The organism is Thermostichus sp. MS-CIW-38 (genome assembly GCF_054058415.1).
Genome location: NZ_JBSSAH010000017.1, coordinates 1 through 54473 on the forward strand (window position 1 = coordinate 1; position 54473 = coordinate 54473).

Annotated in this window: 56 protein-coding genes and 1 tRNA gene (1 of these 57 running past the window's edge); 33 read left to right on the plus strand and 24 right to left on the minus strand. The window is 58.9% G+C overall.

Going from position 1 to position 54473, the window contains the following annotated elements; translation table 11 throughout:
- The coding region (locus ACVWXZ_RS07560) for a photosystem II q(b) protein (RefSeq protein ID WP_457482346.1) at window positions 1-723 on the plus strand (723 nt) is incomplete at its 5' end.
- A gap of 140 nt (window positions 724-863) precedes the next feature.
- Entirely contained in the window at window positions 864-2000 is a 1137-nt protein-coding gene (ruvB, locus tag ACVWXZ_RS07565; RefSeq protein ID WP_457388670.1) for a Holliday junction branch migration DNA helicase RuvB, read from the plus strand.
- A 50-nt stretch (window positions 2001-2050) separates the two neighbouring features.
- Here the strand turns inward: ruvB and ACVWXZ_RS07570 are convergent, their stop codons facing one another.
- The gene (locus ACVWXZ_RS07570; protein ID WP_457403735.1) at window positions 2051-4747 is read right to left on the minus strand and encodes a phycobilisome rod-core linker polypeptide; all 2697 of its coding nucleotides are present in this window, start codon (window positions 4745-4747) and stop codon (window positions 2051-2053) included.
- Window positions 4748-4940: 193 nt separating this feature from the next.
- On the opposite strand from ACVWXZ_RS07570, the gene ACVWXZ_RS07575 reads away from it, so the two are divergent.
- Window positions 4941-7124, plus strand: coding sequence for a glycosyltransferase 61 family protein (locus ACVWXZ_RS07575; protein ID WP_457403734.1), 2184 nt, complete (start codon window positions 4941-4943; stop codon window positions 7122-7124).
- Here ACVWXZ_RS07575 and ACVWXZ_RS07580 read toward each other — a convergent pair.
- From ACVWXZ_RS07580 to nifB, 13 genes are all read right to left on the minus strand, one after another.
- A tRNA-Leu gene (locus tag ACVWXZ_RS07580) sits at window positions 7125-7208 on the minus strand. It lies immediately after the preceding gene.
- A gap of 155 nt (window positions 7209-7363) precedes the next feature.
- Window positions 7364-8566 carry an L-lactate MFS transporter gene (locus ACVWXZ_RS07585; protein ID WP_457441878.1) on the minus strand — a complete coding sequence of 401 codons (1203 nt, stop codon included), beginning with the start codon at window positions 8564-8566 and terminating at the stop codon, window positions 7364-7366.
- A gap of 136 nt (window positions 8567-8702) precedes the next feature.
- Window positions 8703-8903 (minus strand): putative nitrogen fixation protein NifT, encoded by a 201-nt coding sequence (gene nifT / locus ACVWXZ_RS07590; RefSeq protein ID WP_414373889.1) that lies wholly within the window; start codon window positions 8901-8903, stop codon window positions 8703-8705.
- Complete coding sequence (locus tag ACVWXZ_RS07595) at window positions 8900-9163, minus strand: nitrogen fixation protein NifZ (protein WP_011430646.1); 264 nt, start codon at window positions 9161-9163, stop codon at window positions 8900-8902. The genes nifT and ACVWXZ_RS07595 overlap by 4 nt, the downstream gene beginning before the upstream one ends.
- Window positions 9160-9309, minus strand: a complete 150-nt coding sequence (locus tag ACVWXZ_RS07600; RefSeq protein ID WP_011432085.1) for a hypothetical protein — start codon at window positions 9307-9309, stop codon at window positions 9160-9162. Before ACVWXZ_RS07600 ends, ACVWXZ_RS07595 begins: the two co-directional genes overlap by 4 nt.
- Window positions 9299-10486, minus strand: coding sequence for a homocitrate synthase (nifV, locus tag ACVWXZ_RS07605; RefSeq protein WP_457482347.1), 1188 nt, complete (start codon window positions 10484-10486; stop codon window positions 9299-9301). The genes ACVWXZ_RS07600 and nifV overlap by 11 nt, the downstream gene beginning before the upstream one ends.
- A 253-nt stretch (window positions 10487-10739) precedes the next feature.
- Entirely contained in the window at window positions 10740-12275 is a 1536-nt protein-coding gene (gene nifK / locus ACVWXZ_RS07610) for a nitrogenase molybdenum-iron protein subunit beta (RefSeq protein ID WP_457482348.1), read from the minus strand.
- A 65-nt stretch (window positions 12276-12340) separates the two neighbouring features.
- Entirely contained in the window at window positions 12341-13804 is a 1464-nt protein-coding gene (gene nifD, locus ACVWXZ_RS07615) for a nitrogenase molybdenum-iron protein alpha chain (protein WP_457482349.1), read from the minus strand.
- 95 nt (window positions 13805-13899) lie between these two features.
- Entirely contained in the window at window positions 13900-14778 is an 879-nt protein-coding gene (gene nifH / locus ACVWXZ_RS07620; RefSeq protein WP_414355674.1) for a nitrogenase iron protein, read from the minus strand.
- A 277-nt stretch (window positions 14779-15055) separates the two neighbouring features.
- Entirely contained in the window at window positions 15056-15994 is a 939-nt protein-coding gene (gene nifU, locus ACVWXZ_RS07625; RefSeq protein WP_011432081.1) for a Fe-S cluster assembly protein NifU, read from the minus strand.
- Window positions 15995-16050: 56 nt separating this feature from the next.
- Window positions 16051-17250, minus strand: coding sequence for a cysteine desulfurase NifS (nifS, locus tag ACVWXZ_RS07630; RefSeq protein ID WP_041436140.1), 1200 nt, complete (start codon window positions 17248-17250; stop codon window positions 16051-16053).
- Window positions 17251-17284: 34 nt separating this feature from the next.
- Window positions 17285-17578: a ferredoxin III, nif-specific gene (gene fdxB / locus ACVWXZ_RS07635; RefSeq protein ID WP_011432079.1), complete on the minus strand. Its 294-nt coding sequence runs from the start codon at window positions 17576-17578 to the stop codon at window positions 17285-17287.
- A gap of 25 nt (window positions 17579-17603) precedes the next feature.
- Complete coding sequence (gene nifB / locus ACVWXZ_RS07640) at window positions 17604-19040, minus strand: nitrogenase cofactor biosynthesis protein NifB (RefSeq protein WP_457403728.1); 1437 nt, start codon at window positions 19038-19040, stop codon at window positions 17604-17606.
- A 771-nt stretch (window positions 19041-19811) separates the two neighbouring features.
- Between nifB and ACVWXZ_RS07645 the strand changes: the two genes are divergently transcribed.
- The 14 genes from ACVWXZ_RS07645 (at window position 19812) to ACVWXZ_RS07710 (ending at window position 28803) form a co-directional block, all read left to right on the plus strand.
- Window positions 19812-20105: an Asr1405/Asl0597 family protein gene (locus ACVWXZ_RS07645; protein ID WP_414416372.1), complete on the plus strand. Its 294-nt coding sequence runs from the start codon at window positions 19812-19814 to the stop codon at window positions 20103-20105.
- Window positions 20106-20159: 54 nt separating this feature from the next.
- Entirely contained in the window at window positions 20160-20705 is a 546-nt protein-coding gene (locus tag ACVWXZ_RS07650; protein ID WP_011432075.1) for a ferritin-like domain-containing protein, read from the plus strand.
- Between the two features lie 42 nt (window positions 20706-20747).
- Window positions 20748-20972 carry a DUF2949 domain-containing protein gene (locus tag ACVWXZ_RS07655; protein WP_011430659.1) on the plus strand — a complete coding sequence of 75 codons (225 nt, stop codon included), beginning with the start codon at window positions 20748-20750 and terminating at the stop codon, window positions 20970-20972.
- Window positions 20973-20975: 3 nt separating this feature from the next.
- Entirely contained in the window at window positions 20976-21335 is a 360-nt protein-coding gene (locus ACVWXZ_RS07660; protein ID WP_011430660.1) for a Mo-dependent nitrogenase C-terminal domain-containing protein, read from the plus strand.
- On the plus strand, window positions 21326-22732 hold the full coding sequence (nifE, locus tag ACVWXZ_RS07665; protein WP_099835865.1) for a nitrogenase iron-molybdenum cofactor biosynthesis protein NifE: 1407 nt from the start codon (window positions 21326-21328) through the stop codon (window positions 22730-22732). Before ACVWXZ_RS07660 ends, nifE begins: the two co-directional genes overlap by 10 nt.
- The gene (gene nifN, locus ACVWXZ_RS07670; RefSeq protein WP_457465726.1) at window positions 22720-24057 is read left to right on the plus strand and encodes a nitrogenase iron-molybdenum cofactor biosynthesis protein NifN; all 1338 of its coding nucleotides are present in this window, start codon (window positions 22720-22722) and stop codon (window positions 24055-24057) included. Before nifE ends, nifN begins: the two co-directional genes overlap by 13 nt.
- 81 nt (window positions 24058-24138) lie before the next feature.
- Entirely contained in the window at window positions 24139-24558 is a 420-nt protein-coding gene (gene nifX, locus ACVWXZ_RS07675) for a nitrogen fixation protein NifX (protein ID WP_414342057.1), read from the plus strand.
- Between the two features lie 2 nt (window positions 24559-24560).
- Entirely contained in the window at window positions 24561-25016 is a 456-nt protein-coding gene (locus tag ACVWXZ_RS07680) for a NifX-associated nitrogen fixation protein (RefSeq protein ID WP_457482350.1), read from the plus strand.
- Window positions 25017-25076: 60 nt separating this feature from the next.
- On the plus strand, window positions 25077-25340 hold the full coding sequence (locus ACVWXZ_RS07685; protein WP_011430665.1) for a CCE_0567 family metalloprotein: 264 nt from the start codon (window positions 25077-25079) through the stop codon (window positions 25338-25340).
- Window positions 25337-25702, plus strand: coding sequence for a nitrogenase-stabilizing/protective protein NifW (gene nifW, locus ACVWXZ_RS07690; protein ID WP_011432069.1), 366 nt, complete (start codon window positions 25337-25339; stop codon window positions 25700-25702). The genes ACVWXZ_RS07685 and nifW overlap by 4 nt, the downstream gene beginning before the upstream one ends.
- A gap of 42 nt (window positions 25703-25744) precedes the next feature.
- Window positions 25745-26044 (plus strand): 2Fe-2S iron-sulfur cluster-binding protein, encoded by a 300-nt coding sequence (locus ACVWXZ_RS07695; protein WP_099813376.1) that lies wholly within the window; start codon window positions 25745-25747, stop codon window positions 26042-26044.
- Window positions 26045-26181: 137 nt separating this feature from the next.
- Window positions 26182-26451, plus strand: coding sequence for a ferrous iron transport protein A (locus tag ACVWXZ_RS07700; protein ID WP_457482358.1), 270 nt, complete (start codon window positions 26182-26184; stop codon window positions 26449-26451).
- A 99-nt stretch (window positions 26452-26550) separates the two neighbouring features.
- On the plus strand, window positions 26551-26808 hold the full coding sequence (locus ACVWXZ_RS07705; protein ID WP_011432066.1) for a hypothetical protein: 258 nt from the start codon (window positions 26551-26553) through the stop codon (window positions 26806-26808).
- 342 nt (window positions 26809-27150) lie between these two features.
- On the plus strand, window positions 27151-28803 hold the full coding sequence (locus tag ACVWXZ_RS07710; protein WP_414416377.1) for a helix-turn-helix domain-containing protein: 1653 nt from the start codon (window positions 27151-27153) through the stop codon (window positions 28801-28803).
- Between the two features lie 28 nt (window positions 28804-28831).
- Here the strand turns inward: ACVWXZ_RS07710 and ACVWXZ_RS07715 are convergent, their stop codons facing one another.
- Window positions 28832-29041 (minus strand): TOBE domain-containing protein, encoded by a 210-nt coding sequence (locus tag ACVWXZ_RS07715; protein WP_414355661.1) that lies wholly within the window; start codon window positions 29039-29041, stop codon window positions 28832-28834.
- 257 nt (window positions 29042-29298) lie between these two features.
- Between ACVWXZ_RS07715 and modA the strand changes: the two genes are divergently transcribed.
- Both modA and modB read left to right on the plus strand, forming a co-directional pair.
- Window positions 29299-30060, plus strand: coding sequence for a molybdate ABC transporter substrate-binding protein (modA, locus tag ACVWXZ_RS07720; protein WP_457394917.1), 762 nt, complete (start codon window positions 29299-29301; stop codon window positions 30058-30060).
- Between the two features lie 37 nt (window positions 30061-30097).
- Window positions 30098-31885, plus strand: coding sequence for a molybdate ABC transporter permease subunit (modB, locus tag ACVWXZ_RS07725; protein ID WP_457444056.1), 1788 nt, complete (start codon window positions 30098-30100; stop codon window positions 31883-31885).
- Window positions 31886-31903: 18 nt separating this feature from the next.
- Here the strand turns inward: modB and cobJ are convergent, their stop codons facing one another.
- Window positions 31904-33802 carry a precorrin-3B C(17)-methyltransferase gene (cobJ, locus tag ACVWXZ_RS07730; RefSeq protein WP_457482351.1) on the minus strand — a complete coding sequence of 633 codons (1899 nt, stop codon included), beginning with the start codon at window positions 33800-33802 and terminating at the stop codon, window positions 31904-31906.
- Between the two features lie 76 nt (window positions 33803-33878).
- Between cobJ and ACVWXZ_RS07735 the strand changes: the two genes are divergently transcribed.
- The 4 genes from ACVWXZ_RS07735 to ACVWXZ_RS07750 are packed head-to-tail and all read left to right on the plus strand — an operon-like array spanning window position 33879 to window position 36244.
- A complete protein-coding gene (locus ACVWXZ_RS07735; RefSeq protein ID WP_011432060.1) occupies window positions 33879-34559 on the plus strand; it encodes a VOC family protein in 681 nt (226 codons plus the stop codon).
- Window positions 34560-34618: 59 nt separating this feature from the next.
- Window positions 34619-35083, plus strand: a complete 465-nt coding sequence (locus ACVWXZ_RS07740; RefSeq protein WP_457482352.1) for an FKBP-type peptidyl-prolyl cis-trans isomerase — start codon at window positions 34619-34621, stop codon at window positions 35081-35083.
- 44 nt (window positions 35084-35127) lie between these two features.
- Window positions 35128-35754, plus strand: coding sequence for a 5-formyltetrahydrofolate cyclo-ligase (locus ACVWXZ_RS07745; protein WP_457482353.1), 627 nt, complete (start codon window positions 35128-35130; stop codon window positions 35752-35754).
- 31 nt (window positions 35755-35785) lie between these two features.
- Window positions 35786-36244 (plus strand): FxLYD domain-containing protein, encoded by a 459-nt coding sequence (locus ACVWXZ_RS07750; RefSeq protein ID WP_457398282.1) that lies wholly within the window; start codon window positions 35786-35788, stop codon window positions 36242-36244.
- Between the two features lie 3 nt (window positions 36245-36247).
- Here ACVWXZ_RS07750 and ACVWXZ_RS07755 read toward each other — a convergent pair whose 3' ends face one another.
- Window positions 36248-37522 (minus strand): amidohydrolase family protein, encoded by a 1275-nt coding sequence (locus tag ACVWXZ_RS07755; RefSeq protein WP_457482354.1) that lies wholly within the window; start codon window positions 37520-37522, stop codon window positions 36248-36250.
- Window positions 37523-37923: 401 nt separating this feature from the next.
- Between ACVWXZ_RS07755 and ACVWXZ_RS07760 the strand changes: the two genes are divergently transcribed.
- The 7 genes from ACVWXZ_RS07760 (at window position 37924) to ACVWXZ_RS07790 (ending at window position 44280) form a co-directional block, all read left to right on the plus strand.
- The gene (locus ACVWXZ_RS07760; RefSeq protein WP_099812061.1) at window positions 37924-38952 is read left to right on the plus strand and encodes a BMP family protein; all 1029 of its coding nucleotides are present in this window, start codon (window positions 37924-37926) and stop codon (window positions 38950-38952) included.
- Window positions 38924-40486 (plus strand): ABC transporter ATP-binding protein, encoded by a 1563-nt coding sequence (locus tag ACVWXZ_RS07765; protein WP_457482355.1) that lies wholly within the window; start codon window positions 38924-38926, stop codon window positions 40484-40486. Before ACVWXZ_RS07760 ends, ACVWXZ_RS07765 begins: the two co-directional genes overlap by 29 nt.
- Window positions 40476-41525: an ABC transporter permease gene (locus ACVWXZ_RS07770; protein ID WP_457482356.1), complete on the plus strand. Its 1050-nt coding sequence runs from the start codon at window positions 40476-40478 to the stop codon at window positions 41523-41525. The genes ACVWXZ_RS07765 and ACVWXZ_RS07770 overlap by 11 nt, the downstream gene beginning before the upstream one ends.
- Window positions 41526-41531: 6 nt before the next feature.
- Entirely contained in the window at window positions 41532-42488 is a 957-nt protein-coding gene (locus ACVWXZ_RS07775) for an ABC transporter permease (protein ID WP_457482357.1), read from the plus strand.
- A gap of 66 nt (window positions 42489-42554) precedes the next feature.
- A complete protein-coding gene (locus ACVWXZ_RS07780; RefSeq protein ID WP_011432051.1) occupies window positions 42555-43238 on the plus strand; it encodes a dual OB domain-containing protein in 684 nt (227 codons plus the stop codon).
- The gene (locus tag ACVWXZ_RS07785) at window positions 43235-43852 is read left to right on the plus strand and encodes a DUF488 domain-containing protein (protein WP_414373927.1); all 618 of its coding nucleotides are present in this window, start codon (window positions 43235-43237) and stop codon (window positions 43850-43852) included. Before ACVWXZ_RS07780 ends, ACVWXZ_RS07785 begins: the two co-directional genes overlap by 4 nt.
- Window positions 43849-44280, plus strand: a complete 432-nt coding sequence (locus ACVWXZ_RS07790; protein WP_414424599.1) for a DUF488 domain-containing protein — start codon at window positions 43849-43851, stop codon at window positions 44278-44280. Before ACVWXZ_RS07785 ends, ACVWXZ_RS07790 begins: the two co-directional genes overlap by 4 nt.
- Before the next feature lie 134 nt (window positions 44281-44414).
- On the opposite strand, the gene ACVWXZ_RS07795 is transcribed toward ACVWXZ_RS07790, so the two are convergent.
- A complete protein-coding gene (locus tag ACVWXZ_RS07795; protein WP_414342083.1) occupies window positions 44415-44549 on the minus strand; it encodes a hypothetical protein in 135 nt (44 codons plus the stop codon).
- A 195-nt stretch (window positions 44550-44744) separates the two neighbouring features.
- Between ACVWXZ_RS07795 and hflX the strand changes: the two genes are divergently transcribed.
- Entirely contained in the window at window positions 44745-46511 is a 1767-nt protein-coding gene (gene hflX / locus ACVWXZ_RS07800; protein WP_457403711.1) for a GTPase HflX, read from the plus strand.
- A 115-nt stretch (window positions 46512-46626) separates the two neighbouring features.
- Window positions 46627-48375 (plus strand): diflavin flavoprotein, encoded by a 1749-nt coding sequence (locus ACVWXZ_RS07805; protein ID WP_457403710.1) that lies wholly within the window; start codon window positions 46627-46629, stop codon window positions 48373-48375.
- Window positions 48376-48493: 118 nt separating this feature from the next.
- On the opposite strand, the gene ACVWXZ_RS07810 is transcribed toward ACVWXZ_RS07805, so the two are convergent.
- From ACVWXZ_RS07810 to ACVWXZ_RS07835, 6 genes are all read right to left on the minus strand, one after another.
- A complete protein-coding gene (locus tag ACVWXZ_RS07810; RefSeq protein ID WP_011432045.1) occupies window positions 48494-48964 on the minus strand; it encodes a hypothetical protein in 471 nt (156 codons plus the stop codon).
- 238 nt (window positions 48965-49202) lie between these two features.
- Window positions 49203-49853: a precorrin-8X methylmutase gene (locus ACVWXZ_RS07815; RefSeq protein WP_011432044.1), complete on the minus strand. Its 651-nt coding sequence runs from the start codon at window positions 49851-49853 to the stop codon at window positions 49203-49205.
- 84 nt (window positions 49854-49937) lie between these two features.
- Window positions 49938-50279 carry a histidine triad nucleotide-binding protein gene (locus ACVWXZ_RS07820; protein WP_011432043.1) on the minus strand — a complete coding sequence of 114 codons (342 nt, stop codon included), beginning with the start codon at window positions 50277-50279 and terminating at the stop codon, window positions 49938-49940.
- 84 nt (window positions 50280-50363) lie between these two features.
- Window positions 50364-50702: a hypothetical protein gene (locus tag ACVWXZ_RS07825; protein WP_011432042.1), complete on the minus strand. Its 339-nt coding sequence runs from the start codon at window positions 50700-50702 to the stop codon at window positions 50364-50366.
- A gap of 789 nt (window positions 50703-51491) precedes the next feature.
- Window positions 51492-53630, minus strand: coding sequence for an FAD-dependent oxidoreductase (locus ACVWXZ_RS07830; RefSeq protein WP_457403709.1), 2139 nt, complete (start codon window positions 53628-53630; stop codon window positions 51492-51494).
- A gap of 32 nt (window positions 53631-53662) precedes the next feature.
- Complete coding sequence (locus tag ACVWXZ_RS07835) at window positions 53663-54340, minus strand: molybdenum cofactor guanylyltransferase (protein WP_457403708.1); 678 nt, start codon at window positions 54338-54340, stop codon at window positions 53663-53665.
- A 77-nt stretch (window positions 54341-54417) separates the two neighbouring features.
- Here ACVWXZ_RS07835 and ACVWXZ_RS07840 point away from each other — a divergent pair, with 77 nt between their 5' ends.
- A protein-coding gene (locus ACVWXZ_RS07840; protein WP_414373940.1) for a DUF2103 domain-containing protein crosses the window boundary here: on the plus strand, window positions 54418-54473 show its start. 232 nt of this gene lie beyond the right edge of the window; 56 of the gene's 288 nt are visible here — the first part of the coding sequence; it begins with the start codon at window positions 54418-54420; its stop codon lies beyond the right edge, outside the window.

Sequence of the window (54473 nt, forward strand, 5' to 3'; positions counted from 1 at the left end):
ATTGTGCTGCACTTTTTGATTGGGGTGTTCTGCTACATGGGACGCGAATGGGAGCTGAGCTACCGTTTGGGGATGCGGCCCTGGATTGCGGTGGCCTACTCTGCGCCGGTGGCAGCGGCCACAGCAGTGTTTTTGATTTACCCGATTGGGCAGGGGTCGTTCTCGGATGGGATGCCCCTGGGGATTTCGGGGACCTTCAACTTCATGCTGGTGTTCCAGGCAGAGCACAACATCCTGATGCACCCGTTCCACCAGCTGGGCGTGGCTGGCGTGTTTGGGGGTGCGCTGTTTAGTGCCATGCACGGGTCGCTGGTGACCTCGAGCCTGATTCGGGAGACCTCGGAAGAGGAGTCTCAGAACCTGGGGTACAAGTTTGGGCAAGAGGAAGAGACCTACAACATTGTGGCGGCGCACGGGTATTTTGGCCGGTTGATTTTCCAGTATGCGTCGTTCAACAACAGCCGGAGCCTGCACTTTTTCCTGGCGGCTTGGCCGGTGATTGGGATTTGGTTTACGGCGCTGGGGATCAGCATCATGGCGTTCAACCTGAACGGGTTCAACTTCAACCAGTCGATTGTGGACAGCAACGGTCGAGTGGTTGGGACGTGGGCTGATGTGTTGAACCGTGCCAACCTGGGGATGGAAGTGATGCACGAGCGGAATGCGCACAACTTCCCGCTGGATTTGGCGGCGGTGGAGGTAGCGCCTGCGGTGCGTGGCTGATGGCCTGACCTGACGCTTCAACAGCATTGGTGGATCCCCCGGCTTGGTCTGGGGGATTTTTTTGTTCTCTTTGCTGGGGTGATCTTTCCCAGAGCTTTTCTAGAGTTAAATTGGGGCCATTGCCTCTGTGACTTAGGGATATGGCAATCATTTCTTCTCGGGATACAGGCCAGAACGCTGAGGGCCCCAAGCGGCGGCAGCAAAAGTCTTCAGCCTGGAGAAAAGAAGGCAGAGAGTTGAGCTTTGCTGGGGAAAGGGGAGCGGATCCCTCTGCCCTGTTGCAGCCGCAAGCCCACCCTGGCGAAGCCCAGGAAGAATCCCTGCGCCCGCGCACCCTGGCGGAATATATTGGCCAGACGGAACTTAAAGAAGTGCTCTCCATTGCCATTGCGGCGGCCCGCGCTCGCCAAGAGCCTCTGGATCACCTGCTGTTCTACGGCCCGCCTGGTCTAGGCAAAACCACGGTGGCAGCAGTGCTGGCGGCAGAAATGGGATCCCAGTTCTACATGACCACCGCGCCGGCTTTGGAGAGCCCCCGCGACATTGCCGGGTATTTGGTGCGCTTGAAGCGGGGGGATGTGTTGTTTATTGACGAGATCCACCGCCTGCCCAAGGTTACAGAAGAATTGCTCTATCCGGCGATGGAGGATTTTCGTCTTGATATCACCATTGGCAAAGGTCGCTCTGCTCGCATCACCTCTCTGCCCTTGGAACGCTTTACCCTCATCGGGGCCACAACCCGCATTGGCGCCCTCACTTCTCCGCTGCGGGATCGCTTTGGCCACGTGCAACGGCTGCACTTTTACGAGCCTCACGAGCTGGTGCAGATCGTGCTGCGCACGGCTCGCCTCTTAAATGTCTCCACCGATCCAGAAGGGGCTGCAGAGATCGCCCGCCGTTCTCGGGGCACGCCCCGCATTGCCAACCGCCTGTTCAAGCGGGTGCGAGATTACGCCCAGGTGCGAGGGGATGGCCACATTAGCCAAGAAGTGGCAGCAGCCGCTCTGGAGCTGTTCCAGGTGGATCCCATGGGTTTGGATTGGATCGATCGCAAGCTGCTGACGGTGCTGGTGGAGCAGTTCGGTGGAGGGCCAGTGGGCTTGGAGACGATGGCCGCGGTGACGGGTGAGGATCCCCAAACCATTGAAGAAGTGTATGAGCCTTATCTGCTGCAGATCGGCTACCTGCAGCGCACGCCCCGGGGTCGAGTGGTTACCCCTGCTGCGCTACGGCATCTGGGCTATGAAGCCCAGTCTCCTCTGCCTTTGTGGAGCTAATTTGTCTTTCCCTTCTCCCGCAAGGAGAGAAGGGGTTGAGAGCTCCATATCTAGCTGCGGTCATTGCCCACAGGGCTGAAGCTGGGCACCACCAGCTCGCGGTTTTGCTTGGTAAGGCGACCGTACAGCTCCTGCGTGTTGGGGAAGTTGGCCGCCGGCAAGGTGGGGAAGCGGCGATAGGGCACCGTGTCCTCGCCGAAGAGATCCCGATACTCCTGGGTGTTCAGCAGGGCGCGCACAAAGGCTTTCACCCCCTGGGTGGCCAAGATCTGGTTGTACTTGCGGATCTCCTGCTGGTTGAGGGGTGCACGGCCCAGGAAGTGCTTGGTGCCCAGCTCGATCACCTTGGTGTTGGGATAGGGGGCATAGAACTCGGAGCGGTACAGCTCGGAACACCCCAGGGCCTCGATGAACTCCTTGACGGTGATCTCGCCGTTGCGCAGCTTGGACTCGGCAGAGCTGAGCTCGGCGCTGATGTTGTAGATGTCCATATCCCGCTCGAAGACCTGCCGGTAGGCGGCGCGGATGAGGTTGTTGACTTCCGCTTTGTTGGCCAGGCTGGTGAGCTTGAAGACAGGGATCTCTTGGCGTACCTTGGGCACCCCCTGCTGGGCCCGCCGCTGGATTTCCAGCTCGCCGGAAGGCATATCCCGAGGCTGACCCAACTTGACAAAGAGAGGGATGTCGTCGTCGGTGCGAATGGGCTTGGTTGCAACAGCCATGTCGCTGGATCCCGACCGCATCCGCCGCAACGCCAGACCGCCGGGGGTGAGGTAGCGCTCATAGGGCACGATATCTTCCCCGAAGACCTGCTGGTACTCCTCGCTGTCGAGGATGGCGTCCACGACGGCGTAGAACCCTTGCTTGGAGGCGATGTCAAATAGGCGGTTCATCTCCTGGCGCCCGTAGGTGGGTCGGCCCAGCAGCTTGCGGTGGATGAACTCGATGGCTTTGCAGACATACAAGCTGGACCAGTACTTGTTGCGGAAGAGATCCGACTTGGCCAGTTGGCGCACAAACTCTTTGACAGGAATTTCCCCCGACTCCAGCTTGATCTCCCAGCGGGTCAGCCGTTGGCCTTCGTAGGGCATGTAACCGTACACCTGCTGGTAGCAGGCGCGGATCACCGCCTGGGTGGATCCCTCGCTGCCGACAATGCCGGCCCGCACCCCTAGCCGCCGGCTGCGATCGCCGGGAGTTTGGGTGAGCTTGAAAACCTTCGGGCCAAGGCTGCCGGGATCCCCCACTGCCTTGGGATTGGTGCGCTCGTTGGTCAGGGCAAAGCCGCGCCGGATGAGGATGCGCTTGACATCTTTGTTGAAGGGAGCAGGGCGGGCGCTGAGGGAACGGGTTTCCTTGGGGAAGATGGCCCCAAATTGGATCTCCAGCGGGTCATTGCCGGAGCCATAGGCATGCTGATCCGGCAGGGGCCGGTTGTAGCGGGCAAAGAGGGTAATGAACTGGGGCACCTTGCGGCGGGGGGCAGCGTAGGTGTAGAGGTCGAATTTGGCCCCCCAGTTGGCGCTGGTTTGGGCTTCTATCCCCAGCTTGCGCAGGTAGGGTACCGTCTCCTCGCCGAAGTAGTCCCCGTACTCGCGGCTGTCCACCAGCGCGTCCACCAGGCCGGCCAGACCCTTGCTGGAGATGATGGAGAAGTAGGTCTGCACTTCCTCGCGGGTTTCGGGAGCCCGCCCCAGGAAGTGGCGGAAGGCCAGCTCCACGACGCGGCTGTTGATGTAAGGCTCGTAGAACTGCTTGCGATACAGCTCCGATTTGCCCAGGCGGCGAATGAACTCCTTCATGGAGATCTCGCCGTTTTTCACCTTCGACTCCAGGTCGGAAAGCTTGAGGCCGTAGGCGCGGCGGATATCCCGCTCAAACACCTGTCGATAGGCGGCCTTGATGACTTCTTCTTTCTCGGCGTTGGACAGCCCCGGCTTCATGGCAAAAACGGGAACTTTCTCGGCAGCCAAGTTGTAAACCTGGGGTAGCTGCAGCCCCTGCAGGGGCAGGCCGTCGGCGGTGCTGGCATTGCGCTGCCGCAGCTTGTCGGAAGGGGCGGGGGCGATGAACTCGCTCAGCAAGACATCGAAATATTGGTTGATGATGGCAACTGCTTCGGCATCTTTGCGGAAGTAGCCAGCCGCTGCCCGCTTCATCTCTTGAATGGCGACAATGGTGGCCTCGGCGGAGCAGGCATTTTCGATGATCTCCCGCAGGCCGCGGGTGTTGACGGCGATGATACTGGGATCCCCGGCCACCAAAGCGTAGGTGACGTAGCGCAAAAACCAGCTCAGATCCCGCAGCGATTTGCGCATGTTGGCAGCTCCGTAGCGGGAGATGTTGATGGGGCGGAAATTGGGGGGAATCTCCACACCGCTGGCGCTAAAGATGTTGCGGATGGCCTCAATGAATCCGCCGGTGGATTCCACGTAGAAGGCAGTACCCAGCTTGAAGGCTTCTTTCTCGTCTTGGGTCGCTTCTGGCCGCTCCAGATAGGCCATGGGCGAGCCCCCTGTGAAGATGCGGTTGGCTGCCCGGCTGACGATGATTTCCGAATTGGCCGCAATGACCTCGGCAATCTCTAGCCGTTTCAGGCCGCTGGAGAAAAAGTCCTCGAGGCGATCCAGCTCGGTGCGTCCCAGATAGCGATCCTGCTGTTCCGCCTGGGAGATGGTCGATACAGGCACGGTTTGGTAGAGACGGGGGTTGGAAACGACTGCGCCAGCGGATACGTTGATACCCATCGATCTTTTAAACTCCGTTTTGATCGAAAAAACTGCCGACAAAGGCCGAGGACAGTGCCATCGAAGGGGGTGAAGAGGCTGACCCACGACTGGAGGAGCATCCCTCTCTGAGCTGAGAAGGATCGATGCCCGATCCCTGAGGGGGAAGCCAAGCCTAGAATACTAGGGGCACGGGCCCAGAGTGGGGAGGTTGTTGCAGTTTGTAACACTGTTTCTCATCCACAAAGACATGGCTCTCAACCCAGCTCTACCCTCCCATCTGTTGTCTTCCGCTTTTCTCCTTGAGGATTGGGAGCAGGGACATTACGAACGCGTTACCCAGGTTTTACAGCAACAGCTCGAGCAGGGATCCCCCTCTCCAGAGCTGTATTGGGAGCTGGGAGCCGCCTATCTCCTGCTGGGTCGGGAACTGGAGGCGCAGCTGGTGTGGCAAGAGGGCTTGGCGATGCTGCAAGCGGGGGGGGTGGCCGAATCCGAGGCCGTCTACCACCTGCTGAGGAGCTTGCAGGCTTTGGCGGAAAGCCTGTGGGAGAAGGGCCATTGGCCGCAGGCAGCAGCTCTGTATCGGCAGCTTCTGGAGTTGGGGGATGGACAGCTGGAGCTGTCTTCTGGCCAGGCTTTGGCTGCTCACCGCATTGGCCTGACCCAAGAGCGGAGCCGGCTGTGGGCTGCGGCAGCGGAGTGGTTTGAGCGGGCTTGCCAGCAGGATCCGACGGCGGCAGAGAGTTTTTGGCGCTGGGGCTTGGCCCTGATGAAGCTGGGCCGTTTGCGAGAGGCGATTTCCCCTCTGCAGGAGGCTGCGCGGCTGCGCCCTGAGTGGGGGGATCCCTGGGTACAGATGGGCCTGGCGTGGCTGGATCTGCAGGATCCAGTTCAGGCTGTGGGGTGTTTCCAGGCGGCTGAGGCGCGGGGCACCGGGACAGCGCAGCTCTACAGCTACTGGGCGGAAGCGGAAGTGCGGTTGGCTCACCCTGAGGCGGCTTGGGAGAAGGTTTGCCGAGCGGTGGCAGCGGAACGGAATTGGGTGCAGGCGTGGTGCGAGGGCAGCGGCAGAGAAAGCCCTCTGCGGTCTGGACTGGAGCAGGCATGCAGAGGGGAGGGCCCCGATTGCCTGCTGTACTCGGCTTGGCGGCAGCGTTGGGCTCCAGAAGGCGTTGCCCCTCCAGCAGACTCCTTTTCCCAGAGCACTCCCCCTACAACTGACTTCTGGCCAGTGCCAACCCAAGGCTACCTCACCACCCGACAGTGGCATCAGGCCACGGGCGAAGGGGACTACCAACTGCTGGATCCAGGGGGGGTTCTCTGTCTGAAAGCGCCCCCTGCGGCTGATCCCGCCATTTTGCAAAAGTTGCGCCCGCAGCGCATCCCCTTGGCAGAGACCTTTGTCGCCCAGATCCCCCGAGGATCCGTCCACGTGGGCCACTATCCCCGCCACCTCTACGCCAGCTTTGCCAGCGGGGTGCTCACCCGCCGGGGAGAATTGCTCGCCGATCTATCCCTGAGCTTGCCGCCGCCGGAGTTCCTCGACTGGGACTACAGGCCAGATCACCTGCGACACCACCCCCTGCTGGGCTTGCCCCATCTCCCCCCACCGATCCCACTGGATGGCCCCGTTGCCCTCTTGCCCTTGGGAGCGGTCAACTACTTTCACTGGATGGTGGATATTTTGCCTGCCTTGGATATCCTGCGGCGGTCGGGCGCCCTGGAAAAGGACATCCCCATCTTGATCCACGGGTATCAAAGAAAGCCCTTTCAGGTGCAGAGCTTGGCTGCTTTGGGGATCCCAGCCGAGCGCATCCTCAGCTTTGAGCAGTTGGGGGGATCCCATCTGCAAGCCCAAAACCTGATCGTGCCCTCAGCAGGCGCTCCGGTGGGGTGCTTGACCCCTAGGGGATTGGAGGTGCTGCGGCAACTGGCCCAGCCGAGTTTCTCCATCGACCCCCTGCAGCCGCGGCGGATTTACATCAGCCGTCGGTCTGCCCGCTGGCGGCGGGTGATCAACGAAGCGGAGGTGCTAGCCTGTTTGCACCCTTGGGGATTTGCACCGGTGCAAATGGAAACCCTTTCTCTTCAAGAGCAAATAGCCCTAATGCAAGGGGCAGAGGCGGTGATCGGGATCCACGGGGCGGGCCTAACCAACCTCGCCTTTTGTCCACCCGGCACCACCGTCATCGAGATCTTGCCCAGCAATGCAGTGCTTCCCTATTTTTGGAGTATTGCTCAGGTGGCAGGGCTAAGGTACTTCCCCTTGGTGGCACCTGTTTGTGATCCGGCTTTGGTGGCTCTTCTTTCCAGCCCCGATTTGGATCGAGAAGATGCCTGGGCTCGGATCCCGGACTTGCTGGAGGTGCTGGAACAGACAGGGATCAGAAGATGATGGGATCGGAGGGACTCGAACCCTCACGTTCTTTAGGAACAACGGATTTTAAGTCCGTAGCGTCTACCATTCCGCCACGATCCCATCTGTCGGCAACAGCCGTACTACTCTACCAAACTGCTCGCCTTGGGGAGGCAAGTCTTTAAGTTGGTTCACCCAGCCCTGCAGTGGAGGGTATGAAGTAGGGGATTGCTGCCCCTGCTGATGGGATCCCTGCTGTGCCCGCTGGCTTGAAGCTCCTACAACTTCTCTTTCAAAAAAACGTTGGCCACCCAGATCCCCACCACCGCCAAGGCGGCCATCCCATAAAAGGTATAGCTATAGCTGCCCAGCCTATCGCGAATTTGCCCCGCGATCATCGTTCCCACCAAGGCCCCAACTCCATAGGCGGTAAACACAATGCCGTAGTTCTGGGCGTAGCGTTCGGGATCAAACAAGCGCAGGGTCAGGGCGGGAGCCATGGCCAGCCACCCCCCCAGGCAAAACCAAAGCAAGGAAAAGGCTACCCAGTAGCCCAGAAGGGATCCCTGGGGAGGCAGGAGCATCAGCCCACAGGCCAGCAGGATCAGCCCATAGGAGCCCGTAGTGACCTGATGGGGATGTAATCGATCGGCCAACCAGCCAAACAGAGGACGGCTGAGCCCGTTGAAAATGGCGAAGAGAGCCACGCTGTTGGCAGCCGCAGGGGGATCCAGGCCGATCAGCTCTTCCCCCACAGGACCAGAAATCCCAATGGCGCTTAAACCGATCAGAGTGCCGATGGCGTAGCAGATCCACAGGCCATAGAAGGAGGGGTTTCTCAGCAGAGGGAGAGAGCGCCGAGAAGTCAACGGAGAGCGATCTGGGCCATTCGTGGATTTTCTTGGAAAAGGTGAGGAAGGGATCCAATCGGGGGGAGGAAATCTCAGTTGGGTTGCGATCCCCAAGATCACCGCTGCAAAGAGGATCCCCAAAATCAGCAGCGTAGGCCGAGCCCCCAGTGCCTCGATCAAGCGGTTGGCTAGAGGAGCGGTAAGCAGGGGGGATAGGCCAAAGCCGATAATGGTGGACCCCACCGCCAATCCCTTGCAATCGGGAAACCAACGGGCTGCCACGGCCATCGGCACCCCATAGGCAACCCCTACTCCGCTACCGGCAATCACCCCATAGCAGAGGGTGATCCACCCAATGGAGGGGGCGAAGCTGGCCAGCCCATAGCCCAAACCCACCAAGCTGCCCCCTAGAGCCAGTACTCGGCGGGATCCCCAGCGGGGGATGACAAACCCTGTGATGGGCATGAGGGTAGCGTAGAACACGAGGGCAACCGTGTAGGGCAGCAGGCTCTCACTGGCCCCAATCCCCAGCTCTGTTTCCAGGGGCTTGCGGAAAATGCTCCAGGAATAGACGGTTCCCAAGCAAAGAAGAACCAGGAGCCCCTGGAGGATGAAAAGCCATCTCCCCATATGGGCCGGTTGTCCATACAAAGTAACGGGGAATCCAACCCTTTTCATGGGTATCTAGAGCTTGTTGGAGCTGAGTTCAACCCATTCTCTCAGCCCTTTCGGGGATAGGCCAACAGAATTTTTAGCCAACCGTTGGCTAGAGGCGTTTGGCCTCTACCGTCCTGGGCAGAGACAAGGGATCCGGCAGCTCTGGGATGGACAATTCCCAACCGTTGCTCAAAGTAAAAATGGTTTCCCCGGCCTCTGAACGGGTGGCCACAACCGATTCTTCCAGATCTTTTTTGGGAACGTAGACCATCAAATGCCCGTAGGCACTTTCGTGCAGGATGACTTTCATAGCCCTTTCTCCACAAGTTCCAACTCTTGGGCACGGCACCCCACCACCAAGCCTTTGGCCAAGCAGTGGACGGCATAGACGTAAAACCGTTGTAGAAAGGTGCCAATGGAAATCACGTAACCTTCGTCGCCCGGAACGGCCAAGATTTTCCCCACCGGCTGGCCGAAGAAGGTGCCATCGTTGCGGATGACCTTACGGATGCGGACTTTGTCGCCCAGCTCAAATTGGGGAGGGCGATCCAGCTCCAGTTCGTCGCTCATGGGGTACCTCCTGTGATTTCTGCCAGCACCTGACAAAGCTCTTGGCGGGTTAGGCTGCGGCCTACTTGGCGCGCCCGTCGAGACACGGCTGCCAAAATGGCCTGAGATTTGGAAGTTTCCTTTCCGGACAAGCGGTTAGACAACATCGGGATGGCTCTCCTCTGGGATGGGTTCTGGAGTGTGTTGCGCCCATTGCGTCAGCGTTGCGCGGCAATAACGGGCCAGTTCCGCCGGTGGGATCGGATGCTTGCAGTGGGTGACGTGCTGCCGCACCTGTTCCAGGAGCTTTTCCAGCTGGCCAGGCGGGATCTGCTCGACAGGGATCCCGTGTTCCTTGAGGATCTGGAGCAGCAAATGCCTGCCGGAGTGTTTGCCCAACACCAGCCGCCGCTGGCTGCCTACCGCCTCTGGCGGGAAAGGCTCATAGGTCTGGGGATCCCGTAGCACTCCCGCCGCATGAATCCCCGACTCGTGGGCAAAGGCGTTGTCGCCAACGATGGCCTTCCAGGGGGGGAGGGGAGCACCGCTGGCCCGTGCCACCTGTTGAGACAGCTCCCGCAGACGGCAGGTATCCACCCCAACATCGATCCCCAAGGTGCAGCGCAAAGCCATCACCACCTCTTCCAGGGGGGCGTTGCCGGCTCGTTCCCCCAGGCCGTTGACGGTGGTGTTTACCGACTGAGCGCCGGCGCGGACTCCGGCCAAGGCATTGGCAGTGGCCATGCCCAGGTCGTCGTGGGTATGCATCTCCACAGGGATATCGATGGCCCGCACCAGACGGCGAATCTGCTTGTAGGTGCTAAAGGGATCCAAAATGCCCACCGTATCGCAGTAGCGGAAGCGCCGACAGCCCCAGCTCTGGGCCATTTGGGCCAACTCGATCACCTGCTCCAGGGGGGTGCGGCTGGCATCTTCTGCCCCCACCGAGACCCACAGCCCTTGCTCCAAGGCCATCTCCACGCATTGGCGCAACTGTCGCAGCAGCCGAGGGCGATCCCCTTGGAACTTGGCAGCGATTTGCCGATCCGAGACCGGCACGGAGATGTGGATCCGCTTGAGGCCGCAACGAATAGAGGCGAGGATATCGCTGGGCACAGCCCGGTTCCAGCCCAGCAGCTGAGCCCGCAGCCCCAGGCTGAGCATGGCGCGAATGGCTTCCGTTTCCACGGCGCCCATGGCCGGGATCCCCACCTCGATCTCGGGCACGCCAATGGCATCCAAGAGGGCAGCAATGGAGATTTTCTCGGGGATTTGGAAGGCTACCCCTGCCGCTTGCTCCCCATCGCGTAGGGTGGTGTCGTTGATGGTGATAGAGGAATTCATGGGATCCATCCTCCAAGACCTACGGCCCGCCTAGGCAATCGGTAACCGTCGATGGTGCTCCGCACCGCTAGCGGGACCCCGGTTGCGTCAGGGCAATCATGTCCAGGGTAGAAAGCTCAACCAAGTTGCCGCAGAATTCATCAGATTCCTGTAAGGCTTGGCTATTCCTCTTAGCGGGGTGGAGTCTTTGGAGCAGGGGATCCTTGACAAAGTCCGACAAAGTCCGGCCTTTGGGATCCCGCTGCTCTGGCCATCAACGAATTAAGTCGAAGGAGATGTCGGTTTTGCCGGGGATGATGCTGCGCCGATCTGCCTCATCCAGAATGGTGTTGACAATCCAGTTAAGGAGGTTGAGCGCCCCCACATAGCCATAGGTGGGGTAGCGGTGCAGGTGGTGGCGGTCGAAGATGGGGTAGCCGATGCGCACCAAAGGCGTGCCCGTATCCCGCCATAGGTATTTGCCGTAGGAATTGCCGATCAGCAGATCCACCGGCTCGGTGAACATCAGAGAGCGCAGATGCCAGAGATCCTTGCCCCCCCAGACGGTTGCCCCCTGCCCATAGGGGCTAGAGGCCAGCAGTGCCCGCGCCTCGGTCTCAAACTCCTCGTTGCTGTTGGTCACCACCACATGGATCGGCTCCGCTCCCAGCTCCAGCAACAGGCTGAGCAAGCCCATCACCAGATCCGGATCCCCATACAGGGCTACCCGCTTGCCGTGGATCCACGCTTGGGAGTCCGTGAAAGCATCCACCGCCCGGCCCCGTTCGATCTCCAGCTCGGCGGGAATGGGCTTGCCCGTTAACTGGGATAGCTGCATCAAAAACTCATCCGTGCCCCGAATACCCACTGGCCGCGCCGTCAGGGTGGGCCGACCCGAGGCCTCTGCTAGAAACTCCAGGGTCTTGGGCGTGGTGTAGCGCTGGAAGGAAAAAGTAGCCTCGGCGTTGAGGCATTGGGCAGCCGCCTCCAAAGGGGTTCCTCCGGGATACATGTGGAAAGTGCCGTCGTTGGGCGAATCCAAATAGTCGGAGTTGTCCGCCAGCAGGGTCAGCGGGATCCCGAATAAGCCGAAGATGCGCTTGATCTCCCGCAAGTTGCCCATGTAGGTATCGAAGCCAGGGATGACGTTGATGTAGCCATTGCTACCCGTGCGGCCCACCGGCTCGGTGAGGGTGCTGAGAATGGCCTTGAGCATGTTGTCATAGCCGGTGATGTGGGATCCCACAAAGCTTGGCGTGTGGGCATAGGGCACCGGGAAGTTGTGGGGAATAACTCCCTCATTTCTGGCCGTGGTGATGAAGGCTCCCAGGTCATCCCCGATCACCTCCGCCATGCAGGTGGTGCACACGGCGATCATCTTGGGCTTGTAGAGGGCGTAGGCATTTTCCAGTCCCTCGATTAGGTTTTTGAGGCCGCCAAACACCGCCGCATCTTCCGTCATCGAGGTGGAGACCGCCGAAAAGGGCTCCTTAAAGTGGCGGGTGAGATGGGTGCGAAAATAGGCCACACACCCCTGGGATCCATGGACGAAGGGCAAAGTTCCCTCGAAGCCGACAGCGGCGAAGATGGCCCCCAAGGGTTGGCAGGCTTTGGCGGGGTTTACCGTCAGGGCCTCCCGTTGAAAGTTCTTCTCCCGGTATTCCCAAGATTTTGTCCATTCGGCCACCCGGGCCACTTCTTCCGGGGAAGGGAGATCTTCAAAGGTTTGCTTGCACTGCAGAAGCGCCTGATATTCCGGATCTTGAAACAGGCGGGCGTGATCTTTGATGTCTTGGATATCTTGCGGCATGGTCGGTCTCCTAATGAGGGGCAGGGGAAGGAAGGGCCGTTGGCGTCTGGGATCCCGGCGGCAAGCTAAGACTTCCAGGGGGCTTTGACCAGATCCCAGGTGGGGCTATTCAAGGCCAGATCCATATCGCGGGCGAACACGGCAAAGCCGTCGTAGCCGTGGTAGGGGCCGGAGTAGTCCCAAGAGTGCATCTGGCGGAAGGGCAAAGCCATCTTTTGAAAGACGTACTTCTCCTTGATGCCGGAGGCGATGAGATCTGGCTTCAACCTCTTGGCAAATTCTTCAAACTCGTAGCCGGACACGTCATCGTAGATGAGGGTGCCATCGTCGATGTACTGGGTGGTGCGCTTGTAGTCGTCGCCGTGGCCGAATTCGTAGCCGGTGGCAATCACCTCCATGCCCAGCTCCCGGAAGGCCGGGATGACGTGGCGGGGCCGCAGTCCGCCCACCATCAGCATCACCCGTTTGCCCTCGAGGCGGGGACGATACTTGGCAATGACAGCCTCGCTCTGGGGCTGGTACTTGGCGATCACCTGCTCCGCCTTGGCCTGAATGGTCTCGTCGAACCGCTGGGCGATGGCCCGCAGCGACTTGGCAATTTGGGTGGGGCCAAAGAAATTGAACTCCAGCCAGGGGATCCCGTAGGTTTCCTCCATGTGGCGGCAGATGTAGTTCATGGATCGGTAGCAGTGGATGAGATTCAGCTTTACCCGGGGGGCAAGCAACATCTCGTTCCAGGTGCCATCGCCGGAAAACTGGGTCACTACCCGCAGGCCCATCTCTTCCAGCAAAATCCGGGAAGACCAGGCGTCGCCGCCGATGTTGTAGTCCCCAATCAGGGCCACATCATAAGGGCCGGGCTCAAAGTTGAGGGATCCCTCCTTGGCTTTCTTGTCGGCAATGGGCAGAACCCAGTCCCGCACTGTATCGTTAGCAATGTGGTGGCCCAGGGACTGGGAAACCCCCCGAAAGCCCTCGCAGCGCACCGGCACCACCGCTTTGCCAATCTCTTTGGCCGCTTTTTTAGCCACCGCCTCGATGTCATCCCCAATTAGGCCAACGGGGCATTCGGATTGGATGGTAATGCCTTTGGCCAAGGGGAAGAGTTCGCTGGCTTCTACCAAGAGTTTGGCCAGTTTTTTGTCCCCCCCAAACACCACATCCCGCTCCTGGAAATCAGAGGTGAACTGCATGGTGCCGAAGGTGTTCACCCCGGTGATTCCCACGTAGTAATTGCGCCGTCCCGACCAGGAGTAGTAGCCGCAGCCCACGGGGCCGTGGCTGAGGTGGATCATGTCTTTGACCGGCCCCCACACCACTCCTTTGGAACCGGCGTAAGCACAGCCGCGGGTGGTCATGACGCCGGGGATGGATTTAATGTTAGATTTTACTCCGCAATCTGCTTTGCCCTCGTCATAGATGTTGAGGTGCTTAGCTCTCTTTTTCTGAGCTTTTTCGGGGTAGGTTTCCAGAACCTCCGTTACGATTTTCCGGGTTTCCTCTTTGAGGGTACTTTTCAGAGTAGTCATGAGAACCTCAGCTATTGGGTGTCATGGATAAAAGCCACAGTGCGAAGGGGGGCTGAGGGAGGAAACCAGCTACCCCCAGCCCGTCTTTTCGGGGATCAGACAGGGGCCAGCTCTTTTTCGGTTTTGCCGATGAGGTGGGCGATTTTCTGGTCGTCGTCCAAAACGCCGAACTCTATCAACAACTGCTCCAGCTCATCCATAGAGATGGGGGTGGGGATCCTCAGATCCGTGTTGTTGATGATTTTTTTGGCCAGGGCGCGGTACTCGTCAGCTTGGTTGCAGTTGGGGGAGTACTCGATCACCGTCATGCGGCGCAATTCCGCGTGCTGAACCACGTTGTCGCGGGGGATGAAATGCAGCATTTTGGTGTTGAGCTTTTCGGCCAGAGCTTCGATCAGCTCGATCTCGCGATCCACTTTGCGGCTGTTGCAGATCAAGCCACCCAAGCGCACGCCGCCAGAGTAGGCGTATTTCAGCACGCCGCGGGCGATGTTGTTGGCCGCATACATGGCCATCATTTCGCCGGAGCAAACAATGTAGATCTCTTGGGCCTTGCCCTCCCGAATGGGCATGGCAAAACCGCCGCAGACCACGTCCCCCAGCACGTCGTAGCAGACAAAGTCCAGATCCTCGTAGGCACCGTTTTCTTCCAAGAAATTGATGGCAGTGATGATGCCTCGTCCGGCACAGCCAACACCAGGCTCGGGGCCACCGGATTCCACGCAGCGCACCCCTCGGTAGCCGGTGAGCACCACTTCTTCCAGCTCCACGTCTTCTACGGATCCCCGCTCAGCCGCCAGGTGAAGGACGGTGGTCTGGGCTTTGCAGTGCAACATGAGGCGGGTGGAATCGGCCTTCGGGTCGCAGCCGACGATCATGATCCGCTGTCCCAATTCGGCCATACCAGCAACGGTATTCTGACAGGTGGTGGATTTGCCGATACCGCCTTTGCCGTAGAATGCAATTTGTCTCATGGTTCAGTTCTCCTAATGAAGACTTGAGGAAAAACTTGAGGGCGACTTAAGGGTTAGAAATCTCTTGCCAATGGGCGCAACTGGTCGCATTAGCGAGACGGGATCCTTACTGCAAAGGATTTCAGCTCGCGGGGAGGCAGCCTTGGATCCCTTGGAATCCAAAAGCAAACCGGTTGAACGGTGGGGCTCTCCCGAATCGAGGCAGGAGATGGGGGAAGCGACGGGGAGTAACAGTGGGGCAGATCATAGGGCTCTCAGGCTTATCGAGAATGGGCAACTAGAGGGCATGCACGGTTAAGGTGGGCCACACCTGTTCTTGCAGGCGGGTTTCGATGAGCAACCGCAGGGTGTTTTGCTGGCTGGGGCAGGTGGTGCAGGATCCCTTGAGGCGTACCCACACCTGATCCCCTTCCAGGTCGTACAGCTCCACATCGCCGCCATCGGCCAACAGCAGCGGGCGAACTTCCTCCTCCAGGACGGCCTGAATGCGGGCGATCTTTTGCAAGGTGGTGAGGGGAGGGGGTGTCGCTGTTGCCGAGACAGGAGGGGGAGCAGCAGGAGAGGGCTCTGTCTGGTTTTGGGAGTTCCCTTTTGAATTTCTTGAATCTTCTGAAGGGATCGTGTCGGTCTCGGCCAGAACGGCGGCAATCAGGTCTTCAATCTGGGCCAGGCAGGAACCACAGCCACCACCCGCTTTGCTGTAGGCTGTTACTTCCTCAGCGGAGGTGAGGCGGTTTTCCCGGATCAGGCGGCGGATCTTTTGCTCGCTGACGCCAAAGCAGGAGCAGACCAAGGCGCTGTCATCATCCGTATGGTCAGGTAGGGGAAGGCCGCGATAGCTGTAGATGGCTGCCTCCAGAGCCTCTTGCCCCATCACCGAGCAGTGCATCTTGGCGGGGGGCAAGCCGCCCAGGTAATCGGCGATCTGGCGGTTGTCGATCCGCAGGGCTTCATCCAGAGTGAGGCCGGTGATCAGCTCCGTCAGGGCCGAGGAAGAGGCAATGGCGCTGGTGCAGCCGAAGGTTTGGAAGCTGGCAGCCAAGATGCGCTCGCTGGCCTCGTCCACCTTTAAGTAGAGCCGCAGGGCATCGCCACAGGTGATGCTGCCCACTTCTCCCACCACCACCCGAACACCAGGCTCGGAGCTGGGATCCATCGCCCCTTGGTTTTTGGGGTGGTAGAAGAGTTCCAAAACTTTTTCGCTGTAGTCCCACATGGCTGGATCCTGAGTTGAGGATGCTAACGGTCGAGGGAAGATGAGTTTGAGGGGGGTCAGCGGCGAGCCAGTTCCCGTTCCTGCTGTTGCAGCCAGTCTTCCGCCTCGTGGCTGAAGGGGGAGATGGCCCGCAAATGCTCAATGATCCCCGGCAAAACCTCCAGCACCCGCTCCACCTCTGCCGGCTGGGTAAAGCGAGAGAGGCTGAAGCGGATTGAGCCGTGCAAAACGGTGTAGGGCAGGCCCATGGCCCGCAGCACATGGGAGGGCTCCAGGGATCCGGAAGTGCAGGCGGAGCCGGAGGAGGCGCAGATGCCGTATTTGTTCAGCCAGAAGAGGATCGCTTCCCCTTCCACGAACTTGAAGCCCAAGTTGGTGGTGTTGGGCAGCCGCTGAGTGGGGTGGCCGTTAACCTGGACATCCGGGATCCGCTGTAGCAAGCCCTGCTCCAAGCGATCCCGCAGCAGCCGCTCATGGGGATCCCCCAGGTGGGCTTGGGCCAGCTCAGCCGCTTTGCCCAGGGCGATGATGCCCGGCACATTTTCCGTCCCGGCGCGGCGGCCCCGCTCTTGATGTCCTCCCAGCAACAGAGAACGGAAGCGAAAGCCCCGCCGCACATAGAGGGCGCCGATCCCCTTGGGGGCATGCAGCTTGTGCCCGGAAAGGGTGAGGAGATCCACCGGCAGGCGCTGCAGATCGAGAGGGATCTTGCCCACCGCCTGTACTGCGTCCACATGGACAACAGCCCCATAGCTGCGAGCCAGGGATCCCACCGCCTCGATGGGGAAAAGCACGCCCGTCTCGTTGTTGGCGGCCATGCAGCTCACCAGGGCAGTATCGCCGGTCAGGGCTGCTTCCAACTCCAGCAAGTCCAGGCAGCCTTGCTCATCCACCGAGAGGTAGGTGACGCGGTAGCCTTGTTTTTCCAGGTGCTTGCAGACGTTGAGCACCGAGGCGTGCTCTACCTGCGTGGTGATGATGTGGCGCTTCTGGGGTTGGGCTGCCAAGGCTGCATAAATGGCCGTGGTGTTGCCTTCGGTGCCGCCACTGGTGAAGACGATCTCCGTCGGGTCGGCTCCCAGAAGGGCTGCCACCTGTTCGCGGGCTTGGTTAAGGGCACGCCCCACCTGGCCGCCAAAACTGTGCATCGAGGAGGGGTTGCCGTAGAAGGTCTGCAAATAGGGCAGCATCGCCTCCAGAACCAGGGGATCCACGGCGGTGGTGGCGTTGTTGTCCAGGTAGATCACAGGGTTCATACAGGCTCCGGTACAAGATAGGGGTTGGGCAAAGTTAAACGGCTTGCGGAGCGTGGGAATGGCACTGCTTTGGGCAAATGCGGGCGCAAGCCTGACAGCCGATGCAGAGGGCAGCGTTGAGGATGGTCATCACTTTGCGCTCACTTTCTTCTTCCTCTTCGTTGTCGACAAACTCGCCGTCTTCGTTGAGGGCTCTGAGGGCGAACACACCCCGGCCACAGACTTTGAGGCAACGGCTACAGCCGAGGCAGCGGCTGATATCCAGGCTTTCGATAAACTGTGGGATCCAGGGCAGTCCGCCTTTGGTGAGAGCAGTTACAGTAGCCATGGCCGCGTCTCCAAAAGATGAGGTCTCAAGATCGGGAAGATTTGCTGTCCAAGGTCTGGTTGACCAACCAGGTGCGGTAAAACTTGAGGGCCACCGTTTCAATGAGGTCGTAGTCTTCCACCACTTCGATGCCGGCCTCGCGAATACGCTTCATGGGGCAATCGCCGATCTTGGAGACCAGCACGGCTCGGCAATCCCGGATGAGATCCAGGATTTGCTCTAGGTTGTTGTCCTCCCCGGATCCCCCGTGGCAGTACTGCGGAACCTTGCGGTGGCCGACAAACTGCGCCCCACGGGCGTTGACCTCGTAGATCAAAAACTCCCGTGCATGGCCGAAGTGGCGATTGACCAAGCCACCGCCTTTGCTGGCCACGGCCACCAGGATGGAGGGGCTGTCGGGAGGCAGGTCAGCTGTCCAGTGGGTTGGGGTTGACTGCTGCTGAGCTTGCAGTTGGGCAATGCTTGCCTGGACCTGGCGGCGTTTTTCGGGGTCGTATTCGGGGGTCATCTGCATAAAGCGCTCCTTGGTAAACTCTTGGCTGCGGTCTTCCCCCAGAAGGCCCACCGCGTCCGCCCGACACTGGCGACAGTGGCGCATCATCCGCATGTTGCCGGAGCACCGATCTTGCAGGGCTTTCAATTCCTGAGGGGTGGGGCCCCGCTGGCCGATGAGGCCGAAGTAGGTGCCGTGTTCAGGCGCCGAGATCAGGGGCATGATGTTGTGCAAGAAAGCCCCTTTCTCCTGGATCACCCGGTTCACTTCCAAGAGGTGGGTGTCGTTGATGCCGGGAATGAGAACGGAGTTGACTTTGCAGAGGATGTCTGCCTCCCGCAGCAGATCCAGGCTTTCCATCTGCCGTTCGTGCAGGATGCGGGCTGCCTCCACCCCTCGAATGCGCTTGCGTCGCCAGCGGATCCAGGGGTAGATCCTGGCTCCGATCTCCGGATCCACCATGTTGATGGTCAGGGTGACGTGGTCAATGTTCAGCCGTTTGATCTCGTCGATGTAGTCCGGCAACATCAGGCCGTTGGTGGAAAGGCAGAGCTTGAGATCCGGAGCTTTCTCGGCAATGCGGGCAAAGGTCTCGAAGGTTTGCTTGGGGTTGGCCAAGGGATCCCCAGGCCCAGCAATGCCCACCACCGTCAGTTGCGGGATCTTGCCGGCAATCACCAGCACTTTGTGGGCGGCTTCCGCCGGGGTAAGCAGCTCGCTGACCACACCGGGCCGGCTCTCGTTGGCACAGTCGAACTTGCGGTTGCAGTAGTTGCACTGGATGTTGCAGGCGGGGGCTACCGCCACGTGCATGCGGGCGTAGTGATGGTGAGCTGCTTCGCTGTAGCAGGGATGGGTGGCGATGCGTTGCTGCAGATGAGGGGGGAGAGCCTGGCGGGGGCTGCTGCTGCAAGCGCAGGCCGATGGGGAAGGGGATCCCTGGCGGGGCGGAGTTGAAAGGGGCGGCATAGTGGGGTCAACCAGGGGATAGAACGTTACTGGCGGTTATATCAACCGCCCTCTGCCCGCTCCGTTGCACTCAGCCCGGTAGAACTGATCGAGTTTATTGGCTTTGTACTCAAGACCTGCAAAGCCTGATGGCAGGCCAAATCCAACTTTTTTTAGGGGTCAAGGGTCTGGTTTTTCAAGGCCGGGGATGCCGTATTTTGACCCAAAGGGGCGGGGGATCCGGCTGTGGGGAGGATCCCCGGAATCCCTGATTCGACAAGGGCTTGGGGCAATGCTTAGGAAATACTAAAAATCTGCTCAGATGCACTCAAGCGCCGCAGCCTCGGCTGCGTTTTGCATCAATTGCTACGATTTAATATCGTATCAGCCCAAAAGTGTATTGAAAATAGCCGTTTGAGTTTGAGGAAAGATCCCCCTGGGGCAAAGTCCTCGCCAAGGAAGTGAAGACTATTGCGGCGGCAGGCCGTCGGACTTTCTTGTTGTGACAGGGGGGATGTACTCGCTCAAATACCCATACCCTTCCCCAAAAATACCGGATCCCTGCGGGCAAAAGACTCAACCCCCTGCCCTCAGAAAAACTTTTTTTGCCCTCTGGGCCAAGCTTCCAGGGTTTGAGTACATCGGCAATAACTCAATCAATCCTGATCGCCCGCTGCCAAGCCTGAGCCCCTGCAGCCGCTTGCTATAAGCGGGGGATATAAGCGGGGGAACAGAAACCCAACGGTTCTGCCCTCTGCTGAGACTCCCTCCTGCTTCCCAACCGGTGAGCTTATGTCCCCCCTTGTTTCTCCCCCACCGAAAACGGCTGAAGTGCTGCAGGTGCCCCGTTGCGATCGCTGGCGGATTCTCTACCGTCTGCAGGAGCTGGATTTGACCTGTGGCTGTACCCCGACCGGCCAACTGTGGGTGATGATTCGCACCCCCACCGAAGCCCTCCTCGTCCACAGTGTGCTCCGCCTTTTCGCCCTTGACCGCTCTGGCTGGCTGAGTTGGTTGGATCGCTGCTGGTCTCTCCAAACCTGGGATCCCCCTGAGAGATCTGCAGGAGGGGATGACCACCCCTGAACCTCTGCCGTTTGCCTTCTTGCTTCTCCTGTTCACCTCGTTTTGGTAGCGCCAATGACCACTCCATCCCCCTCAACTCGCTCCTTCCAACAAGTCCGAGACAACCCCGTTCACCTGGGACGGGAGATCACGGTTCCCATCTGCGAGGGCCTCAACCTGGCTTGGGCCAGTCTTCAGGGGCTGTATTTGCAGTATCTGAAGCACCATCTGGTTGTCGAAGGAGCAGAGTTCTACTCAATTCACCAATTTTTCAACGAAAGTCTACAGGAAGTTCAGAACCACGCCCATGAGGTGGGGGAGCGCCTGAACGGCCTAGGTGGGATCCCGGCCTCCAGCTTTGCCAAGCTGGCGGAGCTGTGCTGCTTCAGCCCAGAAGGGGACGATGCGTTGGCTGTGCGGCCCATGCTGGAAGCGGATTTGCGGGCCGAGCAAAGCCTAATCGATCTGCTGCGTCGCCAGGCGGCTCTGGCGGAAAGTGTTGGGGATCGCGCCACCCGTCACCTCTACGAGCAGATTTTGCTGCGGACGGAAGAACGGGCCTTTCACCTGGCCCACTTTCTGGCTGCCGACAGCTTGGTTTTGGGCTTGTCCCCATCCTAGCTTGCCCATCTACGCCCACCCCTCGTTTTGGGAGACTCTGCCATGCTTACCCCCGATCGGGCGCCGCTGCTGCAGTTTTTGCAAGTTGAGCTTGGGATCCCGGAATCCGCCCTCACCTTCGCCCTGAAACGGCATGGGTGTGAACAGGGCCCTTTGCCCATGATTCTTTGGCATTACGGGCTGATTTCCTTGGAGCAACTGGAGCAGATTTTTGAATGGTGTGCTCCCCCTCCTCTTGTTACCAATTCTACCCATTCGGAGGTTTAAGCCATGACTTATCCCTACCCTTCTCTTCCCTTTCCCAGAGTCGGCAACCCTTTGGGATGGCTCGGCCTGGTTTTGAACTCAATTTTCAGATCCGCCCTGAAGTGGCCGCGCCGCTGGCTCAACAGCATTGAAATTCGGGGATCCCGGCAGGCCCGTTGGATTTGTCGTTTGATCCCGGCTTCCTGTCCCTTTGAGCGGGATATCCGGCTGGGATCCCGCACCGTCCACATTCCGGCCCTCTGTCGCATCAACCCCCTCTACGAGGAGATCATCGCCCTGCGGCTACGGGCGGCGGCTTATCTGGCCGAAGCTGCGGCTCAACCCCAGCCCCCCTCTTCTCAGGAGATCCCATCATGCCCTTGATCAGCCGAACCAAAGTGGCGGAGCTGCTCAACGAGACCGCCTGCGAGCACAACCACAAGAAAGACGGCAAAGGCAAAAACAAGGTCTGTGCCGAGCAGGCCAAGCCCGGAGGAGCGCAGGGAGGCTGTGCCTTTGATGGGGCTTCGATTGCCCTGGTGCCGATCGCCGATGCCGCCCATCTAGTACATGGGCCAATCGCCTGCAGCGGCAACTCTTGGGGGACGCGGGGCAGCCTCTCTTCTGGCCCCCAGCTTTATCGGGTGGGCTTCACCACCGATCTGAGCGAGAACGAGATCATCTTCGGGGGGGAGGAAAAGCTGTTCCAGGCCATCCTTGACTTGCAGGCCAAATACCAGCCTGCCGCCATTTTTGTCTATCTCACTTGTGTAACTGCCCTCATTGGCGACGATGTGGAGGCCGTGTGTCAGCGGGCCAGCCGACAGCTTGGGATCCCGGTCATTCCGGTGAATGCGCCCGGCTTTGTGGGCAGCAAAAACCTAGGCAACCGTCTGGCCGGAGAAGCCCTGCTGGACTATGTGATCGGCACCGCCTCCCCGGAGTACACCACTCCCCGCGACATTAACCTCATCGGCGAGTACAACATTGCCGGCGAGCTGTGGGATGTCTTGCCTCTGTTTGACGAGCTGGGGATCCGCATCTTGGCCAAGATCACCGGCGATGGCCGCTACCACGAGATCTGTACCGCCCACCGGGCCAAGCTGAACGTTCTCATCTGCGCTAAAGCCTTGCTCAATGTGGGCCGCAAGATGCAGGAGCGCTATGGGATCCCCTACATTGAGGCTTCCTTTTACGGGCTGCAGGAGATGAACCACTGCCTACGGGCCATTGCCCAAGGGCTGAAGGATCCGCAACTGCAGGAGCGTACCGAGGCCCTCATCGAGCGGGAAACTCGCGCCACCGAGGCGGCTTTGGCCCCCTACCGGCAGCGGCTGGCGGGCAAACGAGTTGTCCTTTATACCGGCGGGGTGAAAAGTTGGTCGATCATCTCCGCCGCTCGAGATCTGGGGATGCAGGTAACGGCCACCAGCACCCGCAAAAGCACCGAAGAAGACAAAGCCCGCATCCGCGAGCTGCTTGGCCAGGATGGCATTCTCTTGGACAAGGGCAGCCCGCAAGAGCTGCTCAAGGTGGTGGAGCGCACGAAGGCGGACTTGCTCATCGCCGGCGGACGCAACCAGTACACCGCCCTCAAGGCCCGCATCCCCTTTCTGGACATCAACCAGGAGCGGCACCATGCCTATGCCGGCTATCGCGGCCTGGTGAACTTGGCGCGGGAAATCGATGCTGCCCTCCACAGTCCCATTTGGGAGCAGTTGCGACGGCCTGCCCCCTGGGAGACCTCAGCAGCAAAGGAGGTGGGAGGATGGCCCAGTTGATTCAAGAACGCAAGCCCCTCAGCGTCAACCCCCTCAAACTCAGCGCTCCGCTGGGGGCGGCCCTGGCCTTTCTGGGGATCAAGGGCTGTCTGCCCCTCTTCCACGGTTCCCAGGGCTGCACGGCCTTTGCCAAAGCGCTGCTGGTACGCCATTTCCGCGAGGCCATTCCCATGTCCACCACTGCCATGTCCGAAGTGGACACCATCTTGGGGGGGGAGGAGAATGTCGAAGCTGCCATCCTCACCTTGGTGGAGAAGGCCCAGCCGGAGCTGATTGGTCTTCTGACCACCGGCCTCACGGAAACCCGCGGGGACGATATGCCGCGCATCCTGCGGGAGCTGCGCCGACGCCAGCCGCAATTGCAGGATCTGCCCATCGTCTTGGCCTCCACGCCTGACTTTAAGGGATCCCTGCAAGACGGCTATGCCATCGCCGTCAACAGCTTGGTCAGCACCCTGCCGGAATCGCCGTCGGGATCCGTCCGCCCTGCCCAGGTAACGGTGCTGTGCGGGCCTGCCCTCACCCCTGCCGACGCCCAGGAGATCAAAGAAATGGCGGAGGCTTTTGGCCTAGAGCCGATCCTGGTGCCGGATCCGGCGGGTTCCCTGGACGGACACTTGGGCACCGGCTTTAGGGCGACCCCAGACGGCGGCACCACCCTTGAGCAATTGCGCCAGCTCGGGCGTTCCGGCCTCACCATAGCTGTCGGCGAGAGCATGCGCCCTGCCGCTCAGATCCTGGCCCAGCGCTTTGGCACCCCCTATCGGGTTTTCCCCCACCTGACCGGTCTCAAGGCTGTGGATCCCTTTTTGGCAACCTTGGCCGATCACAGCCAGCAGCCGGTGCCCTCTCGCTACCGCCGCCAGCGCAGCCAAGTCCAGGATGCCCTCCTGGATTGCCACTTTTTCTTCGGCAACCAGCGGATTGCCTTGGCCCTAGAAGCCGATCTGCTCTGGGGGTGGGTGGACTGGCTGCTGGATATGGGCTGTCAGATCCAGGCGGCCATCAGTCCCACACCGGATCCCCACTTGAGCACCCTTCCCATTGAGGCAGTGCGGGTGGGAGATCTGGGGGATCTGGAGGAGCTAGCACCCGGGGCTGACCTGCTGGTGGGCAACTCCCACGTGGCGCGCCTGGGCAAGCGGCTGGGGATCCCAGTGCATCGAATGGGGATCCCTATCTTCGACCGGCTGGGGGCCAACCACATCTGTCAGGTGGGCTATCGCGGCACCCTATCCCAACTGTTTGCCGTCGGCAACCTGCTGATGGAGCAGGAGGAAGCCCGTCACCCCAGCCCACCCCAGGTTTCTAGGCAGGGATTCTAAGGGATCCAGAGCTTCGAAGGGCAGCCCAAGTGCCCCTAGCTCCCCCAAACCCTCAAGTTCACGTTTCTAAGGAGAACCCTCATGCAAGTGGCCTTTACAACCCGCGACGGCAAGCACGTCAATGCCCACTTTGGCTGGGCCAACCAGATCGACCTCTACGAAGTCACCCCCGAAGGCTACCGATTTTGTAAGACCCTCACCTTTGGGGGCAACTTGGAGGCAGATGGCAACGAGGACAAGCTGGTGCCCAAGCTGCAGGCTTTGGCCGATGTCACCCTCATCTACGTGGCTGCCATTGGCAGCAGTGCCGCCGCCCGCCTGATCAACCGCCGCATCACCCCCATCAAAGTGCAGTCGGAAGAAGAATCCATCGAGAGCTTGTTGCAGCGCCTGGTAACCACCCTGCACAATCCTCCCCCCTGGCTGCGCAAAGTGCTCTTGGCCGAGCGCGCCCGCAAAGCCGAAGCCCCAAATCCCTCTACTTCCCCTGCGGAGGTTTAGCCATGACGGTTACCCCTCTTTCCCCCTCGACCAGCCCCATCCTGCAGGAGATCGTCCGCCAGCTGCGGGCGGCGGATCCCTACGGCACCTACCGCGCCTGGAGTGATGAGTTGCTGCTCAAGCCCTTTGTCGTCACCAAAGCCCAGAAGCGCCAAATATCCCTGGAAGGGGAGGTGGATCCGGCAGTGCGGAGCCGCATCCTCATCTACTACCGCGCCATTGCCGCCCTGATCGAAAAGGAGACGGGCCTCCTGGCTCAGGTGGTGCTGGATCTCAACAGCGAAGGCTTTGGTTGGGTGCTGGTCTTCTCAGGGCGGTTGTTGTTGGTGGTCAACACCCTGCGAGACGCCCATCGCTTTGGCTTTGACTCCCTCGAACAGCTCAGCGAAAAAGCCACTGCCCTTATCGACAAAGGGATCCAACTGGCCCGAACCTACCCCGAGGTGGGCCGGCTGTAGCCGCCTGCCTCCCCTTTTGTCTGTGCAGCAATTTCTTTAGCCATCAGGAGTGCCTTGCCCATGTTGAATGAGAGTGACGTTGAGAATGTTGTGAACGGCCTGGATTTCGAGCCCTTTGAACACCTCTCTGCCGACCAGCTCCGCAGCGAGATCAAGCGCCTAAACAGCAAAGCAGGCCAACTGAAAATGGATCTGCACGATCTGGCCGAGGGGCTACCCGACGGGTTCGAGCGACTCCCCGACTTGGCAGCCCGCACCTATGCCCTGTTTGCCCGGCTGCACACCCTCAGACAACGCTTGAAAACCCTGGAGACCTGCCGATGAGTTGGAACCACAACCGCCGTTGGAAAGACTTCCAAGCCCTAGTCAATGCCGAGGATTATTTCGCTTTTTTCGAGCTCCCCTACGATCCGCGGGTGGTCAATGTAAATCGCTTGCATATCTTACGCAAATTTGCTCAGTATCTGGCTCCTCTGGAGCACTTCCAGGGCAGCGAAGAAGAATGGCTGGAGCAAGCCCGGCAAGCGCTGGAAAAAGCGTATCAAACCTTTCTCACTTCTACCCCGCAGCAGGAGAAGCTCTTCCGAGTCTTTCAAGACTATGGTTGTCCGGATCCCGTTGGCGGCTGTGCCGGCTGCAGCTCTTCGGGAGAGCGGGGCGAATGCAGCCCTGGGATCCCTGCCTAAGATCTCTTGTTTACCCCTCGTCAGCTCTCTGGAGACTCCATCATGGCTACCTACACAGTTCACTTGGTTAACCCAAAACGACGGCTCGACACCTATATCTCAGTAGATGAAGATTCGACCATCCTAGAAGCGGCTGAGGATCAAGATGTGGATTTGCCCTCTTCCTGCCGCTCCGGTAGTTGTTCCTCTTGCGTGGCCAAAGTGGTAGAAGGAGAAGTCGATCAATCGGAGCAAACCTTTCTGGATGAGGAGCAAATAGCCAAAGGATTTGTGCTGCTCTGCGTGGCTAAACCTCGCTCCAATTGTACGATTCGCACTCACCAGGAAGCTTACTTGGTTTGATAGACGGCTGCTCTCCAGTTGCTCGCCGATAGGCTTAAGCAGCCTTTTTTCTATTTTTTTCTAGAATTAGGGATCCCTATATGTTGGCACCGCCCACCGTCCCTAAGATCTCAATAACCATATCTCCTCTCCAACTCATGAAGGTTGGAGAAGAAGGTCGCATCTACCAACTGCGCGGATCCGAAGCTGCTTGCGCCCAATTGCAGCAAATGGGTCTCACTCCAGGTACCTATCTCCAGGTTATCCAACATCACCCTGAGTGGATCCTACTCCTACCCAGTGGCCAACTTTCCCTTCCTGCTCATTTAGCTAAACCCATCTGGGTTTACATGGATCCCCGTTGCGCCTTGATGTCTACCCAAGAACCGAATAAGAAAACAATCTTAAATTTGCCAAGAGCCTTCTAAAATGTAGTCTATTTACCCAATTTTTAACCTGTAATGAGGGACACTCAAAGTAAGGGAAGCTCATCTCTTCATAACCTATCTTGATTTGGGAGCAAAGCCATGAACACCTGTTTGTTGCACCTGGGCTCCATCCTTAAAGCTGCTGAAGAGCTTAGCCTTGTGGAAAAGCCTTTCCCCAAGTTGCAACACATCCAACTCTGCACAGGACTAAGCCCAGAGGAAATCGTGCGGGCGCTGGAGCTAGAACCCAATCCCTTGGGTTGGCATCTAGAGCCAAGCCACAACCTGGCCGATGAATCGACGTATTGGGTGGGCGGACGACCTTGTGTCGGCTTGGTTATTGAGCGTTTTGCCTGACACTTGTTGCAGTTCGGATCCCCAAAAGGCTCTCAAGGGGGAGGAGTAGCCTGCAAAGCCATCTCAAAAGTTCACTGCAAACATTAGAAGTTAAGAGAAAACAAAGCTTTCCAGAAGGTTCACCCTAGACCAAATCTCCCTGGCCTGCCGGGGATCTTTTGAGGTATCGTTCAATCCAGTTCACGAATTGAGCTTAGGAAACAGACCTTAAACTAAGGTCTCTCGCCGGGCTGCCACGGCTTTGCGAGGAAGGTCTCCATGGCCGGGTTTAGGGTTTTGCAGATGCGATAGCAGGCGTGAACAAAGGAGAGCTACAGGGAAACGCTATGGAGTTCGAGGGCTATGGCTTATCAAATCTCAGGGGATTGTATCGGTTGCCACGCTTGCGTAGATAGCTGTCCTACAAAAGCTATCGTTGTCCAGGATGGGGAATACTGGATTAATCCTCTGTTGTGCAATGACTGCGAAGGTTTCTTCCCAGAACCTCAGTGCGTTAGCCTGTGTCCCGGTTCTGCCCCGCAGCCTTATGAAGCCATGAAGGGGCGCAACCGCACGGTCACGGCCCGCATTCGCAGCAGTCCACCTCTATTTTTGAACGGCCATAGCCAGGCTTTTGCTTCGTCAATTGTGGTCTGGGAAGCTTGCAATTTCCTATCTCAATTTCAATCTCTCAATCTGCAAAAGCAGGGAGATAACCAGGTTTGCTATCAGAAATCTGTTGGCCACAACCAGGGATCTCTGACCCTAACTCTATGTTTGGACGGGATCCCACAAAGTGCTCCGATCGATGTGCGAACTGCCTGTTTGCATCTTATTTTTGCTGCCTATGCCGCCGGGTTGGATAGCCCCTGGAAGGAATCCTTTGTTTTCACCGACTCACAATTGGAGTCCTATTTGGGCTGGGATAAACGTAAAGATCTGAGCAAGATGACCCGTCTCCACCTGTTCATGACCTGGATAGAGCAGCTCTGTCGGATTCAAGTCTCCATCGATTGGCCGGATCAGGGGCGGGTGAAGGGGTTTTCGGTACCGGCTGGCCCTCTGTGGAGGCTGCTCAAGATGCATCGCCACTTTCAAAAAGATGAGCAGGGCTGCAACCATCTGGTGGGCCTGACTTGGGCGATTCAGCCCGGCGAATGGACACGGTACTTTCTCAATCGACAAGGGTGCCGCCAGGGGCAAGCCTTTTATCAGTACAGCAGCCTGCCCCTATCCCTGCTGCAGGCCGTGATGAGCCATTGGCAACACCATGAAGGAGCCATGCGCCTGCTGCTGTGGCTGTTGTTCAAAGTGAGGATGGGGCGGCAACAGCGTCTGACGGTGCCCACCCTGATGCGAGTGGCCTACGGGGAAGAGCGACTGCAGGAAGCTTATCTCAATCTCCAAGAACGCAAACGGCTGGTGCGCACCTTTGAAAGCGATCTGGAGGTTCTCAACCACTACGGCCTCAAGCCGGAGTTCGATCCCCTCACCTATCCTTCTTCCATTCAACCCCTGTGGGCTCGCCTGGAAGCTGTGCCCGAGGATGCGGACGAGGCATTGAACTTTTGGATTGAAGATGCCAACAACGGTGGCTTGCTGACGGCTGCCGGGCCGCGGGGCAAGTGGGGACTCTTGATGCAGGCTCGCATTCAACGATTTCATCTGCCCTCCGACTGGCATCGTCAAGCAGTTCAAGAAGCCAGATCCCCAACCCGAGAATCGGGATCTCGGCGGCAGCGTAGGGCAAAGTCTGCGCCTGTTGCAACAGACTCGGATCTCCCTGGCCCTCCCGAAAACCCAAAAGACTTCCCCTCAAGCAAAGCTTTGCGTGGAGCGGATATCTCGGCGGCACGCCAGCAAAAGGGAATCAGCCAGCGGGAATTGGCCCAGAGGCTGGGGCGCAGCCAGAGCTGGGTGCGGGATGTAGAGAATGGGCGGCTTCAGATCAGCCTAAACGATCGCCAGCGCCTTATCAAAGCCCTGTATTTGGATCCCAGGCAACAGCAAGTCTAGGCCAGTCACTCAATTTGCTAATCCACCACTAATCCACGGCGATGACCACATCTGAGGCTTTGATGGCAGCATACGCTTCTTTCCCAACTGCTATGCCCAACCGTTCGGCAGAGTGCTTAGAAATAATGGCTGTTATTTCTATGCCTGGTGCAACTTCCAGAATAATTTCGGCATTGACCATGCCTACCTGGACACTTTTTACAGTTCCTTTAAACAAGTTGCGAGTGCTGATTTGCATGATTTCTCCTTTGTTGAACACTTAAAGCAACAGGGGTGTTGACCAAACTGAACAAGAAGGATCTCGGCAGATGGCCATTCAACATTGGTTTCAATACTATCAGATGCTTATCGTTGCCTCTGGGGAGGAATGGCTGCCGATAGTCTAGGTGTGTATCTACAGATACAAATTACAACCCAATTCCGACAGTCAAAAGCACCGAACCATTGGCGGATTTTCCTGCTCTGAGAGTTGTCACGGGTCAAAGAAAAATGGCTATGAAACGAAGAACTGCAATGTTATTCCTGGGGATCCTGGCCGCCCTGGCTTTGAGGTGGGGGTCGGCTCCCGGCTTGGCACAATCTCAGCCCATTTTGGTGGGGGCTGCGGTGAGCTTACAACCGGCTTTAACGGAAATCGACCGGTTGTTCACCGCCCGCTATCCCGACATCAAGGTTGAGTACAACTTCGCCAATTCCGGCTCTCTCCAGCAACAGGTGGAGCAGGGGGCTCCTTTGGACGTGGTATTTTTCGCAGCCGCCTCTTTTATGGACGCCCTTGCCAAGCAAAACCTGCTGGTGGAGGGATCCCGGCGAGATCTTCTCAGCAACCGCATGGCTTTAATTGTGCCTGCCAATGCCAGAACCAAGGTTCAGGATTTTGCCGACCTGGTGGCGGAAGAGATCCGGGTTCTGTCCATTGGGGATCTGCAGGCCATGCCCGCCGGACGCTACGCCCAGGAAATTCTCACCCAAGCAGGGGTGTTTGAGACGCTGCGGCCCAAGATGGTGTTTGCCAGCACGGTGCGGGAAATCTTAACGGCGGTAGAACAGGGCAATGCCGACGCTGGGATCCTGTTTACCTCGGATGCTCAGCTTTCAAATCGGGTGCGAGTAGTGGCTACGGCGGATCCCATTACGCCAATTATCTACCCGGTGGCCTTGGTGCGCGATACTCCCGCCGGACGGTCTTACTTGGAGTTTTTGACCTCAGGGGAAGCGGCAGAGGTGTTTGTGAAGTACGGCTTTATCCGCCTGTGAGGGATCCCTCTGCAATGGCGCGGATGAGTTACTCCAAATGAGCGACTACGACCTATCCCCGCTTTGGATCTCCCTACGGATTGCCAGCTTAGCCACAGCTATCACCTTTGGGGTGGGGACGCTGGCAGCTTATGGGATGTTGCACTACCGAGGTCGGTGGCGCTCTCTCCTCGAGGCCATCTTATTGGCGCCGCTGGTGTTGCCGCCCACCATGGTGGGGTTCCTATTGTTGCTGCTATTTGGTCGGCGAACCCTTCTGGGACAACTTTTGGCCTCGCTGAACCTATCGGTCATCTTCACCTGGTATGCCGGGGTGATCACGGCAGTGGTGGTGGCCCTGCCCCTGATGTACCGCACGGCCCTGGGAGCTTTCCAGCAGATCGACCCGACGCTGGTGGCGGCAGCCCGCACGCTGGGGGCAAGCAGGGCCAAGATTTTTACGCGGGTGCTGATCCCACTGGCCTTGCCGGGGATCCTAGCGGGGGTTACCCTCAGTTTTGCCCGCGCTCTGGGGGAGTTTGGCGCCACCTTGATGCTGGCAGGCAACATCCCAGGCCGCACGCAAACCCTGTCCATGGCCATCTTCTTTGCCGTTCAGGCGGGGGATATGCGGGGGGCGGCCATCAGCTCGGCCCTGGTCTTGGGGTTGTCCTTGGGGGTGATGACGGCAGTTAACCTTTGGTTTCAGCGACGGCCCTGGCAGCGACCTCCCTCTCGTCCTCTACAGGTTCTCACCAGAAGGGATCTGGATTTCTCAACTCCGGCCCCCCGCCTCTGGGTGGACATTGACAAGAAGCTGCCCCAGTTTGAGCTTCAGGCACAACTGAGCTGCGATGGGCGACCCCTGGGCTTGCTGGGGGCCTCTGGATCCGGCAAAAGCCTACTTTTGCGCTGCATTGCCGGGATCGAAACCCCGGATGGTGGGCGCATTTTGCTCAACGAGCGGGCGTTGTTTGACGCCGAACAGGGGATCCGGCTGCCCCCCGCTCAGCGACGGGTAGGGGTGATCTTCCAGAACTACGCTCTGTTTCCCCATCTCACCGTTGCCCAGAACATTGCCTTTGGGATCCCTGCGGGCTTGAGCGAAGCGGAAAAACAAGAGCGGATCCAGGCCCAGCTGCGGTTGGTCAAGCTGAAGGGCTGGGAAAACCGCTATCCCACGGAGCTCTCCGGAGGACAGCAGCAGCGGGTGGCCCTGGCGCGAGCCTTGGCTTCTGAGCCGGAGATCTTGCTGCTGGATGAGCCTTTTTCTGCTTTGGATGCCCACCTGCGCAGCCAACTGGAGCAGGAGATGGGGGAGATCCTAGCCGACTACAAGGGAGTCACGCTTTTGGTAACCCACAACATTGAGGAAGCCTTCCGCCTCTGCGGGGATCTGGCTGTAATGGAGCAGGGGCGAATCATTGCCCAGGGGGACAAGCGTCAGCTATTTGAGGCTCCCCCCTGCCTTAGTGTGGCGCAACTGACGGGTTGCAAAAACATCTCGCGGGCCAAGCTCCTGGGCCCTCAACGGGTGCTGGCCTTGGATTGGGGCTGTGAGCTGCAGGTACAGGGATCCCCAGCGGGAGAATACATCGCCATCCGCGCCCACCACCTCACCTTCAGGCCCGACGGGAAGCTGCCCAACACGTTTCCGGCTTGGCTGGTGAAGTGGAGCGAGACCCCCCACCGACTGACTCTCTTCTTTAGGCTGGGCGGTCCTCCTGCCCACAGCCAGGACTACCACCTGCAAGCCGAGGTGTGGCGGGAGCGCTGGCGAGAGGTGGAAGGTTGGGGATCCCCGTGGTGGCTGCAGTTGGATCCCCGGCATCTGATGGTGTTTTGAGTCTGGGCTTAACACCCGTCAAGTGGGTTCTTCGCCCAGGCAATAGCCCCGCGGGGTAATCAGCCGGTCTCCATGGCGAAAGGTCTGAGAGTTGCCGATAAGAACCAGGGTGAGCATGTCCACCTCCTCTGGATCCAGCTCCCCTAGGGTGGTGAGGTGGAGGGTTTCGCCGGGGCGGTAGAGGTTGCGGGCCAAAGCCACGGGGGTATGGGCGGGTCGGGCCTGCAGAAAGATCTGTAGAGCCTTGAGGAAGGGATCCACCCGCTGCCGGGAGCGGGGGTTGTAAAGGGCCACCACAAAATCGGCAGCTGCAGCCGCCTGCAGGCGTTTTTCGATCACCGGCCAAGGGGTAAGCAGATCCGAGAGGGAAATGGCGCAGAAGTCGTGCATCAGCGGAGCCCCCAGCCGGGCAGCAGCCGCCTGGAAGGCAGAGATCCCCGGCAGCACCTCCAGAGAAGGGCGGATCCCATCCCAGCCAGAGCGGGCCAAGCACTCCAACACTAGCCCCGCCATGCCGTAAATGCCCGCATCCCCCGAAGAAATCACCGCCACCTTCAGCCCCTGCTGCGCCCAAGCGATGGCCTGTTTGGCCCGCTGCAGCTCTTGGGTAATGGGAGAGACCTCCCGGATTTGGCCGGGGTGCAAAAGGGGATCCACCAGATCCAGATAAAGCTGGTAGCCAACAACCACATCGGCCTGAGTTAAAGCCATACGGGCAGCCAAAGTCAATTGACCCAGATCCCCAGGACCAGTGCCGATGAGCCAGAGGTGGCCGCTGCGAGGGGAATACTCCTGCGCCGCGCGGGCAATGGCCAGGGTGCAGGCCCCTTCGGTTTCTGACGTGAAGACCTGCTTGGGGCAGAGAAGAGTTGCCTTCCCCTCCGCAACGCAAGAGGGCCTCTCAAAAGCTCGGTCACCTCTTCCCCAGATCTGAGCCGCCAAAAGAGCAGCCGCCTCGGCTACGGAGGGAGTGCCCACCGCCTGCCGCACCGCCTCCGAAGGGTGGGGCACTGGGATCCCAGCCAAAGCCTCTGCCGAGAAAAACTCAATGGGCCAGCCATAGGCTTGGGCCAGCTCCAGAAGACCTGGCTCGTTTTGCTTCAGCTCCAAGGTGGCCAAGCCGGCAATGGCCTCAAAAGCCAGCCCCTGGGCCTGCAACAGGCGGCGCAGGGATCCCTCTAGCCAAGCGCGGGTGGTGCCCCGCTCGCAGCCCACCCCCACCCACAGCACCCGCGGATGCCAGTGCACTGTCGGGATCCCCGTGGGAGGGGAGAGGTATTCCCCAATCCAGATCTGGGCAACGGGATGGGGAGGAGAGGAGGCCACTAGGGGATGATCTGCCGGCCAAGCTTGTCGCCAAAGCCGCGTGCCGCAGGTCTGGTGAACGGCCACCGGCTCTCCCCGCGTCAAGGCGGCTGCCACCCCGTTCCAATCTCCAGCGCCCCGCCGCCAGCCGTAGGGATCCCCCAGCAAATCCAAAGGCGGGATCCCCAGCCCCTCGGAAGCAGAGGTGAGAACCGGCTGGGCTCCCAAGGTAGCGGCCACCTGCCGCGCCAGGGCATCGGCCCCCCCCACATGTCCCCCGCACAGGCTAATGGCCCAGCGACCGGCTTCGTCCACCACCACCACCGCTGGATCCCGCTGCTTGTCCTGCAGGAGAGGGGCAATGAGCCGCACCACCGACCCTGCGGCCAAGATGAAGAGACAGCCCTGCACCTGGGGCCAGGTTTGGGCAACGGCTTCTGCTAGGGAGCCTGGCGCTGTGGGATCCTTGGGATCCCCGTAGGCTTGCCAGGGGGAGGGCAGCCCCTGCGGTTCAGCTTTGCTCCAGCAGATGACCTCCTTGCCTAGGAGGGGGATCAGGGAGTCGGCCAACCAGCGGGCGCGCGGGCTGGGGGCAAACAGAGCAAGCTTCATCGAGCGTGGGCCAAGGCCAGGATTCTCCCCGGATCCTATACTGGACATAGAGCCACCCGCGAAGGGACAAGTGCCGATGGTCATCCCACCTGGACTGATGCTGCCCCTAATCCCCCTGGAGGTTTTGCTCTCCACGAAGGGGCTGATGTTTTTGCTGCTATCGGCCTATGGGGGGGCCATGTGGACATTCTTAAGCGGCGCTCCCCGCGTCCACACCATCATCGTGCCGGACTTGGAGCAGGCCAGAGGGTTTTACGAGAAGGTGTTGAAACTGCCGGAAGCGGAGCTGCCCCTGCAGTACTACTACGGCTACGAGCAAAGCATGGTCGGCTACAGCCTAGGATCCGCTTACTTTCCAGGGGATATTGGCCTCAGTCCCCGCTTCGATGCCAAAGCCCGTCCCACCTCTGGGCCCACCCAATTGGATACCCCCGGACTTTGGTACCAACTCTCCGACAATGTGCAATTGCACGTGATCCCTGGCTCTACAGATCCCTATGCGGGGTCCGGTTCTTACGGCAACGCCTCTAGGCCTAGCTCCTCATCTGCTTCTGCTTACGGGACTGTACCGGCAGCGGGCCGCAGCAGCGGCGTTCGCTATCGCCATGTCAGCTACGAGCGGGAATCCCTCAAGGCCCTCCTGAAGCGAATCAACAAGCAAGGGATCCGCAACAGCATTCGCTCCGAGAAACCCTTTGTCTTTTGGGTGCGGGATCACCAGGGTCAGATCATCGAATTTGCCGAACTGAAAGGCTGACGGGATCCTCTAAGATTGGTAAAGGAAAGCCAAAAGTCGGCGGCGGGGGGATGCCAACGATGAAACGGGTGCTGCTGCTGGTGCTGTGTTTGCTGTGGCTCGGGGTGTGGGGCGGCCAGCCGGCCGTGGCTCTGTCGCGGGCCAAAGACAATCCGGTGGTGAGCGTGCAATCCCCAGCCAAGGACTTCATCACCACCGAGTCGGGATTGCAATACTACGACATCACTCAAGGCAGTGGGCCTTCGCCTCAGCCGGGGCAAACGGTGGTGGTGAACTACGTGGGCAAACTACAGGATGGCACCATCTTCGATAGCTCCTACAGGCGCAATCAGCCTTTTATCTTCACCTACGGAGTAGGGCAGGTGATCCGTGGCTGGGAGGAAGGGCTGGCCACCATGCGAGTGGGGGGCAAGCGCTACTTGCGCATTCCGCCGGAGTTGGCCTATGGCAGCCGCGGCGCCGGCGGCGTGATCCCCCCCAATGCCACCTTGGATTTTGAAGTGGAGCTCCTGGCCATCCAGTAGATTCAGATCTTGCAGAGACCGAATATCCAAGCGGCATTGGGCTTGTGCAGGAACTCCCTTCCCCGGAACTGTCTTCTTCTTGGCGGCCCAGTTCTCTAGCAGCAGATCCTGCCCTAGAAAAAGCTCGCCTGCGCCAGCACTTTCGCCAGCTACGGCAGAGGTTGGACAGATCCCTTATCAGCCAGAAGATCGTGGCTCATTTGGCCTCTTGCCCCCAACTTTTGGCCGCCAAAACCATCCTGGCCTATGTGGCCTTCGGCTCCGAGGTGGACTTGGGATCCCTGTTTGTCCTTTTCCCGGAGAAGCAGTGGGGGATCCCCCGTTGTCTGCCGCAGCGGCAAATGCAGTGGCACCGCTACCAGCCGGCTGAGCTTGTCCCCAACTGCTGGGGCTTGCTGGAGCCTTCTCCCGGCAGCACAGTTATCGACCCCACCGAGGCGGATTTGATCCTGGTGCCTGCCCTGGCCTGCGATCGGTGGGGAAGGCGTTTGGGCTATGGCGGCGGCTATTACGACCGCTTTTTGGCCGCTTTGCCGGATCCCAGTGTGCCCAAGTGGGGCATTGTCCCCCAAGCCTGCCTACTGGAGCAGCCCCTGCCTCAGGATCCTTGGGATCAGCGCCTGGATGGGATCCAAACCGAGGAAAGGTTCTACGAGACGGGGATCCCCTAGACTAAAGAGGGTGGGCCTTGGAGGAAAAACGATGAGCCAAGTTTGGAAGCCGGCGCAGTGGCTAACCCAAAAGCTGCGTCTTGTCTGCATGAGCTTTGGCTGTGTGGCATTGGCGGTGCTCTTGATGGGCTTTGGGGCGATCCCCCTGCAACTGAAGGATCTCCACGTCACCCCCTGTCCCGATACCCCCGAATACACCAACCTGGTGACCAGCAACGGCAACCCCATACCGGCCAGGTGCCTGTTCGTCGAAGGCACAGTGGTCAACCGCTCCAAAAATACCCTGCTGAACGCGGATGTCTTCGGTCGGCTTTACGATGCCAACGGCAACGAGGTTCTGCCGGAGCGTACCCGCCTGGGGGCCATTGCAGAAGTTCCTCCTGGCGAGAGCCCTTTTTCAATTCGCATCTCCGTGCCGGTGACCAGCCCCCTGCCCCTCACCCTGGAGCAATTCAAGGCCAGCGGCTTCAGCGGCACCGTGCGTCGTTAACGTCTAAAGCTGGCGGGTGAACTCCACCTGGGTGGGGCGCTCAGGCAAATGGAGCTGGGCGACCACAGGCGGCGTTTGGGCGATCAGCCGGCCCCGGCGGAAGACATACAGGCAAGCCGGTTTCAGGCGAATAGCTTCGACGGCATCAGCAGCTTGGAGCACCACCAGATCGGCATAGCAACCGGGTTCTAGGCCGTAGCCTTCCAACCCCAGAATGCGGGCCGGATTCTCCGTAACCGCCAAGAAACACTGGCGCATCTGCTCATAGCCTGTCAGGTGGGCGGCGTGGATGGCCATGTGGGCCACCTCCAGCATGTTGCCGCTGCCCAAAGGGTACCAGGGATCCATCACGCAATCCTGGCCAAAGGCCACCGTCAAGCCTGCGTCCATCAGCTCGGGCACCCGGGTCAGCCCCCGCCGCTTGGGGTAGGTGTCGTGGCGCCCCTGCAGCACTAGGTTTACCAGCGGGTTGGCAACCACCCCCAGCTCCGCCTCGGCCATTAGAGGAATTAACTTGCTCACGTAGGCGTTGTCCATCGAGTGCATCGAGGTTAGGTGGGAGGCGGTCACCCGCCCCTGCAAGCCCAGCCGCAGCGTTTCGTAGGCCAAGGTTTCCACATGGCGCGAAAGCGGATCGTCCGTCTCGTCGCAGTGCAGATCCACCCGCAGGCCGCGCGCCGCAGCAATCTCGCACAGGGCCCGCACCGAAGCTGCTCCCTCGGCCATCGTCCGCTCGAAGTGGGGGATCCCGCCCACCACCTCCACCCCCAAATCCAGAGCCTTCTCCAGAAGCTGCACCGCCCCTGGCGAGCGATAGTAGCCATCCTGGGGAAAGGCCACCAGTTGCAAATCCAAGTAGGGAGCCACTTTTTGCTTGACTTCCAGCAGCGCCCGCACCGCCAACAGGTTGGGATCGCACACATCCACATGGGTGCGGATGGCCAGGATCCCACGAGCCACCGCCCAGTCGCAATAGGTCAAGGCCCGCTCCATCACCGCCTCGGGGGTCAACAGCGGCTTCAACTCCCCCCAGAGGGCGATCCCTTCCAACAGCGTCCCCGATTGGTTGATGCGCGGGATCCCATAGGTGAGGGTGGCATCCATGTGAAAGTGGGCATCCACGAAGGGGGGCGACACCAAGCGGTTGCTGACATCAATTTCTTGGGGGGCAGTGGCTTGTAAGTTGCTTTCCAGAGCCACAATGCGATCCCCCTGGATACCGATATCGATTCCCTTGCGGCCATCCGGCAAATTGGCCCGGCGCAAAATGAGATCCATATGTTGTGGCTATTTGTTTGAACTTAGGATGGAAAGAAGCAACTACAGTTGACTGAATGATAGGCCAAATCAGATAAAGATGTCTTAAATTACCTCAAAGCCCGAATTTAGGAAACCAGTTGATTGGGTTATTGCTCACTTTATAAAAGAGGGCTGTAGTCCCCAACAGCATCCGGTTGTGCAAGATATCAACCAAGTAGTCAGAGGGATAATCTATCGAGAGCTGATTTGAGAGGACTTGGCCCTTACATCCATTCCAACCGTCAGCGAAACTTCGTTGTCCATTACAAACAAGCTCCTTCTCAAAAAATTGTATTTCAGGATACATATTTTCAGGGATCTCCCCCTTAGGATAAGCCGAGCAGTAACCCGATCTCGAACTAACCTCAACAGAAGCGACTATGGCACGTTTAGAACTCTCCCGGCGGGACTTCTGCCTGCGTTCTGGGGCTTTTGTGGCTGGCCTGATGGGGAGCCGCTGGTTGGTTCGCGATGCCGCGGTGGCTCAAGGAACCAAGCTGAAGGTGGCCGGGGTTTATACGGTTCCCATTGAGCAGCAGTGGGTGAGCCGGATCCATAAAGCCTTGATGGCTGCCCAGAAGCGGGGGGATATTGACTACACCTGGTCAGAGTCAGTTTCCAACACCGACTACCCACGGGTGCTGCGTCAGTATGCCGAGAGCGGCGTCCAACTGCTGGTGGGTGAGGTCTTCGGGGTGGAGCGGGAAGCGCGGGAAGTAGCCAAAGACTATCCCAAGGTCAGCTTTTTGATGGGATCCAGCCTCAAGCCGGATCCTGCCCTGAGCAATTTTGCCGTGTTTGACAACTACATCCACGAGCCTTCCTATCTGACGGGAATGGTGGCCGGGGGGCTGACCCGCTCCAAAATCATCGGCATGGTGGGGGGCTATCCCATTCCAGAAGTGAACCGCCTCATGAATGCTTTTATGGCAGGGGCGAGGGAACTGCAGCCGGAGGTGAAGTTTTTGGTCACCTTTATCGGCAGTTGGTTTGATCCCCCCAAAGCCAAAGAGGCGGCTTTTGCCCAAATTGATGCCGGTGCAGATATCCTCTATGCAGAGCGGTTTGGGGTATCTGATGCCGCCAAAGAGAGGGGCGTTTTGGCCATCGGCAATGTGATCGATACCCAGCCGGACTACCCGGAAACGGTGGTGGTCAGTGCCCTGTGGCACATGGAACCCACCATCGACAGAGCCATTGCCGCGGTGAAGGCCGGAGAATTTAAGGCAGAGGACTACGGGATCTACAGCATGATGAAATATGGGGGATCCAGCCTCTCCGACTGGGGAACCTTCGCCGACAAGGTTCCGGCTGAACTGAAAGCTAAGGTGATGCAGAGGCAGGCAGAGATTCTGGCAGGGTCTTTTGTTGTAGCCATCGATGATAGCGAACCCAAGTCCACCCTCTGAAGCGCCTTTGGCCTTGAAGGTGGTGGGCATTACTAAGCGCTTTGGTGCTCTGCTGGCCAACGACCAGATTGATCTTGAGCTGCGGGCCGGGGAGATTCTGGCCATCTTGGGGGAAAATGGGGCGGGCAAAACGACGCTGATGAATATCCTGTTTGGGCACTATGTTCCCGATCAGGGTCAGGTGTGGGTGTTTGGTCGGCCCCTCAAGCTGGGATCCCCGGCGGCTGCCCTGGCGGCAGGGATAGGCATGGTGCATCAGCATGTGGTCTTGGCCGATAATCTGTCGGTGCTGGACAACATTCTTCTGGGCACTCAGCCCCTGTGGCACCTGTGGTCTCGGCGGCGAGAGGGACGGCGGCGCATCCAAAAGCTAGCTGAGGAATTGGGGTTGGCCGTGGATCCCGATGCCCTGGTGGGATCCCTGACCTTAGGGGAGCGGCAGCGGGTGGAGATCCTCAAGGTGCTGTATCGAGGGGCGCGGATCCTGATTTTGGATGAGCCTACGGCGGTGTTAACCCCACCGGAAATTGAGCCGTTTTTTCACACCCTACGGCAGATGGCCGGTCGCGGACTGGGGATCCTGCTGATTTCCCACAAGCTCCAGGAGGTGATGCGCATCAGTGACCGGGTGATGGTGCTGCGCTCAGGGCGGGTGGTGATGACGGGCAAGACGGCTGAGATCCATCCCACAGCTCTGGCGGAAGCGATGGTGGGGCAGCGGTTGGCGGCAGTGGTCAAAGCCCCTTTGTCTCCGGGGGAGACGGTCTTAGAGTTGCAGCAGGTCTCCTGTCGGGTGGGGCAGCAGCATCTGGAGCAGGTTTCTTTGACGGTGCGGCGTCACGAAATCGTGGGTATTGCCGGGGTGGCGGGCAATGGGCAATCCGTCCTGGCAGATCTGGTCTGTGGGGTGATCCGGCCCCACCAAGGTCATCTCCATCTGCATGGCCGAGTCCTGCGGCTGATCTCTCCTGCTGAGATGGTGCGGCAAGGCATGGCCCGGATCCCAGAAGACCGCCACAAAACTGGGCTGATTGGTTCCCTTAGCCTGTGGGAGAATTGGGTGATCGAGCGCTATCGGGATCCCGAATTCTCGCGGTGGGGGATCCTGCGTCACCGGCAAATCTATCAGCAGGCTCACACCTGGCTACAGACCTACGATGTGCGGGGGCTCCAGAGGGGGGATCCGCGGCAGGCGCTCCAGATGCCAGTGCAACTGCTGTCCGGCGGAAATATGCAAAAAGTGATCCTCTCGCGGGAGCTGTGTCGGGATCCCCAGGTGATTGTGGCTCACCAACCGACGCGGGGACTGGATCTGGGGGCTGTGGCCTATGTGCATGCCCAACTTCTGGCAGCAGCCCGGGCTGGAGCCGGGATCCTGCTCATTTCCGAAGACCTGGATGAATTGCTGAGTTTAGCGGATCGAGTGGCGGTGCTCTATCGCGGTCGGCTTTCCTCGGCAGTCCCGACCCAAACCACAACGGTGACCGCCTTGGGGTTGCGTATGGCCGGGCAGGAGGTGGCCGATGCGTGTTGAACCTCGTTCCACTGTGCCCCTTTGGCTGATCCTGAGTGCGCCGATGGCAGCCATTGTCCTGGCTTTCCTCTCCTGTAGCCTGCTGATCCTGTGGACGGGATCCCCGGTTTTGGCAGCCTATGGAGCTTTGCTGCGGGGAGCGGTGGGATCCCCCTTTGCCCTAAGCGAGACCTTGACTCGGGCCGTTCCTCTGATCCTGACGGGATTGGCGGTGGCGGTGTGTTTTCGGGCCAAGTTGTGGAACATCGGTGCGGAAGGCCAGTTTTATGGCGGGGCTCTGGTTGCCAGCCTCTTGGGCACCGGTGGGCTTTTGCTGCCGCGCCCATGGTTGGTGTTGGTGCTGCTGCTGGCGGGCTGGATTGCTGGAGGGCTGCTGCTGTGGATCCCGGCCTGGCTCAAGACCCAGTTCCAGGTGGACGAAGTGGTGACCACCTTGCTGCTCAATTTTGTCATTCTTCTTGGGATCAGCTATCTCCTGGAAGGCCCCCTCAAAGATCCTCTGGCTCTCGGTTGGCCCCAAGGTCGTGCCCTGGCGGAGAGTGCTCTTCTGCCGCGGCTGATTCCCCGCAGTCGTCTCCACGCTGGTTTAATCATCGCCCTGCTTGCTGCCCTGGGGGTGTGGGGGCTGGAGCAGTTCACCGTTTGGGGCTTAGAAATGCGAGCCGTAGGCGCCAACCCAGAAGCGGCCAGGTTCCTCGGCATCCCAGTCCGGAGAGTTATTTTATATACCTCATTGTTGGGAGGTGGGCTGGCAGGCTTGGCGGGAGCTTGTGAACTTCTCGGGCTCAAGGGCTATCTCACCTTGGATTTATCCCCGGGCTTTGGCTACACCGGCATTGTTGTTGCCCTGTTGGCCCAACTGCATCCCTTGGGAGTGGTGGGGGCCGCAGTTTTCATTGCCGGGGTTTATGTGGGAGCCGATACCATGGGGCGTAGCTTGGGCGTTCCCACCTATCTTGCCGATGTCATTGTTGCTGCTGCCCTGCTGTGGATGTTGGTCTGCATGGGATTGGCCCGTTATCGTCTGCGCTGGGACTGAGCACCCGTGTCTGCACTCCTGAGTCTAATCAGCTTAATCAGCACCACCAGCTTTTGGGTGGCCACCCTGCGCATTGCCACTCCCTTGCTCTTTGGCACTTTGGGCGAAGTCCTCTGTGAGCGGGCCGGCGTTCTCAATTTGGGCATCGAAGGGATCATGACCCTGGGGGCCATGACCGGTTGGCTGGTGGTCTATCAGGGATCCGGATTGTGGTGGGGCGTAGCCTTTGCTGCCACCCTAGGTGCCGGCGTGGGCTTGATTCACAGCCTGTTGACCGTCCGCCTTGGGGTTTCCCAGCACGTCACCGGCATCGGCATCACCCTCTTGACCATTAATGCCGCCTATTTTGTCTATCGCATGGTCCTGCCCCAGGTCACCTCTCCTCCCAAAATCGTCCCCTTCAGCCCTTGGCCGATCCCGGGTCTCTCCAGCCTGCCCTTTCTGGGAGAAACCCTGTTTACCCAGCCGCCCCTCACCTACCTCAGCCTTCTCCTGGTGCCCCTCATGGCCTACATCCTCTACCGAACTCCGCTGGGCCTGGCCGTGCGCATGGTTGGAGAAAATCCCCAGGCTGCCGCTTCCCAGGGGATCCCGGTCTATGCCGTTCGCACCGGAGCGGTGATGGTGGGCAGCGCTCTCATGGCGGTGGCCGGCGCTTTTTTAACCCTCTCTGCGTTCGATGCGTTTTTCTTCAATATCGTCAATGGGCGGGGGTGGATTTGCATTGCTCTGGTGGTTTTTGCCGCTTGGGATCCCTGGCGAGCCTTAGGAGGAGCGTTGCTGTTTGCCGGGTTTGATGCTTTGCAATTGCGCCTTCAGCAGCTTTGGGGTAGCCGGATCCCCTATCAGTTTTTCTTAATGTTGCCCTATCTGCTCAGTATTGTGGCGTTGATTTTGGTCTCTCGCCATGCCAAAGCGCCCCGCGCCCTTTTGATCCCCTTTCGCCCTGAAGAACGGATTTGACTACTGGACTTTCAAGAAGCCGAAAATTACTCCCATTGAGCCTTTGCCCTTGCCCCAGAAGCCTGTATGTCTTACGTCAAGACGATTGTCTGTTTCGCCAACTCCAGAAAAATGGCCGGTCGCTGTATTGCCGGCAAGGAATGGCAGAACGGAGAGCCAGGAGAATGGGTGCGTCCTGTCAGCAGCCGCCCGTCACATGAGGTCTCTGAACATGAGAGGTACTACGAGAGCGGTGGCGACCCAGAACTTCTTGATATTCTCTGTGTCTCTTGTGATACACCTCAGCCACTACCTCACCAGAGGGAGAACCACGTTATCAATCCAAAGCACCGCTGGAAAAAAGTTGGCCACCTGCCTTGGGAGGATATCAACAGTTGGCTAGACAACCCTGAGAATCTCTGGGGCACTGGCGAGAGCAGCTATGCTGGGTGGAACAACCGGTTAAGTGTCGGGCGAGAAAGCGGAGTTTCTCTTTACCTTGTACCGGTCGAGCATTTGCGTCTGTTGGTTGGTTACAAGGCACCAGGATACCCGAATTCTAAGCGTAGAGTACGCGGCGAGTTTGTATACAAGGGAGTAAAATACTGCATGGATGTTACCGATCCTGTGATTGAACGGGATTTCCTAATGGGCGAAGACGGTCAATATGACATCCCCGATCCGGTGCTGTGTGTTAGCCTTAGCGATCCCTACTTGGGCTATTACTACAAGCTGATAGCGGCTGTTCTCTACTCAGGTCGACTCATATGAAATCAGAGATCTACACGATTGGTCACTCAAACCACGAGATTGATTTTTTCATAGACTTACTGCGCCAGTACAACATCACCGGTATTGGCGACGTTCGCTCACGTCCATATAGCCGTTACGTCCCTCAATATTCACAAGAAAAGTTGAAAAGTGCTTTAGCGGCAGCAGGTATTGCTTACGTCTTTCTGGGCAAAGAATTGGGAGGACGTAGCGAAAATCCGAGCTGCTATGATCAGGGTAGGATTCAGTATGAACGACTGGCAAATGAGCCAGCCTTCCTCGAAGGGATCGACCGTCTGATCCAAGGTTCTAGTCGGTATCGGATCGCACTGATGTGTGCTGAGAAAGACCCTATTGAATGTCATAGATCGTTGCTGGTGGCGCGTAAACTTTTTCAAAGTGGGATTCCGGTCAACCACATCTTGGCCAATGGCTCTTTGGAGACTCATGAGGCTCTAGAATCTCGTCTTCTTGCCCTTTGCAAACTTCCAGAGGGGGACTTGTTTAGAAGTCGGGAAGAGTGTATAGCCGAAGCCTATCTCATTCAAGGCAGGCGTGTCGCCTATCGAGATGAGAAAATGTCAAAAAATGATGAGCGGAGCGCGAGGCCATGAAGATATTTACGATAGGGTTTACGAAGAAAAGTGCAGAGCAATTTTTTAATCGCTTAAAACAGCCTGGTCTGGTTCGAGTTGTTGATACTCGACTTAATAACACCTCGCAACTGGCGGGATTCACGAAAAAGAGGGATCTAGAGTTTTTTCTTCGCGAGATCTGCAAGCTTGGATATGTTCATTTGCCGGAACTTGCACCAACTCAAGAGATTCTCGATGCTTACAAAGCCAGTGGTGAATGGTCTAACTACGAGAGACAGTTTTTGTCGCTGATGGCCGAGCGTCGCATTGAAGATCAAGTGGATAAAAGTATTCTCGATGGAGGGTGTCTGCTTTGTAGTGAAGCTACTCCTGAGCACTGTCATCGTAGGCTGGTTGCTGAATATTTGCGCAGAAAATGGGGTGATGTTGAAATCGTGCATCTATGATAACTAAGAGCTGGCACTACGGATTTTTCCGATTTATGCAGCTACTCCGAGTTGCAGCAGGATTCCGGCAACACGGAGCGAAAGGGATCCCTGACTGCCCAACCGATTTGGAAACTCTCTCACCGACAGCAAGCTCAATACAGGGATCCCCGCTTGGGCAGATCCAACACATTGACATCTTTGGGGTTGACCTTGAGCAGATGATGGGCGAGCAGGAAGCCTGTGATCGTCTGGGTTTGGCTGCCCCATGCGTACCTCGGTTGGGTCATGGAAGTATTCCGCCTACTTTTGTTCGGGAATGACCTTGGTTTGAATGTTGCACCCGTTGCTGATGACATCGCCGTACTGTTGCCCCCGCAACACTGGGCCAGTGTTTGCCGCCGTTGCTTTTGGATCCCAAGTTCCTGCTGTCAGCTAGCGTGTATGGTAGATGAAAGCTTGTTTTTGGGTCTTTCCCCGTCCCCATGCCCAGGGCTAGCACCTCTCGCCATCAGACCGACCCCCGCTTCAGCTCTGCTATCGCTCCACGACGCTTTCCCGAACAGGCCAAAGGGTTAAAGCCCCACCAACAAAAGCAACTGCAACGGCTTTACCAACTGCGCCTACCCCCCAACCGCCTGGTGACGGTGGAGTTTGCCCAACGGCTGGGATCCCTGACCCAAGATCTGGAAGGTCAGCCCATCAGCGTTTACCTCAACCGGCGCGGCCAGGTAATCCGCGTGGGGCTGGGATCCCCTTTTGAAACCCAGATCCCGGCTTGGGAATTGCCCCGCCAGGGGGCCGAGCGCCTATCCGGGATCCGCTGCATTACCACCCAAATGGGGGAGGGGGGCCCCGGTCAAAAAGCGCTGACGGCCATGGCCCTGCAGCGTTTGGATGCCCTCATCACCCTTTCCGTGTCCAAGTCAGGAGGGCACCGACGCCGGGGAGGAGCGGCTACGGGCTTTGTTCACCGGGCCTATCTGGCCCATCTGCTGCCGGAGGGAGAGCGCCGTTGGCAGGTTTCTGAGCCTTTGCCTTTGGGGATCCTGGCAGAACAGGATCTGCAGGAGCTGGTGGCGGAGCTAGAAGATGGCTTTCGGCGCCAGTTGACCGCCCGCCAGGTGGATCTGGATCAGGATCGGGCCATCCTGGTGGGGCTGCAGGAGTCCGGGCAGAGCTACGAGGATCTCATGGATGGGTTGGCGGAGCTGAGCCGCCTGGTGGAGAGTGCCGGCGGACAGGTGCTGCAAGCCCTCTGGCAGAGGCGGGAAGGCCCCAATTCGGCCACGGTAATCGGATCCGGTAAGGTGCAAGAGCTGGCTCTGCTGGTCCAGGATCTGGGCGCTAACTTGGTGGTGTTCGACCGGGAACTTACCCCCAGCCAGGTGCGCACCTTGGAAGAGGCCCTGGGAGTGCGGGTGGTGGATCGCAGCGAGGTGATCTTGGATATTTTTGCCCAGCGGGCCAGAACCCGGGCCGGAAAATTGCAGGTGGAGCTGGCGCAACTGCAGTATTTGCTGCCTCGCCTGGCCGGTCGCGGTCGCACCATGTCTCGGCTAGGTGGGGGCATCGGCACCCGTGGCCCGGGGGAAACCCAACTGGAAATGGAGCGGCGGGCCATCCAGCGACGCATCACCAAGCTGCGGCAAGAGGTGGAAGAGCTGCGCCGCCACCGCCAGCGGCTGCGCCAACGGCGCGAGGCATCCCAAATTCCTGTGGTGGCCCTGGTGGGCTACACCAACGCCGGCAAATCCACCCTCCTCAATGCCCTCACCCATGCCCAGGTCTACGTGGCCGACCAACTCTTTGCCACCTTGGATCCCACCACGCGGCGGCTGGAGCTGCCCGACCAGCAGGCGGTGCTGTTGACCGACACAGTGGGATTTCTAACCGAATTACCAGACCAACTGGTGGATGCCTTTCAAGCCACCCTGGAAGAGGTGACGGAAGCCGATGCCCTACTACATGTGGTGGATCTCTCCCACCCCAACTGGGAGGGGCAAATCGAGGCGGTGGAAACATTGCTGGACGAGATGCCCTTGGCCACCGGCCCCCGGCAGCTGGTGTTTAACAAAATCGACCGCCTGGATCCCGAATGGGTAGAGGATGTGCGCCTGCTCTACCCGAAGGCCCTGTTTGTTTCCGCCACCACCGGCCAAAACCTGGATCAGTTGCGCCACACCCTGGCCCAATTTGCTGCAGTTCTAAGCCCCAACCCCTTCGATAGTCAGGAACCCAAGGATCCCTAAAAGCATTCCATAAGGATTTCCAAACCTGCATAGCTCATCTTCATCCGCCGTCAACATAAACATTCAGTTACATTGAGATCAGGATTGTGACCCGACTTAAAGTTAGGGAGAGAACATGGCCACCACTGCAGTTGCACCTCAAGTCGCACCTCGCCTGGCCCAGCCCCATCTGACGCTGCAAACTCTGCCCATCGGGGCCGACACCCTTGCCATTCGCTCCCAAGATTGGGATCGGGATCGATTTGACATCGAATTTGCTCTGGAAAATGGCACCACCTACAACTCCTTCTTGATTCGCGGCGAGAAGGTGGCCCTCATCGACACCTCCCACGAGAAGTTTCGCCAGTTGTACCTGGATTGCCTGCAAGGGATCCTAGATCCTGCCCAGATCGACTACCTGGTGGTCAGCCACACCGAGCCAGATCACAGCGGCCTAGTCGGTGATCTGCTGGAGCTGGCGCCCCAGATGACGGTGGTGGCCTCCAAGGTGGCCATGCAATTTCTGGAAGATCTGGTGCATCGGCCCTTCCGGCGGCTGGTGGTGAAACAGGGAGATCGCTTGGATCTGGGCAAAGGGCACGTTCTGGAGTTCATCTCGGCCCCCAACCTGCACTGGCCCGACACCATCCTCACCTACGACCACGGCACCCAGATCCTCTACACCTGCGACGTGTTTGGGATGCACTACTGCGACGATTTCGCCTGGGACGAACATCCCCACCTGTTGCAGGCCGACTTCAAGCTCTACTACGACTGCCTCATGGGGCCCAACGCCCGCTCGGTGTTGTCCGCCCTGAAGCGCATGGAAGCCTTGCCTCCTATCGCTGCCATTGCTACCGGCCACGGCCCCCTGCTGCGCCATCACCTGTCCGACTGGGTGGGGCAATATCGCACCTGGAGCCTCGAGCAGGCCAAAGCTGAACGGATGGTGGCAGTGTTCTACCTGTCGGGATATGGCAAGGCGGAAACCTTGGCTCAAGCCATTGCCCGTGGGATCCAAAAAACCGGCATCCAGGTGGAGCTGGCAGATTTGCGGCTGGTGGATGCCCACGAGGTGCGGGAGCTGATGAGCTTGGCCGCCGGTGTGGTGATAGGCATGCCGCCCCAATCGGGGCCAGAGGCGGCCACTACCCAGGTGCTGCTGAAAACCCTGCTGGCCTCTGCCCACAGCAAGCAGGGCTTTGGCCTGTTCGAGTCAGGGGGGGAAGACGACGAGTCGGTGTACCTCTGCCGCAACACACTGCAAGAAATCGGCGCCAAAGAGGTGTTTGCCCCCATTCTGCTCAAGCAGCCTGCCGGCGAGGCCCTGCTGCAACTGGCCGAAGAAGCAGGTACCGACCTGGGGCAGTGGCTGACCCGGGATCGCAGCATTCAGCAGATGAAAGCCTTGGATGCCGACCTGGATCGCGCCCTGGGCCGCATTAGCAATGGCCTCTACATCATCACTGCCCGCAAAGGGCAAGCCACCAGCGCTATGCTCGCCTCCTGGGTAGCCCAAGCCAGCACCGATCCGCCAGGGATCAGCATTGCGGTGGCCAAGGATCGGGCCATCGAATCCTTCCTGCAGGTGGGAGATACCTTCGTGTTAAATGTGCTGCAAGAAGGCCATTACCAACCCTTGATGCGCCACTTCCTGAAGCGATTTCCACCGGGAGCCGACCGCTTTGCCGGGATCAAGACCTACCCTGCTGCCAACGGATCCCCCATCTTGGCCGATGCTTTGGCCTACCTGGAGTGCCGTGTGGTGAGCCGCCTGGAAACCAGCGATCACTGGGTGGTGTACAGCACCCTAGAAGCTGGTCGGGTCTCCAGCCCAGAGGGCCTCACCGCCATCCACCACCGCAAGGTAGGGAATCATTACTAATACTGTACTAATACTGATAGTGAGCAGTGAGAAGAGAGAAGTGAGAGATAATTTCTCACTCCCAGCCCTTCTCCCTGGGGAAGCTGGGATCCCTGTAGCGAACAGACTCACAAAAACTTCAATAGGACTGCCGATAGACCAACCCACTGGGATGTAGGAAAAAAGGGCTGTCTTCTCCCAGGCGGATCCCGATCTGCTCCAGCTGTTCCCCTTGGCGGGTCGCAGGCCCTAAGGGCAGCCCCTCTGTTCCCTGTTGAATCCTTTGGGATCCCTGCTGGGCTGGCCGATAAGGGACGCTGTTCAAACCTGAAGAGAGGGGATCCGAGGGGGCATACCTCTGTCGCCAGCGCTGGTAGGGGCTGACCGGTTCGGGAAAATGTTGCGTAGCGATAACCTCTGCCTTGTCGAGTGCAGTAGCAGTGTGGAGCACTTTCTGGGCTGTCGAGAGAGTAGAGGCAAGTGTTGACGATTCTGACAACTGCAACTGTGAAGAGGGCGAAAGGACGACCACCGGGCATGGCTCAGCTTGTGCCCAAGCCCCCGGCGCAAAAACCCAGGCAAGCCAGCAAAAGAAGATGGCACACCGCATGGGAAGATCCCTCCATAGGCCCAACCCAGTCGTCTCTCAGGCCATTTTCTGAAGAGGCAGGACTGAGAGCGCAGCTCCCATCTTGCCGATGCCGACTTGAAGGCCGGGTGATCGGGATCCCCCCAGTTGAGTGATCTCGATCAGATCAGCAGACCTACTCTAGAAATGGGGTCTAAAGCCCTGCTCTACCGCTGCGCAGTTTGCCTTGGCTTAGCCAGCCAGTAGAGCAAGGAGCATGTCAAGAAACGGCGGATTTGCCAGGATAGTCTGCGCTGCTGACCCGTATATAGGCGTGCCAAGCCAAGTCCAGCAGGCCATCCAACACCGCTGCAGCCACTGCCGGGCCTCCTTTGCGTCCCTCAGTGCGGATGTGGGGCACCATGGAATCGGCTAGCTCCTGCTTGGCTTGCACCACGTTCACAAACCCAGCCGGCGTGGCGATGACCAGAGCAGGGGCCACCTCCTTCTTTCTAATCAGCTGCACCAAGGTGGAGAGGGCAGTCTGGGATTGGCCAATCACAAAGATCGCCTCAGGGTAGCGTTGGGCCAGAGTTTCCAAGCCCCAAGCGGAGCGGGTCTTGTCCCTTTGGGGGCGGGTAATGGCTTCGCTGCTGCAATAGATGGGGTTGGAAAAGGTGTTCTGAACAGCCCAGGCAATGCCCACCTGCACCATCGGCTCATCGACCACAATGGTGGTACGCGCTGCCAAGGCCGCCGCCCCAGCCTGTAAGGCTTCGTTACCAAAACGGATGAGGTTCAAGTACTCAAAGTCGGCAGTAGCATAAATAACCCGACGAACCACCTCATACTCAGCAGGAGAAAGCTCGTGCTTGCCCACCTCCTGGTCGATGATCATCAAACTCTCTGCATCGGTTACGTGCCACTCCATCGATCCCAGACCCCGCCCGCTGTTTACCTCCGTAATGACAGGATTGTACCTGCAGAGGCTCCAATGGGTGGGAAAAACCATCGCTCAACCTGGGGGCCAGCCCATCCCCCGACCGCCCAGAACGTGAATGTGGAGATGAAAGACGGTTTGCCCGCCGTCTTCTCCTTCGTTGATCACCAATCGGTAGCCTTTATTTAAACCTGCCTCGGCAGCCACCCGCTGAGCGGTCAGCAGGAGATGTCCCAGCAATGCCTCATGTTCGGGCTTGGCCTGGGAAATGCCGGGGATGGGCTCTTTGGGCACCACCAAAATGTGGACAGGGGCTTGGGGGGCAATATCTTTGAAGGCCAGGGCTCTATCGTCTTCGTAAACGATTTGTGCAGGGATCTCCCTGCGGATGATCTTGCCGAAAACTGTGTCGCTCATGGGTGCTCACAAACCAGTTCTGCCCCTAGCCTACCTGCTAACCGCGCCTTCTCCTACCCAGGTGGCGAGAGTGGCGCTCGGCATCTACTGCTTCAGCAGCCATTCAAATTCCTGCCGCAGTGATTGAATATGCCCCACTCGCGAGACCAACAGCGCATCTCGCCCGGCATCGCGAAAACGAGAGCGCCACATACTGACCAAATCGGGGTTGCTGCACCAAAAGCGGATAACAGCGTCGACCAACTGATCCAAGTCCCAGCCGCGCCGGGCCGGCACTTCCTCCACGGATCCCAGCAACGCATCGAGGGTGCAGGAGCTGGTACCCAGGTATTCCACCCCACAGGGCCGCTGGGCCAGCTTCTGTTGCTGATGAAAGAACTGCAGAGCAGGGGCGATGCCGATGATCTCGAAGGTGTAAACCATGTTGCTCCGCAACGCTGACGCGACTGGGCTCAGTCCTACAGAGTTTTTTGCGAAAGATCCTAAAAAGGGGACTAGCAGTCTCAAAACCAAATCAAGGTTGGGATCCCTTCCCAACTATCCTCGATCTGATCCTGGATGTTAGGTATTGATTATACTCAACTTGGGCAAAATGCCAAGGCAAAGGACAGGCAGATCCCTGCGTGGCGAAATACTTTTGCGCCACAGAGGAAGGCTTTGCCTGATGGGCACTCCCTCGTTCAGCTCTGTGTAAATAATCTGTGCAGAAATCTGTGCAGATAAGAGGTAAAGCTGCTAGCAAACACAAGTGAGGACTGCTAGCATCCAATGGGATCTTTTGCTAATTGGCTTTAGCTACACAACTACAGCCCACTAAGGGACCACGGGATACGGTTGTATGGTCATTCTAGGCTAATTGAGACACTCCCCAAGCGTTCCGCGCCGCTGCCGCGACCACCCCCAGCCCCTTTCCCAGAGGGAGTCATCCCTCACCCCCAACCCCTCTCCCAAAGGGAGAGGGGAGTTAGGAAGCAATACAACAGAAATCTTTCAGTTCTGTTTAAAATGACTATAAACCTGCTTGTTTTAAACCTCGTTAGGGTCAAGCCTCGGAAACACGATTTTTGTATCCCCCAGTTTGTGAACAGGCTGTATTGTCACCTGCCTTTTCTGCAGACATTGAAGCAGACATTGAAGATTGTGACTTGAGGCAAGCAAAAGCACAGGCATCAAAAAACTGGCGTGGCCGCATTCTCCGACCGCGCCACCAGCTCAAGCCCTCTCCTCTATCCAAGTCGGTATTGTGTTTTGGGTCTTTTCTTGAGTGGGGGGGAGTTGAAACTGGATGCGCGGCTGCCCTACCCCATACGTGAGGGTGTAGCTCCACTGCAGGCAGCGCAGCCACAGGCGGGGGTAACGCGCTTCTAGCCAGGGCTGCAGGCGACGCAGCAGATTTGGAAGCCAGCCCCTGAGCAAAGCAGAGGTCAAGGCCAGGCCGGTATAGCTGAGGTAGGTGGGTAGCCACTGGGCAAAGCCTTTGGCCCCTACGGCCTCCCAGATCCACAGCAGCAGCCGTGGGTTTTGCAGGGCAGCTTTGATGGCCATGCGGTTAAAGGCCAGCCAGCCAGCCCGGTCTTTGATGAAATCGTCCACCACCTCCGGCGGCTCGGTGGCGAGAATGCCGAAAAAGCTGTTGAGAGTGGCATTGATGCGCTCGGGGGGCAGCACCTTGCCGGTGGGCACCATCATCCCCCGCGAGAAGAGCCAGGTGACGGCGGAGTTGCCCTGGTAGGCCCGGATCTGGGCTAAGTCTGCAGCCCTGAGCAGGTCGTGGCGCAGCGCCGTATCCAGCAGATCGCACAGGCGGGGGCAATTGCGCACCAGGGATCCAAACCCGGTAAAGCTAAGGGGCGATTGCATAGCCGCCGCATCCCCTATGAGCAGTATCCGGTCAAAGGGTTCCGAAGACTCCGCCCCGCTGCCGCCAACAGGGTGCCGGGGCTGGCCAAATCGTCCGGGGATATAGCCGAAGGTCGCTTTTTTCCACTGCAAGCGCTCTGGGTCGCAGCGGCGGTATTCCGGCAGAATAGTGAAAAAATCTTCGTACAGTTCCAGCAGGGATCCGGGGTTTTCCGGATGCACCTGGTGGTAGTGGAACAGATAAAAGGTAAGATCTTCGCCTGGCCCGGGGAACAGCTCCCAAATGAGTTGCCGACCGCGGCTGATGTCCCCGTGGCTGGCCAGAATGTCCCCAAACTGGGGATCCCATACCCCTGGCTCAAACCCCCCCGCAATGGTAGCCCCCACCGTGGGGCAGACGCTATCAAAAGCCCGATGGCGGTAAAGCTGCTGGGCAATGGGAGAGACTGTTCCCATAGCATCCACCACAAGGCGGGATCCCAGCCGAAACTCCTCGCCGGTGGGCAAATCCTTCAAAACCAGCGTGACGCCTTGTTCGCCAACATAGGCCCGCTGAAACTCGGTGCGCTCGTAGATAGCTCCCCCGCAGGAAGTGAGAATTTGGCCACAGAGCTGCAATAGCTTTTCCGCGTCAATGGCCAGATTGAGTACCGTCGGCGTGTGCAAAACGGGAGCGCGAACCGGGCTATTGCCGTCAAAAAACTTGTTGAACCCATCCGTGTATTCCCGCAGGATCAAGCTCTCCATCTGCTCGGCGCTCAGAAGGCCCAAATCCACCAGGGTTTGCAGCTCCCGCCGGGAGATGTTCCACTCGCGGTTCATGCGGCCAAAAGGAAGCCGCTCCACCAAGGCCACGCGGTAGCCCAAGCGAGCCATGGCCGCTCCATAGATGGCTCCCAGCGCTCCTCCCACGATGGCCAGATCCCACTCCACTGGGGCCGGCTCAGGGCCAGGCTCGCGAAACAAGACCGGCTGAGCAGGGCGGTGGGCTGCGTGGCAATGTTGCACTTCTTCCCGCCAGCGCTTTTCCCACCAGTACACCCGCTGCAGGTCAAATTCTCCATTGGGGATCCGCCGAAAATACTTCACCGTTTGCGGGTAGAAAGGCTCAAGCTGATCGAAGATGGATCCCCGGTTCAGGTCGATCTGGGGCAACTGCGGGTAGCAGTGGGGAAATTGGCTTTGAATGGCCTGTTCCAGCTCTCCCAGCCAGCGAGCTTGGCGGGGGAAGGGCTGTTCCGACCACTGGAACACCTTGAGATAGGTGGTGTTCAGCCCCGACCACAAGAAAAGGGCCAGCTCAGCGCCGGATCCCTGTAGGCGCAGGCCCGTGGGGGTAAGAACCTTCTGGCTGCCTTGGGGCAGGGGGATACACTCCTGTAGCCAGCGCAGCACTTGAGCACTATCGGGGCAAGGGATCTCGCGGTAGTAAAGGGAAGTAAGCACGGCGCCGAGATAAGAAACCGAGCAAATCTTTACCCATTGTGACATGAGGGGATCCCTCCCTTTGCCGATCCCAGGGATCACCCCCTACCCAGGTTTCCCCCCAGCTGCAGATCTGCAGGGGTGTTGCAATTGGTGAGCATCCTCTCAAGGGACTCCGTCCCGCTGTCGGGAACGGTCAGGGGCAGGATGGCTGTTGGCACCTGGGACAACCAGCCCTGAAAGGATCTTCCTCCTGCCTGCAAGAAACTCTCCAGAGAACCTAGCTGCGCCAGGCGATAGAAGCCACACAGGGGCTCCCAGCCCCGCTGACTTTTGGGCAGGGCGGCCACCGTCTGAGGGGGCAGGGTGGCAAGGCGCTGTCGCCAATCCCCAAGAACCTGCTCCTGCAAGCAGGGCAGATCGCAGGCCAGCAGCAGGATCCACTCCGGGGGAGCAGCCAAGGTTTGTAGCCGCCGGATCCCCTCTTGAAAGGCCAGCAGCGGGCCTCGGTGTTGCTCCGCAATGCTGTCGCGGCTGTGAACGTTTTCCCGCCAGAGGTGCCAACCGGGATCCACCACCGGCGCATAGCGCTCCGGCCAGGGGGTGAGGATGTAAACCGCGTCGGCGCAGGCTGCTGCCACCTGAGCCACCCGTCGCAGCAGGGGGATCCCATCCCAAAGCACCAAGGCTTTGTCGGATCCCATGCGGCGGCTGTTGCCCCCGGCCAAGATCAGAGCCACGACCGCAGGCGGGGAATCTTCAGGCATTTTGGACATCCAGTTTTCCACAACGAGCAGCAGGTATTTGTGGAGGAATAGGATAGGGATCCCATCCTCTCCTCACTTTGGCCGCCATGTCTGAGCCCTCTGGTCGTCTGGTTTGGAACCACTCCACCCACATCTCAGGGTT

What these genes read in the sequence shown, in the direction of transcription:
- ruvB (WP_457388670.1), top strand. Translation starts at nt 864, where the DNA reads ATGGCAATCATTTCTTCTCGGGATACAGGCCAGAACGCTGAGGGCCCC.
- ACVWXZ_RS07570 (WP_457403735.1), bottom strand. Translation starts at nt 4,747, where the DNA reads ATGGGTATCAACGTATCCGCTGGCGCAGTCGTTTCCAACCCCCGTCTC.
- ACVWXZ_RS07585 (WP_457441878.1), bottom strand. Translation starts at nt 8,566, where the DNA reads ATGGGGAGATGGCTTTTCATCCTCCAGGGGCTCCTGGTTCTTCTTTGC.
- nifT (WP_414373889.1), bottom strand. Translation starts at nt 8,903, where the DNA reads ATGAAAGTCATCCTGCACGAAAGTGCCTACGGGCATTTGATGGTCTAC.
- ACVWXZ_RS07595 (WP_011430646.1), bottom strand. Translation starts at nt 9,163, where the DNA reads ATGAGCGACGAACTGGAGCTGGATCGCCCTCCCCAATTTGAGCTGGGC.
- ACVWXZ_RS07600 (WP_011432085.1), bottom strand. Translation starts at nt 9,309, where the DNA reads ATGTTGTCTAACCGCTTGTCCGGAAAGGAAACTTCCAAATCTCAGGCC.
- nifV (WP_457482347.1), bottom strand. Translation starts at nt 10,486, where the DNA reads ATGAATTCCTCTATCACCATCAACGACACCACCCTACGCGATGGGGAG.
- nifK (WP_457482348.1), bottom strand. Translation starts at nt 12,275, where the DNA reads ATGCCGCAAGATATCCAAGACATCAAAGATCACGCCCGCCTGTTTCAA.
- nifD (WP_457482349.1), bottom strand. Translation starts at nt 13,804, where the DNA reads ATGACTACTCTGAAAAGTACCCTCAAAGAGGAAACCCGGAAAATCGTA.
- nifH (WP_414355674.1), bottom strand. Translation starts at nt 14,778, where the DNA reads ATGAGACAAATTGCATTCTACGGCAAAGGCGGTATCGGCAAATCCACC.
- nifU (WP_011432081.1), bottom strand. Translation starts at nt 15,994, where the DNA reads ATGTGGGACTACAGCGAAAAAGTTTTGGAACTCTTCTACCACCCCAAA.
- nifS (WP_041436140.1), bottom strand. Translation starts at nt 17,250, where the DNA reads ATGAACCCTGTGATCTACCTGGACAACAACGCCACCACCGCCGTGGAT.
- fdxB (WP_011432079.1), bottom strand. Translation starts at nt 17,578, where the DNA reads ATGGCTACTGTAACTGCTCTCACCAAAGGCGGACTGCCCTGGATCCCA.
- nifB (WP_457403728.1), bottom strand. Translation starts at nt 19,040, where the DNA reads ATGCCGCCCCTTTCAACTCCGCCCCGCCAGGGATCCCCTTCCCCATCG.
- ACVWXZ_RS07645 (WP_414416372.1), top strand. Translation starts at nt 19,812, where the DNA reads ATGTCCCCCCTTGTTTCTCCCCCACCGAAAACGGCTGAAGTGCTGCAG.
- ACVWXZ_RS07650 (WP_011432075.1), top strand. Translation starts at nt 20,160, where the DNA reads ATGACCACTCCATCCCCCTCAACTCGCTCCTTCCAACAAGTCCGAGAC.
- ACVWXZ_RS07655 (WP_011430659.1), top strand. Translation starts at nt 20,748, where the DNA reads ATGCTTACCCCCGATCGGGCGCCGCTGCTGCAGTTTTTGCAAGTTGAG.
- ACVWXZ_RS07660 (WP_011430660.1), top strand. Translation starts at nt 20,976, where the DNA reads ATGACTTATCCCTACCCTTCTCTTCCCTTTCCCAGAGTCGGCAACCCT.
- nifE (WP_099835865.1), top strand. Translation starts at nt 21,326, where the DNA reads ATGCCCTTGATCAGCCGAACCAAAGTGGCGGAGCTGCTCAACGAGACC.
- nifN (WP_457465726.1), top strand. Translation starts at nt 22,720, where the DNA reads ATGGCCCAGTTGATTCAAGAACGCAAGCCCCTCAGCGTCAACCCCCTC.
- nifX (WP_414342057.1), top strand. Translation starts at nt 24,139, where the DNA reads ATGCAAGTGGCCTTTACAACCCGCGACGGCAAGCACGTCAATGCCCAC.
- ACVWXZ_RS07680 (WP_457482350.1), top strand. Translation starts at nt 24,561, where the DNA reads ATGACGGTTACCCCTCTTTCCCCCTCGACCAGCCCCATCCTGCAGGAG.
- ACVWXZ_RS07685 (WP_011430665.1), top strand. Translation starts at nt 25,077, where the DNA reads ATGTTGAATGAGAGTGACGTTGAGAATGTTGTGAACGGCCTGGATTTC.
- nifW (WP_011432069.1), top strand. Translation starts at nt 25,337, where the DNA reads ATGAGTTGGAACCACAACCGCCGTTGGAAAGACTTCCAAGCCCTAGTC.
- ACVWXZ_RS07695 (WP_099813376.1), top strand. Translation starts at nt 25,745, where the DNA reads ATGGCTACCTACACAGTTCACTTGGTTAACCCAAAACGACGGCTCGAC.
- ACVWXZ_RS07700 (WP_457482358.1), top strand. Translation starts at nt 26,182, where the DNA reads ATGAAGGTTGGAGAAGAAGGTCGCATCTACCAACTGCGCGGATCCGAA.
- ACVWXZ_RS07705 (WP_011432066.1), top strand. Translation starts at nt 26,551, where the DNA reads ATGAACACCTGTTTGTTGCACCTGGGCTCCATCCTTAAAGCTGCTGAA.
- ACVWXZ_RS07710 (WP_414416377.1), top strand. Translation starts at nt 27,151, where the DNA reads ATGGCTTATCAAATCTCAGGGGATTGTATCGGTTGCCACGCTTGCGTA.
- ACVWXZ_RS07715 (WP_414355661.1), bottom strand. Translation starts at nt 29,041, where the DNA reads ATGCAAATCAGCACTCGCAACTTGTTTAAAGGAACTGTAAAAAGTGTC.
- modA (WP_457394917.1), top strand. Translation starts at nt 29,299, where the DNA reads ATGAAACGAAGAACTGCAATGTTATTCCTGGGGATCCTGGCCGCCCTG.
- modB (WP_457444056.1), top strand. Translation starts at nt 30,098, where the DNA reads ATGAGCGACTACGACCTATCCCCGCTTTGGATCTCCCTACGGATTGCC.
- cobJ (WP_457482351.1), bottom strand. Translation starts at nt 33,802, where the DNA reads ATGAAGCTTGCTCTGTTTGCCCCCAGCCCGCGCGCCCGCTGGTTGGCC.
- ACVWXZ_RS07735 (WP_011432060.1), top strand. Translation starts at nt 33,879, where the DNA reads ATGGTCATCCCACCTGGACTGATGCTGCCCCTAATCCCCCTGGAGGTT.
- ACVWXZ_RS07740 (WP_457482352.1), top strand. Translation starts at nt 34,619, where the DNA reads ATGAAACGGGTGCTGCTGCTGGTGCTGTGTTTGCTGTGGCTCGGGGTG.
- ACVWXZ_RS07750 (WP_457398282.1), top strand. Translation starts at nt 35,786, where the DNA reads ATGAGCCAAGTTTGGAAGCCGGCGCAGTGGCTAACCCAAAAGCTGCGT.
- ACVWXZ_RS07755 (WP_457482354.1), bottom strand. Translation starts at nt 37,522, where the DNA reads ATGGATCTCATTTTGCGCCGGGCCAATTTGCCGGATGGCCGCAAGGGA.
- ACVWXZ_RS07760 (WP_099812061.1), top strand. Translation starts at nt 37,924, where the DNA reads ATGGCACGTTTAGAACTCTCCCGGCGGGACTTCTGCCTGCGTTCTGGG.
- ACVWXZ_RS07765 (WP_457482355.1), top strand. Translation starts at nt 38,924, where the DNA reads ATGATAGCGAACCCAAGTCCACCCTCTGAAGCGCCTTTGGCCTTGAAG.
- ACVWXZ_RS07770 (WP_457482356.1), top strand. Translation starts at nt 40,476, where the DNA reads ATGCGTGTTGAACCTCGTTCCACTGTGCCCCTTTGGCTGATCCTGAGT.
- ACVWXZ_RS07780 (WP_011432051.1), top strand. Translation starts at nt 42,555, where the DNA reads ATGTCTTACGTCAAGACGATTGTCTGTTTCGCCAACTCCAGAAAAATG.
- ACVWXZ_RS07785 (WP_414373927.1), top strand. Translation starts at nt 43,235, where the DNA reads ATGAAATCAGAGATCTACACGATTGGTCACTCAAACCACGAGATTGAT.
- ACVWXZ_RS07790 (WP_414424599.1), top strand. Translation starts at nt 43,849, where the DNA reads ATGAAGATATTTACGATAGGGTTTACGAAGAAAAGTGCAGAGCAATTT.
- ACVWXZ_RS07795 (WP_414342083.1), bottom strand. Translation starts at nt 44,549, where the DNA reads ATGACCCAACCGAGGTACGCATGGGGCAGCCAAACCCAGACGATCACA.
- hflX (WP_457403711.1), top strand. Translation starts at nt 44,745, where the DNA reads ATGCCCAGGGCTAGCACCTCTCGCCATCAGACCGACCCCCGCTTCAGC.
- ACVWXZ_RS07805 (WP_457403710.1), top strand. Translation starts at nt 46,627, where the DNA reads ATGGCCACCACTGCAGTTGCACCTCAAGTCGCACCTCGCCTGGCCCAG.
- ACVWXZ_RS07810 (WP_011432045.1), bottom strand. Translation starts at nt 48,964, where the DNA reads ATGCGGTGTGCCATCTTCTTTTGCTGGCTTGCCTGGGTTTTTGCGCCG.
- ACVWXZ_RS07815 (WP_011432044.1), bottom strand. Translation starts at nt 49,853, where the DNA reads ATGGAGTGGCACGTAACCGATGCAGAGAGTTTGATGATCATCGACCAG.
- ACVWXZ_RS07820 (WP_011432043.1), bottom strand. Translation starts at nt 50,279, where the DNA reads ATGAGCGACACAGTTTTCGGCAAGATCATCCGCAGGGAGATCCCTGCA.
- ACVWXZ_RS07825 (WP_011432042.1), bottom strand. Translation starts at nt 50,702, where the DNA reads ATGGTTTACACCTTCGAGATCATCGGCATCGCCCCTGCTCTGCAGTTC.
- ACVWXZ_RS07830 (WP_457403709.1), bottom strand. Translation starts at nt 53,630, where the DNA reads ATGTCACAATGGGTAAAGATTTGCTCGGTTTCTTATCTCGGCGCCGTG.
- ACVWXZ_RS07835 (WP_457403708.1), bottom strand. Translation starts at nt 54,340, where the DNA reads ATGTCCAAAATGCCTGAAGATTCCCCGCCTGCGGTCGTGGCTCTGATC.